The organism is Pseudomonas glycinis, from assembly GCF_054871425.1.
Genome location: NZ_JBTYHF010000004.1, coordinates 1 through 57671, shown reverse-complemented (window position 1 = coordinate 57671; position 57671 = coordinate 1). Strand labels below are relative to the sequence as shown.

General features: G+C 60.1%; 51 protein-coding genes (1 of these 51 running past the window's edge). 30 read left to right on the top strand and 21 right to left on the bottom strand.

Features of this window, described 5'->3' with window-relative positions; genetic code table 11:
* Both ACYSTU_RS10735 and rlmF read left to right on the top strand, forming a co-directional pair.
* Positions 1-1268: the end of a valine--tRNA ligase gene (locus ACYSTU_RS10735; protein WP_016771570.1), read on the top strand. The gene continues 1579 nt to the left of window position 1, outside the view; only the last 1268 of its 2847 coding nucleotides appear in the window; the start codon falls outside the window, past its left edge; it ends in the stop codon at positions 1266-1268.
* 233 nt (positions 1269-1501) lie between these two features.
* Positions 1502-2521, top strand: coding sequence for a 23S rRNA (adenine(1618)-N(6))-methyltransferase RlmF (gene rlmF, locus ACYSTU_RS10730; protein ID WP_016771571.1), 1020 nt, complete (start codon positions 1502-1504; stop codon positions 2519-2521).
* Between the two features lie 193 nt (positions 2522-2714).
* Here the strand turns inward: rlmF and ACYSTU_RS10725 are convergent, their stop codons facing one another.
* Positions 2715-2996, bottom strand: a complete 282-nt coding sequence (locus tag ACYSTU_RS10725; protein ID WP_003221909.1) for an HU family DNA-binding protein — start codon at positions 2994-2996, stop codon at positions 2715-2717.
* A 395-nt stretch (positions 2997-3391) separates the two neighbouring features.
* Between ACYSTU_RS10725 and yejK the strand changes: the two genes are divergently transcribed.
* A complete protein-coding gene (gene yejK / locus ACYSTU_RS10720) occupies positions 3392-4396 on the top strand; it encodes a nucleoid-associated protein YejK (protein WP_016771572.1) in 1005 nt (334 codons plus the stop codon).
* Positions 4396-4746, top strand: coding sequence for a glutaredoxin family protein (locus ACYSTU_RS10715; RefSeq protein ID WP_498998261.1), 351 nt, complete (start codon positions 4396-4398; stop codon positions 4744-4746). Before yejK ends, ACYSTU_RS10715 begins: the two co-directional genes overlap by 1 nt.
* Before the next feature lie 117 nt (positions 4747-4863).
* Here the strand turns inward: ACYSTU_RS10715 and ACYSTU_RS10710 are convergent, their stop codons facing one another.
* The 5 genes from ACYSTU_RS10710 to ACYSTU_RS10690 form a co-directional block, all read right to left on the bottom strand.
* A complete protein-coding gene (locus ACYSTU_RS10710; protein WP_217879367.1) occupies positions 4864-5799 on the bottom strand; it encodes a glutathione S-transferase family protein in 936 nt (311 codons plus the stop codon).
* 84 nt (positions 5800-5883) lie between these two features.
* Entirely contained in the window at positions 5884-6186 is a 303-nt protein-coding gene (locus tag ACYSTU_RS10705; protein WP_073473642.1) for a GIY-YIG nuclease family protein, read from the bottom strand.
* 41 nt (positions 6187-6227) lie between these two features.
* A complete protein-coding gene (locus tag ACYSTU_RS10700; RefSeq protein ID WP_071174467.1) occupies positions 6228-6698 on the bottom strand; it encodes a nuclear transport factor 2 family protein in 471 nt (156 codons plus the stop codon).
* 190 nt (positions 6699-6888) lie between these two features.
* On the bottom strand, positions 6889-8193 hold the full coding sequence (locus ACYSTU_RS10695; RefSeq protein ID WP_024011695.1) for a CynX/NimT family MFS transporter: 1305 nt from the start codon (positions 8191-8193) through the stop codon (positions 6889-6891).
* Entirely contained in the window at positions 8183-8842 is a 660-nt protein-coding gene (locus ACYSTU_RS10690) for a FadR/GntR family transcriptional regulator (protein ID WP_016771578.1), read from the bottom strand. Before ACYSTU_RS10690 ends, ACYSTU_RS10695 begins: the two co-directional genes overlap by 11 nt.
* Positions 8843-9008: 166 nt before the next feature.
* On the opposite strand from ACYSTU_RS10690, the gene ACYSTU_RS10685 reads away from it, so the two are divergent.
* Together ACYSTU_RS10685 and ACYSTU_RS10680 are read left to right on the top strand one after the other, a co-directional pair.
* On the top strand, positions 9009-9320 hold the full coding sequence (locus tag ACYSTU_RS10685) for a type II toxin-antitoxin system MqsR family toxin (RefSeq protein ID WP_498998255.1): 312 nt from the start codon (positions 9009-9011) through the stop codon (positions 9318-9320).
* Positions 9317-9805 carry a type II toxin-antitoxin system MqsA family antitoxin gene (locus tag ACYSTU_RS10680; protein WP_217879365.1) on the top strand — a complete coding sequence of 163 codons (489 nt, stop codon included), beginning with the start codon at positions 9317-9319 and terminating at the stop codon, positions 9803-9805. Before ACYSTU_RS10685 ends, ACYSTU_RS10680 begins: the two co-directional genes overlap by 4 nt.
* Positions 9806-9862: 57 nt before the next feature.
* On the opposite strand, the gene ACYSTU_RS10675 is transcribed toward ACYSTU_RS10680, so the two are convergent.
* From ACYSTU_RS10675 to ACYSTU_RS10660, 4 genes are all read right to left on the bottom strand, one after another.
* Positions 9863-10627 carry an amino acid ABC transporter ATP-binding protein gene (locus ACYSTU_RS10675; protein WP_016771581.1) on the bottom strand — a complete coding sequence of 255 codons (765 nt, stop codon included), beginning with the start codon at positions 10625-10627 and terminating at the stop codon, positions 9863-9865.
* 13 nt (positions 10628-10640) lie between these two features.
* Positions 10641-11735 (bottom strand): amino acid ABC transporter permease, encoded by a 1095-nt coding sequence (locus ACYSTU_RS10670; RefSeq protein WP_024011693.1) that lies wholly within the window; start codon positions 11733-11735, stop codon positions 10641-10643.
* 10 nt (positions 11736-11745) lie between these two features.
* Positions 11746-12927, bottom strand: a complete 1182-nt coding sequence (locus tag ACYSTU_RS10665; RefSeq protein WP_071174462.1) for an amino acid ABC transporter permease — start codon at positions 12925-12927, stop codon at positions 11746-11748.
* Between the two features lie 66 nt (positions 12928-12993).
* Complete coding sequence (locus tag ACYSTU_RS10660; RefSeq protein WP_016771583.1) at positions 12994-14025, bottom strand: amino acid ABC transporter substrate-binding protein; 1032 nt, start codon at positions 14023-14025, stop codon at positions 12994-12996.
* 468 nt (positions 14026-14493) lie between these two features.
* Between ACYSTU_RS10660 and ACYSTU_RS10655 the strand changes: the two genes are divergently transcribed.
* The 5 genes from ACYSTU_RS10655 (at position 14494) to ACYSTU_RS10635 (ending at position 19775) form a co-directional block, all read left to right on the top strand.
* Positions 14494-15150: an alpha/beta hydrolase gene (locus ACYSTU_RS10655; RefSeq protein WP_498998247.1), complete on the top strand. Its 657-nt coding sequence runs from the start codon at positions 14494-14496 to the stop codon at positions 15148-15150.
* A 96-nt stretch (positions 15151-15246) separates the two neighbouring features.
* Positions 15247-16725 (top strand): ATP-dependent RNA helicase RhlB, encoded by a 1479-nt coding sequence (gene rhlB / locus ACYSTU_RS10650; RefSeq protein ID WP_016771585.1) that lies wholly within the window; start codon positions 15247-15249, stop codon positions 16723-16725.
* Between the two features lie 117 nt (positions 16726-16842).
* Positions 16843-17787, top strand: coding sequence for an ornithine cyclodeaminase family protein (locus ACYSTU_RS10645; RefSeq protein ID WP_498998243.1), 945 nt, complete (start codon positions 16843-16845; stop codon positions 17785-17787).
* Positions 17788-17936: 149 nt separating this feature from the next.
* Positions 17937-19064 (top strand): NAD(P)/FAD-dependent oxidoreductase, encoded by a 1128-nt coding sequence (locus ACYSTU_RS10640; RefSeq protein ID WP_498998238.1) that lies wholly within the window; start codon positions 17937-17939, stop codon positions 19062-19064.
* 84 nt (positions 19065-19148) lie between these two features.
* Entirely contained in the window at positions 19149-19775 is a 627-nt protein-coding gene (locus tag ACYSTU_RS10635) for a helix-turn-helix transcriptional regulator (RefSeq protein ID WP_498998233.1), read from the top strand.
* 101 nt (positions 19776-19876) lie between these two features.
* Here ACYSTU_RS10635 and ACYSTU_RS10630 read toward each other — a convergent pair whose 3' ends face one another.
* The 5 genes from ACYSTU_RS10630 to ACYSTU_RS10610 form a co-directional block, all read right to left on the bottom strand.
* The gene (locus ACYSTU_RS10630) at positions 19877-20653 is read right to left on the bottom strand and encodes an ABC transporter substrate-binding protein (protein ID WP_498998229.1); all 777 of its coding nucleotides are present in this window, start codon (positions 20651-20653) and stop codon (positions 19877-19879) included.
* A gap of 279 nt (positions 20654-20932) precedes the next feature.
* Complete coding sequence (gene moaE, locus ACYSTU_RS10625; protein ID WP_016771590.1) at positions 20933-21385, bottom strand: molybdopterin synthase catalytic subunit MoaE; 453 nt, start codon at positions 21383-21385, stop codon at positions 20933-20935.
* A 2-nt stretch (positions 21386-21387) separates the two neighbouring features.
* Positions 21388-21630 (bottom strand): MoaD/ThiS family protein, encoded by a 243-nt coding sequence (locus ACYSTU_RS10620; protein WP_016771591.1) that lies wholly within the window; start codon positions 21628-21630, stop codon positions 21388-21390.
* Positions 21627-22100: a cyclic pyranopterin monophosphate synthase MoaC gene (gene moaC, locus ACYSTU_RS10615; RefSeq protein ID WP_264364560.1), complete on the bottom strand. Its 474-nt coding sequence runs from the start codon at positions 22098-22100 to the stop codon at positions 21627-21629. Before moaC ends, ACYSTU_RS10620 begins: the two co-directional genes overlap by 4 nt.
* Before the next feature lie 240 nt (positions 22101-22340).
* Positions 22341-23735, bottom strand: coding sequence for a PhoH family protein (locus tag ACYSTU_RS10610; protein ID WP_024011685.1), 1395 nt, complete (start codon positions 23733-23735; stop codon positions 22341-22343).
* A 14-nt stretch (positions 23736-23749) separates the two neighbouring features.
* Between ACYSTU_RS10610 and ACYSTU_RS10605 the strand changes: the two genes are divergently transcribed.
* Complete coding sequence (locus ACYSTU_RS10605) at positions 23750-23896, top strand: hypothetical protein (RefSeq protein WP_264364559.1); 147 nt, start codon at positions 23750-23752, stop codon at positions 23894-23896.
* Between the two features lie 177 nt (positions 23897-24073).
* Here ACYSTU_RS10605 and ACYSTU_RS10600 read toward each other — a convergent pair whose 3' ends face one another.
* A complete protein-coding gene (locus tag ACYSTU_RS10600; protein ID WP_498999093.1) occupies positions 24074-25150 on the bottom strand; it encodes a polysaccharide deacetylase family protein in 1077 nt (358 codons plus the stop codon).
* Between the two features lie 364 nt (positions 25151-25514).
* Between ACYSTU_RS10600 and yaaA the strand changes: the two genes are divergently transcribed.
* The 13 genes from yaaA to ACYSTU_RS10535 all read left to right on the top strand — a co-directional run bounded on the left by yaaA (position 25515) and on the right by ACYSTU_RS10535 (position 43788).
* Positions 25515-26294, top strand: a complete 780-nt coding sequence (gene yaaA, locus ACYSTU_RS10595; RefSeq protein WP_498998214.1) for a peroxide stress protein YaaA — start codon at positions 25515-25517, stop codon at positions 26292-26294.
* Between the two features lie 809 nt (positions 26295-27103).
* Positions 27104-28420 carry a nucleotide sugar dehydrogenase gene (locus tag ACYSTU_RS10590; protein ID WP_016771595.1) on the top strand — a complete coding sequence of 439 codons (1317 nt, stop codon included), beginning with the start codon at positions 27104-27106 and terminating at the stop codon, positions 28418-28420.
* A 99-nt stretch (positions 28421-28519) separates the two neighbouring features.
* Positions 28520-30001 carry a mannuronan synthase gene (gene alg8 / locus ACYSTU_RS10585; protein ID WP_161806094.1) on the top strand — a complete coding sequence of 494 codons (1482 nt, stop codon included), beginning with the start codon at positions 28520-28522 and terminating at the stop codon, positions 29999-30001.
* 35 nt (positions 30002-30036) lie between these two features.
* Positions 30037-31206 carry an alginate biosynthesis protein Alg44 gene (locus ACYSTU_RS10580; RefSeq protein WP_024011680.1) on the top strand — a complete coding sequence of 390 codons (1170 nt, stop codon included), beginning with the start codon at positions 30037-30039 and terminating at the stop codon, positions 31204-31206.
* 15 nt (positions 31207-31221) lie between these two features.
* The gene (gene algK, locus ACYSTU_RS10575; protein ID WP_410056012.1) at positions 31222-32739 is read left to right on the top strand and encodes an alginate biosynthesis TPR repeat lipoprotein AlgK; all 1518 of its coding nucleotides are present in this window, start codon (positions 31222-31224) and stop codon (positions 32737-32739) included.
* Positions 32736-34217: an alginate export family protein gene (locus tag ACYSTU_RS10570; protein ID WP_498998200.1), complete on the top strand. Its 1482-nt coding sequence runs from the start codon at positions 32736-32738 to the stop codon at positions 34215-34217. The genes algK and ACYSTU_RS10570 overlap by 4 nt, the downstream gene beginning before the upstream one ends.
* 26 nt (positions 34218-34243) lie before the next feature.
* Positions 34244-35815: a mannuronan 5-epimerase AlgG gene (gene algG, locus ACYSTU_RS10565; RefSeq protein ID WP_498998197.1), complete on the top strand. Its 1572-nt coding sequence runs from the start codon at positions 34244-34246 to the stop codon at positions 35813-35815.
* A gap of 11 nt (positions 35816-35826) precedes the next feature.
* Entirely contained in the window at positions 35827-37293 is a 1467-nt protein-coding gene (locus tag ACYSTU_RS10560) for an alginate O-acetyltransferase (RefSeq protein WP_016771601.1), read from the top strand.
* A gap of 8 nt (positions 37294-37301) precedes the next feature.
* A complete protein-coding gene (locus ACYSTU_RS10555; protein WP_016771602.1) occupies positions 37302-38426 on the top strand; it encodes a mannuronate-specific alginate lyase in 1125 nt (374 codons plus the stop codon).
* A gap of 336 nt (positions 38427-38762) precedes the next feature.
* Positions 38763-40328 carry an MBOAT family O-acyltransferase gene (locus ACYSTU_RS10550; RefSeq protein WP_024011674.1) on the top strand — a complete coding sequence of 522 codons (1566 nt, stop codon included), beginning with the start codon at positions 38763-38765 and terminating at the stop codon, positions 40326-40328.
* A gap of 10 nt (positions 40329-40338) precedes the next feature.
* Positions 40339-41511, top strand: a complete 1173-nt coding sequence (locus ACYSTU_RS10545; RefSeq protein ID WP_016771604.1) for an alginate O-acetyltransferase — start codon at positions 40339-40341, stop codon at positions 41509-41511.
* A 14-nt stretch (positions 41512-41525) separates the two neighbouring features.
* The gene (locus tag ACYSTU_RS10540) at positions 41526-42182 is read left to right on the top strand and encodes an alginate O-acetyltransferase AlgF (RefSeq protein WP_016771605.1); all 657 of its coding nucleotides are present in this window, start codon (positions 41526-41528) and stop codon (positions 42180-42182) included.
* Between the two features lie 154 nt (positions 42183-42336).
* Positions 42337-43788 (top strand): mannose-1-phosphate guanylyltransferase/mannose-6-phosphate isomerase, encoded by a 1452-nt coding sequence (locus ACYSTU_RS10535; RefSeq protein ID WP_024011673.1) that lies wholly within the window; start codon positions 42337-42339, stop codon positions 43786-43788.
* A 79-nt stretch (positions 43789-43867) separates the two neighbouring features.
* Here the strand turns inward: ACYSTU_RS10535 and ACYSTU_RS10530 are convergent, their stop codons facing one another.
* Positions 43868-46603 (bottom strand): RHS repeat domain-containing protein, encoded by a 2736-nt coding sequence (locus tag ACYSTU_RS10530; RefSeq protein ID WP_498998185.1) that lies wholly within the window; start codon positions 46601-46603, stop codon positions 43868-43870.
* 169 nt (positions 46604-46772) lie between these two features.
* On the opposite strand from ACYSTU_RS10530, the gene ACYSTU_RS10525 reads away from it, so the two are divergent.
* The 3 genes from ACYSTU_RS10525 to ACYSTU_RS10515 all read left to right on the top strand — a co-directional run bounded on the left by ACYSTU_RS10525 (position 46773) and on the right by ACYSTU_RS10515 (position 49555).
* The gene (locus ACYSTU_RS10525; protein ID WP_498998182.1) at positions 46773-47237 is read left to right on the top strand and encodes a multidrug transporter; all 465 of its coding nucleotides are present in this window, start codon (positions 46773-46775) and stop codon (positions 47235-47237) included.
* Between the two features lie 36 nt (positions 47238-47273).
* On the top strand, positions 47274-48098 hold the full coding sequence (locus ACYSTU_RS10520; protein WP_498998177.1) for an SDR family oxidoreductase: 825 nt from the start codon (positions 47274-47276) through the stop codon (positions 48096-48098).
* Positions 48099-48259: 161 nt separating this feature from the next.
* Entirely contained in the window at positions 48260-49555 is a 1296-nt protein-coding gene (locus tag ACYSTU_RS10515; protein ID WP_498998172.1) for a hypothetical protein, read from the top strand.
* Positions 49556-49600: 45 nt separating this feature from the next.
* Here ACYSTU_RS10515 and ACYSTU_RS10510 read toward each other — a convergent pair whose 3' ends face one another.
* From ACYSTU_RS10510 to ACYSTU_RS10495, 4 genes are all read right to left on the bottom strand, one after another.
* The gene (locus tag ACYSTU_RS10510) at positions 49601-50467 is read right to left on the bottom strand and encodes an efflux RND transporter periplasmic adaptor subunit (protein ID WP_498998169.1); all 867 of its coding nucleotides are present in this window, start codon (positions 50465-50467) and stop codon (positions 49601-49603) included.
* Between the two features lie 10 nt (positions 50468-50477).
* A complete protein-coding gene (locus ACYSTU_RS10505; protein ID WP_016771611.1) occupies positions 50478-50678 on the bottom strand; it encodes a DUF1656 domain-containing protein in 201 nt (66 codons plus the stop codon).
* A complete protein-coding gene (locus ACYSTU_RS10500; protein WP_498998162.1) occupies positions 50668-52860 on the bottom strand; it encodes an FUSC family protein in 2193 nt (730 codons plus the stop codon). Before ACYSTU_RS10500 ends, ACYSTU_RS10505 begins: the two co-directional genes overlap by 11 nt.
* A gap of 139 nt (positions 52861-52999) precedes the next feature.
* Positions 53000-54499: an efflux transporter outer membrane subunit gene (locus tag ACYSTU_RS10495; protein WP_498998159.1), complete on the bottom strand. Its 1500-nt coding sequence runs from the start codon at positions 54497-54499 to the stop codon at positions 53000-53002.
* A 275-nt stretch (positions 54500-54774) separates the two neighbouring features.
* Here ACYSTU_RS10495 and ACYSTU_RS10490 point away from each other — a divergent pair, with 275 nt between their 5' ends.
* Positions 54775-55743, top strand: coding sequence for a LysR family transcriptional regulator (locus ACYSTU_RS10490; RefSeq protein WP_024011667.1), 969 nt, complete (start codon positions 54775-54777; stop codon positions 55741-55743).
* 413 nt (positions 55744-56156) lie between these two features.
* Complete coding sequence (locus tag ACYSTU_RS10485) at positions 56157-56531, top strand: DUF6124 family protein (protein ID WP_123443464.1); 375 nt, start codon at positions 56157-56159, stop codon at positions 56529-56531.
* Positions 56532-57671 lie beyond the last annotated feature (1140 nt).

Here is a 57671-nt window from a genome sequence, read left to right as displayed (position 1 = left end):
AAGACGGCACGCCGCAGGTTCCGTTCAAGACCGTGTACGTACACGGTCTGGTGCGCGACGGCCAGGGCCAGAAGATGTCCAAGTCCAAGGGCAACGTCCTTGACCCGCTGGACATCATCGACGGCATCGACCTGGAAACCCTGGTGCAGAAGCGCACTTCGGGCCTGATGCAACCGAAACTGGCGAAGAAGATCGAGAAAGCCACCCGCGAAGAATTCGCCAATGGCATCGAAAGCTACGGCACCGACGCCCTGCGCTTCACCTTCTGCTCGCTGGCCTCGACCGGTCGCGACATCAAGTTCGACATGGGTCGCGTCGAAGGCTATCGCAACTTCTGCAACAAGATCTGGAACGCCGCGCGTTACGTTCTGGACAAGGGCGAAGACTGCGGCCAGAACGGCGAAGCCTACGAGCTGTCGCTGGCTGATCGCTGGATCATCTCGCAGTTGCAACGCACCGAAGCCGAAGTGACCCGTCAACTGGATCAGTTCCGTTTCGACCTCGCCGCGCAAGCGCTGTACGAGTTCATCTGGAACCAGTACTGCGACTGGTATCTGGAACTGTCCAAGCCTGTGTTGTGGGACGAGAACGCGCCGGTCGAACGTCAGCGCGGCACTCGCCGTACGCTGGTGCGTGTGCTGGAAGTGGCGCTGCGTCTGGCGCATCCGTTCATGCCGTTCATCACTGAAGAAATCTGGCAGCGCATCGCGCCGCTGGCCGGTATTCAGGGCAAAACGATCATGCTGCAGCCTTGGCCGGTGGCCAACGAGGAGCGCATCGATCCGGCGGCGGAAAACGACATCGAATGGCTCAAGGAACTGATGCTCGGCACGCGCAACATTCGTGGCGAGATGAACATCGGCCCGGGCAAGCCACTGCCGATCTTCCTGAAGAACGTCAGCGCTGAAGACCAGCGCCGCCTGAGCGAGAACGAAGCGCTGCTGAAGAAGCTGGCGCGTCTGGAATCGATCACCGTGCTCGCCGCTGGCGAAGAAGCACCGCTGTCCGCTACCGCACTGGTGGGCGAGATGGAAGTGCTGGTGCCGATGGCCGGCCTGATCGACAAAGGCGCGGAACTGGCACGTCTGGACAAGGAAATCCTGCGTCTGCAGGGCGAAGTCCAACGCGTTGGCGGCAAGCTCTCCAACGCAGGATTCGTCGACAAGGCCCCGGCCGAAGTCATCGAGAAGGAACGCGCCAAACTGGCCGAGGCCGAACAAGCCCTGGGCAAACTGGCCGAGCAGCACGCGCGGATTGCCAGTCTGTAACGGCAAACCGCAGTGAAAAAGGGAGGCCCAAGTGGCCTCCCTTTTTTATTCCTGCAAAACCTCGAGTCCCCTGTGGGAGCGAGCCTGCTCGCGAAAGCGCTGTATCAGCCGACAAATCTGCCGGATGTGAAACCGCCTTCGCGAGCGGGCTCGCTCCCACAGTTTGAACGGTGTTGCCTTCAGATGTGGGACAATACCCGCCACTTTCAGCCATACCCGAATCGACCACGCCCATGACCGCCCCCCGCACACCCAAACCTGCGCGCAAGAAGCCTGACGCCGCGTCCCCGAGCAAAGCCGTCGAGCCGCGCGAGAAGGCCAGCCTGCATCCGCGCAATCGCCATCAGGGTCGTTACGACTTTCCGGCACTGATCAAGACCACGCCGGAACTGGCCAAGTATGTGATCACCAACCCGTACGGCAAGGAAAGCATCGACTTCGCCAGCCCCGACGCGGTACGTGTGTTCAATCGGGCGCTGCTCAAGGCGTTCTACGGCATTCAACATTGGGACATCCCGGCGGACTACCTCTGCCCTCCGGTTCCGGGGCGTGCCGATTACGTGCACTTTCTCGCCGACCTGCTCGCGAGCATGAACGACGGTAAAGTGCCGCGCGGCGCGATCGTCAACGTGCTGGACATCGGCATGGGCGCCAACTGCGTGTATCCGCTGATTGGCAACAGCGAATACCGCTGGCACTTCCTCGGCTCGGAGATCGACCCTACAGCCGTGGCGGCGGCGCGAGCCATCGTGCAGTCCAATGATCTGAGCAAAGTGATCCAGCTGCGCCAGCAGGAGAACCGCAAGCACATCCTCATCGGTTTGCTGGAGCCGGGCGAGCGTTTCGACCTGACCATGTGCAACCCGCCGTTCCACGCTTCGATGGAAGAAGCGACCAAGGGCAGCGAGCGCAAGTGGCGCGCCTTGGGCAAGGCCGACCCGAAACGCAAGCTGCCGGTGCTGAACTTCGGCGGGCAATCGGCGGAGCTGTGGTGTGAAGGCGGTGAAGCGCGCTTCGTGACGCAGTTGATTGCCGAGAGCGCGAACTTCCAGCACAAGGTGTTGTGGTTCAGCACCCTGGTGTCGAAGGCCTCGAACCTGCCGGCCATCGAGACGGCACTGAAGAAGGCTGGCGTGCTGGAGAGTCAGGTCGTGGAGATGTCGCAGGGGCAGAAGCAGAGCCGCTTTGTCGCCTGGACCTTCCAGACCAAGTCCGAGCAGCAGATCTGGCGGCGTGAGCGCTGGGTGCGCTAAGGCGCTGTAGATCCCCTGTGGGAGCGAGCCTGCTCGCGAAGGCAGCGTGTCAGTCAGCTTCAATATCGACTGACCCACCGCTTTCGCGAGCAGGCTCGCTCCCACATTTGCCCGCGACTTGACCGTCAAATCACAGACACAAAAAAACCGTGCCCCGGATCACTCCGAAGCACGGTTTTTTTATCGCTGCGTCTTACTTGTTCACAGCGTCGGTCAGGCCTTTGGCCACAACCAGCTTGATCACTTTCTTTGCAGGGATTTCGATGGCAGCGCCAGTCGAAGGGTTACGGCCGGTGCGGGCAGGACGCTCGGTCACTTTCAGCTTGCCGATACCTGGCAAGGTGATTTCGCCGCCGTTTTCCAGCTGATCGGCAACGATTTGGCCCAGTTGGTCCAGAGCGTTACGCGCGGTGGTTTTCGGCGCGTCGATAGCTTCAGCGATGTCGGCGATCAGTTGGTCTTTAGTAAGAGCCATGTAGTGTTCCTTCCCTATCAAATTCATATGGATTGCAGAGTGCAGTGTCAGCCATCGAGCCCGATCTTCTGGATCTGGCACCCTCGGCGATAACCACGACGAGTCGGGTTATAGATGCCGAAATCAGGGTTTGGTTCGACCTGACAAATGCTGAATGCACGCTTAACGCAGTGACTTCGCGTAAGACCGGGCAAAACTAGCACAGCGACAAGGAAATATCCGCCTCTAGCTACCCATTTGGTCAGCTTTATTGCGCTAAATCGGTAAAAAACCGCTTAAGGCGGGGCGCGCGCCCCGGTTTTGCCCTGCAACCCGCGCCAAAACCAGTGGTTGCGGTACACTGAGCGCTTTTTCGGGGGAGCCTGCCCTCCTCCCTTCCAATAGCCGAGAAGCCCATGCCGATCCGTCATTGCATCGTCCACCTGATCGACAAAAAACCCGACGGCACGCCCGCAGTTCTGCACGCCCGTGACTCTGAACTGGCCGAGTCCGCAGCCATCGAAAACATGCTCGCCGACCTCAACGAAAGCTACAACGCCAAACAGGGCAAAGCCTGGGGCCTGTTCCATCCGGAATCCGGCGCATTCCCCTTCAGCGGCTGGCTGAAGGAGTACATGGACGGCGGCCGTGACTTCACCGCATTCAGTAAAGTGGCGGTCGAGCATCTGCAGAAGCTGATGGAAGAATCCAACCTGTCGGTGGGCGGCCACGTTCTGTTCGCCCACTATCAGCAAGGCATGACTGACTATCTGGCAATCGCCCTGCTGCACCACAGCGAAGGCGTGGCGGTGACCGACGAGCTCGACGTGACGCCCTCGCGCCATCTCGACCTTGGCCAGTTGCATCTAGCCGCGCGGATCAACGTTTCCGAGTGGCAGAACAACAAGCAGTCCAAACAGTACATTTCGTTCATCAAGGGCAAGAATGGCAAGAAGGTCTCGGAGTATTTCCGCGACTTCATCGGCTGCCAGGAAGGCGTCGACGGCCCCGGCGAGACCCGCACCCTGCTCAAAGCCTTCAGCGACTTTGTCGAGAGCGAAGACCTGCCGGAAGACTCGGCCCGCGAGAAAACCAAGACTCTGGTCGACTACGCCAGCAGCCAGGCCAAGCTCGGCGAACCGATGGGCCTTGAGGAGCTGTCGGAGCTGATCGACGAAGAACGCCCGAAGGCCTTCTACGACCACATTCGCAACAAGGACTACGGCCTCTCGCCAGAGATTCCGGCAGACAAGCGCACCCTCAATCAATTCCGCCGCTTCACCGGCCGCGCCGAAGGCCTGTCGATCAGCTTCGAAGCGCATCTGCTGGGTTCGAAGATCGAGTACGACGAAGAGAACGGCACCCTGATCATCAAAGGCCTGCCGACTTCGCTGACCGACCAGTTGAAGCGGCGTAACTGATGCTCGGCAACGTGCTGAAAAAAGTCGCCCTGGTGCTGCTGGTGGTCGTGGTTTATCAGAACTGGGGCAAGATCGAGCCAGTGTTCAATCCCTCGCAGATGGTCTCGCAGCAGACCCGGGCGCAGGCCAGTGTCGTGCTCTATGCCACCGACTGGTGCGGCTACTGCAAACAGACCAAACGCTTTCTCGACAGCAAGGGCATACCGTTCAAGGAGTACGACATCGAGAAGGATGCCGATGCGCGCAAGGCGTATGAGGCATTGGGTGGACGCGGGATTCCGCTGATTGATGTGAACGGTACGTTGATTCGCGGGTTTGATCCGGAAGAAATCCTCGCTGCCCTCAAATAATCCATTGTGGGAGCGAGCCTGCTCGCGAAAGCGCTGCATCAGCCAACGACATGTTGAATGATCCATCGTCTTCGCGAGCAGGCTCGCTCCCACAGGTTTTGCAGCTGACTCGATAAATCAGCGCGCCTCGATACGGAACCCAAAGCGCGGAAAGTGCACATGCACCACGCCGCCACGTTCGTCTTCACGGCGAATGATCAGCTCTTCACGGCCAGCAAACAGCAGCTCGCCCACCACCGGATCAACGCCGTAATCGATAGCGGCAATTGCCACTTGCTGGCCCGCCTTGAAGCCGTTCGGATCAACGAACCGCTCATCCGGCAATGCCGCTGGCGTCGCGTTACGCGCGACCTCCAGTGCCTCGGCGGAAGACATCTCGCTCGCTGCGCCATGGCCGAACCCCAACACTCGACCCAGCCACGCCGCCACCGCCGGATATTCATCCACCAGCGGCGCCGTGACGTGCGTCGCCTTGAGGAACCACATCGGATGCGCCAGGGCGAAGTCGGCAATCGACGGCTCACCAAAAAGGAAGTCGCCCTGCTCGCGCTGCAACTGCTGCTCCAGACGCGCCATGATCGTCGGCCACTGATGTTTGGCCTGCTCGGCGGACAGACGCGTGGCGCTGCCACCGCTGAACAAACCGGCGCGGTCGGCCAGGAATGCCTTGATCGCTTCCGGAGGCAATTTGCCGAAACGCACCGCCACCGATTCCGGCTGGAACACCAGGCTCACCGCGTGCTGAAAAACCACCGAATCGGCCCACGCCGCAAAACTGGCGCTGGTCATTTCCTGGCCCTCGGGGAAGAACGCCGGCAGGGCTTTTTCCTGTTCCAGGCGTCGAGCGATCAGTGCGGTGTCGCAATAGATGTCAGCACCGATCTGCAACACTGGAGTCTTGCGGTAGCCACCGGTCAACGCCGTCAGATCCGGCTTTGGCATCACCGGGGAAATATGCACCGAACGCCAGGACAGGCCTTTGAAACCCAGCAGCAGGCGGGCCTTCTCGGCGAATGGAGAGGTCGGGTAATGGTGCAGAATCAACTCGGACATGCTCGGCTCCGCCGCTCAGATAGTGAGCCCGCAGCTTAGCGTGCATTTGATTAGCAGCCTACAGATCTGCCTGATGGGAACCAATCAGTCAGATTGATAAGACGCCACCAGGCATTCCTTGGCGCTTTTGCGCAGCTTTTTGATCAGCCGTTCCTGGCGCAAAGCATCGCTTTTGTCGCGGCACAGTTCGGTGTAGACCAGCGCCATCGCCGGGCTGGAGAGAAAGAACCGCGCGCCCTTGCCGCTCTGGTGCTTGGCAAAACGCCGCACCGGGTCGTCGCTGATTCCGCAGTACAACGAGCCATTGGCGGCACGCACGAGGTAGACGAACCAGGATTTGCTCACTGGCTCGGCAGCATCGACGGATTGTTCGCTAAGACTGGTCACTTGGGTGATCTGAACGTGTAGGAAAACAGGCGGCGATCTTATCAGCGCCCGGCCTGAAATGCCTTCAGTCCCTTGCGCGCCTGGGCGCGGACGGCGTTGCGTACCAGCGGCGTCCAGCCCAGCAGCAGGCCTTTGAAACCGAGCGCCTGGCGCGACCAGCGCCACAGATCGAAGTGGTCGTGATGCTCGCAGATCTTGCCGTCACGGAACACGAAACGCGCCTGGATATCGTTGATGACGATGTTGCCGGTCTGGCTGAACAGGTAGGTCGCGACCCAGTGTGCGCCGCCGCTGCGTTCGTCGGCGCGGACGTTGTCGAAGGTCAGGGAGAAATCCTTGGCGCGGGTAGTCAGCATGCGCCACATGTCGCCGGCATCGCGCCCGCGCAGTTCACCAAAGGCCGGATCGCTGAAGACCACGTCATCGGTGTAGCAAGCGGCCATGGCCTCGGCGTCGAGGCGTTGAAAAGCCTGGTAGAAGCGGGTGATCAGGGCGCTATGGGCTTCGCTCAAGGCAGTCTCCAAAAAAATAGGTACAGATTGCCAGCACCATAATCTGCCGCGCGCAGAAACACTATCGGCAATACGCAAAACCCTTGTGGGAGCGAGCCTGCTCGCGAAGGCAATTCAACATTCAACATCCATGTTGACTGAAACACCGCTTTCGCGAGCAGGCTCGCTCCCACATTTGCAACCAGTGCATTCAGATCTTTTCGCTTTGCACCTGCACATACAGCGCCCGGCCGGCACCCAGCCCGGCGAGGATTGCACCGGCGCCGATAATGCCGAAAATCCAGCCCAGCGCATTCCAGCCGCCGGTCCAGTCATGGACCACACCCACGGCGAAAGGCCCCATGGACGCCAGGGTGTAGCCAAAACCCTGCGACATGCTCGACAGGTTCGCCGCGACATGGGAATCGCGCGAGCGCAGGACGATCAGGGTCAGGGCCAGACTGAACGTACCGCCCTGCCCCAGGCCGAGCAGAATCGCCCAGCCCCACAGACCTTCGATCGGTGCGTACAGGCAGCCGAACAGGCCGGCCAGGGTCAGCGCCATGACGACGACGATCGCCAGACGCTGATCCTTGCCACGGGTCGCCAGCCACGGTGCGGCCAGCGAACTGGCCAGCTGAATGATCACCGAACCGGACAGCACCAATCCGGCCTGAGTCGGTGTAAGCCCGCGCCCGATGAGGATCGACGGCAACCAGCCAAACACGATGTAGGCCAGCGACGATTGCAGGCCCATGTACAAGGTCACCTGCCAGGCCAGCGGATCACGCAGCAACCCGCGCACGCGATAGGCGACGTTGTGTGCGCCATGTTTGGAGCCGACTTGTGGCAGCCAGAACACTGCGGCCACCAATGCCGGAATCACCCAGAAGCCCAGGCCCATCGCCCAGCTGTTGCCGAAGTGTTCACTCAGCGGCACGGTCGAACCCGCCGCCATCGCCGCGCCCAGGCACAGCGCCATGGTGTAGACGCCGGTCATGGTCCCGGCGTGTTTGGCGAAGTCGCGCTTGACGATGCCCGGCAGCAGCACGCCGACGATGCCGATGCTGGCGCCGCCAAGGACGCTGCCGGCGAACAGCCCGATCTCGCCGAAATTGCTGCGCAGGATGATGCCGCCGGCCAGTGTCAGCAGAATCCCCAACACCACCCGCTCAGCACCGAAACGCCGCGCCAGAATCGGCGCCAGCGGTGCGAACAAGCCCAGGCACAGCACCGGCAACGTGGTCAGCAATCCCGCCTGCGCCGCAGTCAGCCCGAGGCTTCTGGAGACCTCGCTGAGCAACGGCGCCATGCTCGACAACGCCGGGCGCAGGTTCAGCGCCACGAGAATCAGCCCGAGCAGCAGCAACCATGGACGTTTCACCAACGGATGGCTTTGCTGCACCTGCTCGTCATCAGCCTCGGCATCGATCAGCAGCTCTTCAAGTTCGGGGGTGCGTTTCGACGCTGTGGATAACTCACTGCGGGACATGGTTTTCTCGGTTTCAAGGTTCATTGATCAACTGCCTCGACAAGGCTTTGGCCCGTTCCGGGTCGCGTTGCTCGACCGCATCGAGCAAGTCGATGTGCAGATCGAACACTTCCTGACGGCGCGGGGAGATATTCAGGGTCTGGCGCAATTGCGCGCCGACGATGCTGGAAAAGTAGCGATACAACTCGCTGAGGGTCGGGTTGTGCGCGGCGTCGACCAGTCGGCGATGGAACACCAGATCGCAGGCGATATAGGTGTCGAGATCGCCGTGGTAATGGCTGCCGCTGGTGCCGAGCGCTTCACGCAGCGCCGCCAGATCCTCATCGGTACGGCGCAACGCGGCCAGGCCGATGGCCTCGACTTCAAGGATGTGCCGGGTCTCCCGGGCCTGCTCCAGCGAACAACGCGATAGCGCTTTAAGTGTGTCGAGCGGGTCGACCAGCGCACGAAGATAACTGCCGTCGCCTTGGCGAATTTCGATCAATCCCGAAAACGCCAAAACACGCATCGCCTCACGCACCGTGTTGCGGCTGATACCCAGCTCGGCGCACAGCTCAGGCTCGGTCGGCAGACGCTCGCCGACCTGCCACGCACCGCTGTTGATGCGTTGACGCAGTTGATCCAAAGCCTGATCGACCAGGGATCGCTTGATCAAAGGGGAAATGTCTGACATGTGCCTCGCCCTTTCATCCAATCATAGGATGAATTTTCCGACATGTTAGTCAGACCCATGTAGGACGGCAACCACCTAGGGTCAATCGGAGACACATGGAGCGGCATTTTCGATTGGTCAAAATTACCCTTTAAGGGTAATTTCAGGGACAGGGTTTTGGCTTCTTATGAAAAAGAACACGCCCCATTACGACTTGGCAGTCGTGAAGGCCGAAGTAATCAGACGAGGCAAAGAAGCCTTTACACGTTATGCACTTGAGACAGGTCGGGACATGGGCATGTCCTGGAAAGTGATGATGCAGGTTGTGGCAACGCTTGAGCGGCGGATGCTCTACAAATCCATGACCTCTTATTCAAACCATCGGAACTGGCACGACGTCTATCACGTATCGTTTCGAAATCGGGAGATCTACATCAAAGTGACCTACTGCACCAGCGGTGGTTCTCCGGTGATCTCCTTCAAGGAGAAAAACACATGAGCAAGAGGCAATGCCTGAGTTGCGGCGCCGAACACGCAATGCACCACTTTCAAGATCGCAGTCTCGACGTCAATTACAAACAGTTTTCGCGGCCCGTACACCTTCTCGCTGGCTGGGAGTGCAGGGTCTGTGGCGAAATCATTTTTGACAGTGGTACCGACAGTGCCGAGCGCTACGTAGATGCCGGCGATCAATTACTCGAAGACGTACTTGGGCTGATCGGTACCGAAATGAAGCGTATTCGCCGAAAGCTCCATCTCACTCAAAGAAGTGCGGTGAAGTGGCTGTCAGGAGGTGGGCATAATGCGTTTTCACGATATGAACGCGGCGAACTGGCTCCGCCGCAGCCGTTGTTCACACTGATGCGGCTTCTGGATCGTCATCCCGATCTGCTAGAGGAAATTCAGGCACTTCACACAGACGACGGTCTCAAACAGCTTCTGGAAACTCGTTACCCGGAGCGGAAACCTGTTCTGGCCAGATGAGCCCAGATAAAACAAACCCGGAACTGAGTCCGGGTTTGTTTCAGTGCCTGACGGGCATCAATGCAAAATCTGACTCAAGAACAACTTGGTCCGATCATTCTGCGGATTATCAAAGAAATCGTTCGGCGCGGCCTGTTCAACGATTTCGCCCTTGTCCATGAAGATCACGCGGTTGGCCACGGTGCGGGCAAAGCCCATTTCGTGGGTCACGCAGAGCATGGTCATACCGTCTTCGGCCAGACCGATCATGGTGTCGAGAACCTCTTTCACCATTTCCGGATCGAGCGCTGAAGTCGGCTCGTCAAACAGCATGATTTTCGGCTTCATGCACAAGGCGCGGGCGATCGCCACACGCTGTTGCTGGCCGCCGGACAGTTGCCCCGGGTACTTGTGCGCCTGCTCCGGAATGCGTACGCGTTCCAGGTAATGCATGGCAATTTCTTCGGCCTTGCGCTTGGGCATTTTGCGCACCCACATCGGCGCCAGGGTGCAGTTCTGCAGAATGGTCAGGTGCGGGAACAGGTTGAAGTGCTGGAACACCATGCCGACTTCGCGACGGATCGCTTCGATCTGCTTGAGGTCGTTGGTCAGTTCCACGCCATCGACAACGATGCGGCCCTGCTGGTGTTCTTCCAGACGATTCAGGCAACGAATCGTGGTCGACTTACCGGAACCCGACGGGCCGCACAGGACGATGCGCTCGCCCTGTTTGACGTTGAGGTTGATGTCTTTGAGTACGTGAAACTGGCCGTACCACTTGTTCACGCCCTGCATCTGGATAATGCCTTCCGGACCCACAGGCTTTTTGATTGCTTCGCTCATTTACAGAGAACTCCTAACGCTTGTGGCCAGTGTCGAGCTTGCGTTCCAGATGCATGGAATAGCGCGACATACCAAAACAGAAAATCCAGAACACCAGGGCGGCGAACACGTAGCCTTCGGTGGCCATGCCCAGCCATTTCGGGTCGGCGGCGGCTTGCTTGACGCTGTTGAGCAGGTCGAACAGGCCGATAATGATCACCAGGCTGGTGTCCTTGAACAGCGCAATGAACGTGTTGACGATGCCCGGAATCACCAGCTTCAGCGCTTGCGGCAGAATCACCAGGCCCATCGAACGCCAGTAACCGAGGCCCATCGCTGCTGCCGCTTCGTACTGCCCTTTGGGAATCGCTTGCAGACCACCGCGCACCACTTCGGCGACGTACGCCGACTGGAACAGGATCACGCCGATCAGCGCCCGCAGCAGCTTGTCGAAGTTCATGCCTTCGGGCAGGAACAGCGGCAGCATTACCGAGGACATGAACAGCACCGTGATCAACGGCACGCCGCGCCAGAACTCGATGAAAGTCACGCAGACCACACGAATCGCCGGCATGTTCGAACGTCGTCCCAGCGCCAGCACGATGCCCAGCGGCAATGCTCCGGCGATGCCGACGGTGGCGATCACCAGGGTCAGCATCAGGCCGCCCCACTGGCTGGTCGGCACGGTGGTCAGACCGAAACCGCCGTGCAACAAGATGAAGGCGATGATCGGGTACAGCACCAGGAAGCTCAGGCCGTACACCGCTTTACGCGGCACGCGCGAGATGAACAGCGGTGCTGCGCCAATGACCGCCAGCCACACGGTCAGGTCGACGCGCCAGCGCAGTTCAGTCGGATAATAGCCGTACATGAACTGGCCGAAGCGCTGCTGAATGAACACCCAGCAGGCGCCTTCCTTGGTGCAGTCGGCGCGGGTGGTGCCGACCCAGTTGGCATCGACGATCGCCCAGCTGAGGATCGGTGGCACGACCAGGTAGATCAGGTAGAACGCAAACAGCGTCAGCAGGGTGTTGAGCCAGCTGGAGAACATGTTTGCGCGCATCCACGCCACCACGCCGATACTGCTGTTCGGTGGAGGCATGTCGGGTTTGAAAGTATGAGTACTCATGCGCTTTTCCTTACCGCTCGATCAGCGCAATGCGCTTGTTGTACCAGTTCATCAGCAGGGAAATGCTGATACTGATCGCCAGGTACACGCTCATGGTGATGGCAATCACTTCGATGGCCTGCCCGGTCTGGTTGAGCACGGTGCCAGCGAACAGCGAAACCATTTCCGGGTAACCGATACCGGCGGCCAGCGAGGAGTTCTTCGCAAGGTTCAGGTATTGGCTGGTCAGCGGCGGAATGATCACGCGCAGGGCTTGCGGGATGATCACCTTGCGCAGGGTCGGGCCGTTGCGCAGGCCAAGCGAACGCGCCGCTTCGGTCTGGCCATGGCTGACCGACTTGATCCCGGAACGCACGATCTCGGCGATGAACGCTGCGGTGTACACGGTGAGCGCCAGGGTCAACGCCAGCAGTTCCGGGATCAACACCCAGCCACCGACAAAGTTGAAGCCCTTGAGCTCGGGCATTTCCCAGTGCAACGGAGCGCCGAAGATCAGCGCGCACAGGGTCGGGATCACCAGCGCAATTGCCAGGCCGGTCCAGAACTTGTGGAATGGTACGCCGGTTTCTTCGAAACGCTTGTTGGCCCAGCGGCACATCAGCACGATGCCGACAATGGCCAGGACGATGCTGATCACGAACGCCCAGAAGCCGTCGGCAGCGAGTGCGGCCGGCATGTTCAGGCCACGGCTGCTGACGAAGAAGGTGTCGCCGAAGTTGTGGCTGTTGCGCGGCCCCGGCATGGTCAGGAACACTGCGAAGTACCAGAACAGGATCTGCAGCAGCGGCGGAATGTTGCGGAATACTTCCACATACACCGTCGCCAGTTTGGCGATGATCCAGTTCTGCGACAGCCGCGCCACGCCGACGATGAAACCGAGAATCGTCGCCAGGATCACGCCGATAAAGGTCACCAACAGGGTGTTGAGCAGGCCGATGACAAACACCCGCGCGTAGCTGTCCGCTTCGGTGTAGTCGATCAGGGTTTGAGCGATGCCGAATCCGGCACTGCGCTCCAGAAAGCTGAAACCGGAGGTGATGCCCCGGTGCTGAAGGTTGGTTTGCGTATTGTCGAACAGGTACCAGCCAAGCGAGACCACCGCCACAACGGTGATGATCTGGAATAGCCACGCACGCACTCGTGGATCGCTGAGGCTGAGCCTCTGCTTTGGTGCGCCGATTGAATTTTGCATGAAGTGCCCCGGAAGAAATGGAACAAGAACATCACCCGGCGGTTGGCCCGCCGGGCGATAGAACCATTAGCGCACTGGTGGTGCGTACTGAATGCCGCCGTTGTTCCACAGGGCGTTCAGGCCACGGTCGATTTCCAGCGGAGTGCTCTTGCCGAGGTTTTTCTCGAAGATTTCGCCGTAGTTGCCGACTTGCTTGACGATCTGCACAACCCAGTCTTTCGGCAGTTTCAGGTCTTTGCCGTACTCGCCGTCAGCGCCGAGCATACGGGCCACGTCCGGGTTCTTGGTGGACTTGGCTTCAGCTTCGACGTTCTTCGAAGTGATGCCGGCTTCTTCGGCATTGAGCAGCGCGTAGCCGACCCAACGCACGATCGCCAGCCACTCGTCGTCGCCGTTACGTACAACCGGGCCCAGTGGTTCCTTGGAAATGGTTTCCGGCAGCACCACGTAGTCCTTCGGCGAGGCCAGCTTGCTGCGCTGGGCGAACAGCTGGGACTTGTCGGAGGTCAGCACGTCGCAACGACCGGATTCCAGCGACTTGGCGCTTTCATCGGAGGTGTCGAAGGTGATCGGGGTGTATTTCAGACCGTTGCCACGGAAGTAGTCGGAAACGTTCAGTTCGGTGGTGGTACCGGCCTGGATGCAGATGGTCGCGCCGTCGAGCTCTTTGGCACTTTTCACGCCCAGCTTGTTGTTCACCAGGAAGCCGATGCCGTCGTAGTAGGTGATGAAGCCCGGGAATTTCAGGCCCATGCCCGCGTCACGGGAACTGGTCATGGTGGTGTTGCGCGACAGGATGTCGATCTCGCCGGATTGCAGCGCGGTGAAGCGCTCCTTGGCGTTCAACTGGCTGAACTTGACCTTGTTGGCGTCGCCGAAAACGGCTGCGGCCACAGCGCGGCAGACGTCAGCATCGATGCCGAGAATCTTGCCGGTCGCATCCGGTACCGAGAAGCCCGGCAGACCGTCGCTCACGCCACACTGCACGAAACCTTTTTTCTGTACCGCATCCAGGGTTGCACCCGCCTGAGCGAACCCGCTGACGCCGAGTACTGCTGCAGCAGTCACGACCGCCAGAGTGGATTTCAACATCTTCATTCAAACCTCCAGTTTTGCTCTTGTTGTGTCGGAGCTTGAGTCCTGTCGCACCCTTTTGAGGCGTTGTTGACCCGTGTTGGCTTTTTTTGGGGTCAACCGACGTAAGACCTTCGCTATGAGTCTAGTAGGAGAAAATCCACATCATGGATCACTCACTTCTCACCAATCGGCCGAACGGGCTGTAGCCCTTTCACGTTCGCTAAGCCCGTTGCGGCCATTGGCGAACATCCATCACCGGATTCGTTGCTATCCCATCACGCGACTGACACTGATAGTGTTACCGCCGCGCAACGGATGCTTCGTACGCAAAGCTCCATAGCAAACGCCGTACCACACCGCTTGCGAAAGTGATTGCGCGACACGTCAATAGCTAAACTTGTAACCTTGCGACATCTTGTTAACGGATCAACCGGGCGCGCACTTCAATCACGCACTCAATGAGAGCGCCCGCACATTTTTGGAGCAGACATGACCGAGCCCTTGATTCTTCAGCCTGTTAAGCCCGCGGATGCCTGCGTGATCTGGCTGCACGGCCTCGGCGCCGACCGCTACGACTTCCTGCCGGTAGCCGAGGCGTTGCAGGAAAGTCTGTTGAGCACGCGCTTTGTGCTGCCGCAGGCACCGACCCGTCCAGTGACGATAAATGGCGGATATGCCATGCCCAGCTGGTACGACATCAAGGCCATGAGCCCGGCCCGGGCGATCGATCGCGACCAACTGGAGGCGTCGGCAGAGCGCATCATCGAGCTGATCGAAAACGAGCGCGCCAGCGGAATAGACGCCTCGCGGATTTTCCTTGCCGGGTTTTCCCAGGGCGGCGCAGTGGTGCTGCACACCGCTTTTCTGAAATGGCAGGGACCGCTGGGCGGGGTGCTGGCGTTGTCGACGTACGCACCGACATTCAGCGACGAACTGGAGTTATCCGCCAGTCAGCAGCGTATTCCGGTGCTGTGTCTGCACGGTCAGTTCGATGGTGTGGTGCAGAACTCGATGGGGCGCACTGCCTATGAGCATTTGGTGAAGCATGGTGTCACCGTGACATGGCAGGAATACCCAATGGAGCACGAAGTGTTACCTGAAGAGATTCGCGACATTGGTGTCTGGTTGAGCGAACGACTGCGCTGATTGTCGACCAATCCCTGCCCATTGATCCCTCCTACTACGCCGCGCCCGATTCTTGCATTACACTGGCCGGCGTACATTCCTTAACCAATTGATGAGATGACCGTGCTCAAAGCACTCAAGAAGATGTTCGGTAAAAGCGAGGCTGAGCAGCTCGCGCCAGTTCCCAGTGCGCCGTCGCACGCCCCCGGTCATCGCACCGATGCCCCGCAGGCCGACCGCCCCGCTCCCGCAGCCGCACCGAAGCCAGAAGAAATACCCGCTGCGCCAGCGCCAATTGCCGTAGAGCCTGCACCCAGCGAAGCGCCGAAACCGGCCAGGCCTCGTCGCGAACCGAAGCCCAAGGCACCGGTCATTCCATGGAAACTCGAAGACTTCGTCGTCGAGCCTCAGGAAGGCAAAACCCGCTTTCACGATTTCAAGCTTGCTCCGGAACTGATGCACGCCATCCAGGACCTGGGCTTTCCGTACTGCACGCCGATCCAGGCGCAGGTGCTGGGTTTCACCCTCGCCGGCAAAGACGCCATTGGCCGCGCGCAGACCGGCACCGGCAAGACCGCCGCATTCCTGATCTCGATCATCACCCAGTTGCTGCAGACGCCGCCGCCGAAAGAGCGCTACATGGGCGAACCGCGCGCGCTGATCATCGCGCCGACCCGTGAGCTGGTGGTGCAGATCGCCAAGGACGCCGCTGACCTGACCAAGTACACCGGCCTCAACGTCATGACCTTCGTCGGCGGCATGGACTTCGACAAACAGCTCAAGCACCTCGAAGCACGTCATTGCGACATCCTCGTCGCCACGCCTGGCCGCTTGCTCGACTTCAACCAGCGCGGCGATGTGCACCTGGATATGGTTGAAGTGATGGTGCTGGACGAAGCCGACCGTATGCTCGACATGGGTTTCATCCCACAGGTACGGCAGATCATTCGCCAGACCCCGCCGAAGTCCGAACGCCAGACTTTGCTGTTCTCCGCGACCTTCACCGAAGACGTGATGAATCTGGCCAAGCAATGGACCACCGACCCGGCCATCGTCGAAATCGAAATCACCAACGTCGCCAACGAGAACGTCGAGCAGCACATCTACGCCGTGGCCGCTGCCGACAAATACAAGCTGCTCTACAACCTGGTCAACGATAACGGTTGGGAGCGGGTCATCGTGTTTGCCAACCGCAAGGACGAAGTACGCCGCATCGAAGAGCGTCTGGTGCGTGACGGCATCAACGCCGCGCAACTCTCCGGTGATGTGCCGCAGCACAAGCGCATCAAAACCCTGGAAGGTTTCCGCGAAGGCAAGATTCGCGTGCTGGTGGCCACCGATGTCGCCGGTCGCGGCATCCACATCGACGGCATCAGCCACGTGATCAACTTCACCCTGCCGGAAGTGCCGGACGACTACGTGCACCGCATTGGCCGTACCGGTCGTGCCGGCGCTGACGGTGTGTCGATCAGCTTTGCCGGCGAGGACGACTCCTACCAGTTGCCGTCCATCGAAGAAAAACTCGGTCGCAAGATCAGCTGCGAAACCCCACCGACGCATCTGCTGCGCGCGGTTGAGCGCAAGCGTCCGCAGTAAGCCCCGCTATATGAGAAAGCGCAGCCGGAAACGGACTGCGCTTTTTTTATGCCCGATGGTTGCTCGCCAGAACTAAAAGTCCATAATGGAAAAATAAGTTTAGTTTCGGAGCGCGAAATGTCCAGTACGCCTTATGTGATCGATCAAGCCCAGGCCCATGAGCTATTGGCGCGTATCGATGTTCCGCAAATCCTGCGCAAGCTGTTCCGCGATCTGGCGGCCGGTAACGCCGTGCAGCCGGCGCAGCAATTGGTCGAGTTCCCGCAGGGCGCCGGCGACTTCATCAATTATCTGGGCGTGCTGGCCGAGGATGGCGTGTACGGAGTGAAGACTTCGCCGTACATCGTCCGTGAGCAGGGTGCGCTGGTGACGGCATGGACATTGTTGATGTCGATGAAAACCGGCCAGCCGCTGCTGCTCTGTGATGCCGGCGAACTGACCACCGTGCGCACCGCCGCGACCACGGCAGTGGCGGTCGACGCCCTCGCCCCGTTGGACGCCCAGCAACTGGCAATCATCGGCAGCGGCAAGGTCGCTCAGGCGCATCTGCATTACGCCAAGGCGCTGCGCGACTGGCAGAGCATCAGCCTGTATTCGCCATCGCTGCTGGAAGATGCGGAAACACAGACTGTGTTGAAGTCCATCGCGCCGTCACTGAAGATTGCCGACAGCCGCGAGACCGCCATCTCCGATGCTGACGTGATCATGCTCTGCACCTCGTCTGCCGGGCCGGTGATCGATCCGGCGCAACTGCACAAACCGGCGCTGATCACCTCGATCAGCACCAACGCCCCGCGCGCTCATGAAGTACCGCCGCAAAGCCTCAACGACATGCAGGTGTTCTGCGACTATCGTCTGACCACGCCGGGTTCGGCAGGTGAGATGCTGATTGCCGCCGAACAGCATGGCTGGAGCAAGGATTCGATTGTCGGCGACCTCGCCGACTTGCTCAGCGAAAAAGTGCAGCGCCCGGGTTACGACCGTCACGTGTTCTTCCGTTCAATCGGCTTGGGCCTGGAAGACATTGCCCTCGCCAATGCGGTTTATCACTTAACCCACTAACGCCAAAAATCCCCTGTGGGAGCGAGCCTGCTCGCGAATGCGGTCTGACATTCACCGAAGATGTCGACTGATACACCGCTTCGCGAGCAGGCTCGCTCCCACAAGGGACTAGCGTACGCCTTGATATTGCGTACCCACTGGAGACCCACATGAGCCACGCAGATTTCATCATCATCGGCGGCGGGATTGCCGGCGCTTCTACCGGGTTCTGGCTGGCGCCGCACGGCAAAGTGATCGTGCTCGAGCGTGAAACCCATCCCGGCTATCACTCCACCGGTCGCTCCGCCGCGCTGTACACCGCCGCTTACGGCACCGCACAGGTCCGCGCACTGACTCAGGCCAGCCGCGCGTTTTTCGACAGTCCTCCGAGCGGCTTCTGCGAGCACCCGCTGCTGACCCCACGCGGCGAAATGACCGTCGACTTCATCGGTGATCCCGCCGAACTGAACAACCAATACCTCAGCGCCAAAGCCACCGTGCCGCAGATGCAACTGCTCAGTGCCGACGAAGCCTGCGCGCGCCTGCCGATCCTGCGCCGGGAAAAAGTCCACGGCGCGATCTACGACCCATCGGCCTGCGACATCGACACCGACGCGCTGCATCAAGGCTACCTGCGCGGCATTCGGCGCAATCACGGCGAAGTCCGCACCGATTGCGAGGTGCTCGGCTTGAGCCGCGATGCCGATGGCCTGTGGATCGTGCAGACCAACGGCGAGACATTCAGCGCACCGGTGCTCATCAACGCCGCCGGTGCCTGGGCCGACAAGATCGCTGCCCTGGCCGGAGCGCAGCCGCTGGGGCTGCAACCGAAGCGCCGCGCCGCATTTATCTTTGCCGGCCCGGAAGGCGTGGACACTCATCACTGGCCAATGCTGGTCAGCCTCGACGAATCTTTCTACATGAAGCCCGACGCCGGCATGTTCCTCGGCTCGCCGGCCAACGCCGATCCGGTCGAACCGCACGACGTGCAGCCGGAAGAACTCGACATCGCCATGGGCATCTATCAGATCGAAGAGGCCACCACGCTGACCATCCGCCGCCCGACCCGCACGTGGGCCGGTCTGCGCAGTTTCGTTGCCGACGGTGATCTGCTCAGCGGCTTCGATCCCCGAGTGCCAGGGCTGTTCTGGGTCGCTGCGCAGGGCGGTTACGGTATTCAGACGTCGCCGGCGATGGGCCAGGCCAGTGCGGCGCTGGTGCGCGGCGAGCCGTTTCCCGAGCACCTGCATCAATTCGGTCTGGACAGCGCCATGCTCTCCCCGGCCCGACTGGCTTGATCGCATCGACTCGTCGAAAAGATTGCGGCACACTCGCAGCGCCCCGGCACAAGGGGCGCTGACGCTGCCTGGAGCTCCACTGTCATGACTGCCCCCGAATTCGATCCGGCGCTGGATAACTTCCGCGCCATCGCCGACGCCATCGCCACGCTGTTCTTCCCCCACGCCGAGTTGGTGCTGCACGACCTGCGCACGCAGAAGGTCGACTACATCGCCAACAACCTGTCCAAGCGCGAAATCGGCGACGACTCGTCGCTGGAAGACATGCTCAGCGAGGATGTCAGCGACAGGAACATCGGCCCGTACGAAAAGCTCAACTGGGACGGCCAGAAAATTCGCAGCCTGAGCACCGTGCTGCGTGACAGCGAAGGTCGTCCGCTGGCGGTGCTGTGCATCAATCTGAATATTTCCCTGTTCGAGAACGCCAAGGCGGCGCTGGATCTGTTTCTCTCGCCGAGCAAACTGATTCCGCAGCCGGACTCGCTGTTCCGTGATGACTGGCAGGAGCGCATCAACACCTTCCTCCACGCCTGGTTGCGCGAGCGGCAGTTGAGCCTGAACCTGCTGACCCGCGATCACAAACGCGAACTGGTGCTGGCCCTGCACGCCGAGGGCGCGTTCAAGGGCAAGAGCGCTTCGAACTACGTGGCCAATGTGCTGAACATGGGGCGGGCGACGGTGTACAAGCATTTGAAGGAATTGAAGGGCTGAGGATTTGCATCGCTAGCACTGGCCTCTTCGCGAGCAGGCTCGCTCCCACATTTGGAATGCGTTACCCCTGTGGGAGCGAGCCTGCTCGCGAAAGCGCTTGATCAATCGCCGTAGATATCGGTCTTGAAATACTTCTCGGAAATCTTCTGGTACTCGCCATTCGCGCGAATCCCGTCGATGGCGCTGTTCAACTGGCTGACCAGCTCAGCATTGCCCTTGCGCACGGCAATCCCCGCGCCCTCGCCGACGTACTTCGGATCCTTCAGCTCCGGCCCGACAAACGCGTAACCCTTGCCGCGCGGCATCGACAGGAAGTCATTGAGCGGAATGGTGTCGGCAAAAATCGCATCAAGGCGCCCCGCCGCCAGGTCCATGTAGATCTCTTCGTTGTTGCCGTAGCGCTTGACGTTGATGCCTTTGGGTTCGAACACCTCGGTGGCGTAACGATCAGTGGTGGTCGCGCGCTGCACGCCGACGTTCTTGCCTTTGAGGCTGGCGTACTGATCATCCACCGTCGCGCCTTCCTTCATGACCAGACGCGAAGAAGTGAAGTAATACTTGTGGCTAAAATCCACCGACTTCTTGCGATCTTCATTGATGGTCATCGACGACAGCGCCATGTCGATCTTCTTTACTTTGAGCGAAGGAATCAGCCCGTCGAACTCACCTTCAACCCACACGCACTTGACCTTCATCTGCGCACACAGGGCATTGCCGATGTCGTAGTCGAAACCGACGATTTCACCTTTGTCGGTTTTCGACGCGAATGGCGGGTAGGCCGCTTCAATGCCGATGCGCAAGGTTTTCTCGGCGGCAAAGGTGCTGGTACAGGCCAGCAAGCTGAAGGCAAGGCCGGTGATGAGGGGGAGTTTCTTCATGTTCGTTCTCTCGCGGGTTGTTGTTGGTTTGGCGAAGAAGAGCAGCTACAAGCGGCAAGCTGATAGCTGCAAGACAGAAGCTTTTTTGTACTTGGAAATCCATATTGGACTTATAGGTACAAACCGTCAATCCGCGAGAAGAGAGTGTCTGCGAGGTTTTTGCCGTTACAGATGGCCCCTTCGCGAGCAAGCTCGCTCCCATATTGGATTTGTGAACGACACAGATCCAATGTGGGAGCGAGCTTGCTCGCGAAGGCGTACTGAGGGGCACTACAGGAATTACTTTTTCCAGCGATCGGCGGCGGCATGATCACTGTCCCGCCCTTCGACCCAACGTGGTCCATCGCTGGTATTTTCTTTCTTCCAGAACGGCGCGCGGGTTTTCAGATAGTCCATGACGAAGGCGCAGGCATCGAACGCGGCCTGGCGATGGGCGCTGGCGGCGCCGACGAAGACGATCGGTTCGCCCGGCTCCAGCGCGCCGATGCGGTGCAGCACTTCCAGTTTCAACAGCGGCCAGCGCTGCTCAGCTTCGACAGCGATCTTGCCGAGGGCTTTTTCGGTCATGCCCGGATAATGCTCGAGGAACATCCCGGCCACGTCGAGACCGTCGTTGAAATCGCGCACGTAACCGACAAAGCTCACCACCGCGCCAACGCCGACATTGGCCGCGTGCATCGCATTGACTTCAGCGCCCGGATCGAACGGCGTGGCCTGCACGCGAATCGCCATGTTCAGCCTCCGGTCACGGTGGGGAAAAACGCCACTTCGTCGCCATCGACCACCGGCTCATCGAGCTGGCAGAGGTCTTCGTTACGTGCGCACATCAGGTTCTGCTCGCTCAGCACTTCGGCGCCATCACGTTGTGCCAACAGTGCGCGAACGTCATCGACGGTGGCGAAATCGCCTTCAACCGCAACCGAATCCACGCCCAGCGCTTCACGGTAGCGGGCAAAAAATTTCACGGTCAGTTTCATGGCTGCTCCGCCTGGAAGTGGCCGCTCTTGCCGCCGACTTTCTCCAGCAGCCGCACGCTTTCGATGGTCATGCCACGGTCGACGGCTTTGCACATGTCGTAAATGGTCAGGGCGGCGACGCTGGCGGCGGTCAGCGCTTCCATCTCGACACCGGTCTGCCCGGACAACTTGCAGCGCGCGACGATACGCACGCTGTCCTCACCCTCGGCGCTGAGTTCGACTTTGACGCCAGTCAGCATCAGCGGATGGCACAGGGGAATGAGATCGCTGGTTTTCTTCGCCGCCTGAATCCCGGCAATGCGCGCCACGGCGAACACATCGCCCTTGGGGTGGCCGCCGCCGACGATCATCTGCAGGGTTTCAGGGAGCATGCGCACCAGCGCTTGAGCCGTCGCTTCACGGAACGTCACGGCTTTTTCAGTGACGTCGACCATGTTGGCGCGACCTTGGGAATCGAGATGAGTCAGCACGGGATTACTCCTGATCAGGAGCGTGGATTGTAAACCTGTGGGTCAGATATCCGCATCACTGATTATGAAATCACCGTTGCCCCCTGTGGGAGCGAGCCTGCTCGCGAAAGCGGATTCAGATTCACTATAGATGTCGACTGATACACCGCATTCGCGAGCAGGCTCGCTCCCACAGGAGATATGCATTCATCCATAAAAAAACCGGGCGGCTTTAAGGGCCGCCCGGTCTTGTGGGAAGGGTTACAGATGCGATTCGGCGTATTCGGCCAGGATCGAGCGAGGCACCCCTTGCAGGGTGATGTGCACACCGTTGGGGAAGTCCTTGAAGCGTTCGGTCAGGTAGGTCAGCCCGGAGCTGGTCGCGGACAGGTAAGGGGTGTCGATCTGCGCCAGGTTGCCCAGGCACACCACTTTGGAACCGGCGCCGGCACGGGTGATGATGGTTTTCATCTGGTGCGGCGTGAGGTTCTGGCATTCGTCGATCAGGATCAGGCTTTGCTGGAAGCTGCGACCGCGAATGTAGTTGAGCGATTTGAACTGCAACGGCACTTTGCTGAGGATGTAGTCGACGCTGCCATGGGTGTTTTCGTCATCCATGTGCAAGGCTTCGAGGTTGTCGGTGATGGCGCCCAGCCAAGGCTCCATTTTTTCCGCTTCGGTGCCGGGCAGGAAGCCGATTTCCTGGTCCAGGCCCTGCACGCTGCGGGTGGCGATGATGCGGCGATAACGTTTGCTGACCATGGTCTGCTCGATCGCAGCGGCCAGCGCCAGAATGGTCTTACCGGAACCGGCGGCGCCAGACAGGTTGACCAGATGAATGTCCGGGTCAAGCAACGCATACAGCGCCAGACTCTGATAGATGTCGCGCGGCTTCAGGCCCCAGGCCTCCTGATGCAGCAGCGGTTCCTGATGCAGGTCGAGGATCAGCAGGCGGTCTTCCTGGATTTCCTTGATCCAGCCGACAAAGCCCTGCTCGTCGATGATGAACTCGTTGATGTGCACGGCCGGCAAGTTGTCGATCAGTTGCACCTGATGCCAGGTGCGGCCGTGGTCCTGACGGGTTTCGACCTTGCTCACGCGGTCCCAGAAGGAGCCGGTCATGTTGTGGTAGCCGTTGGGCAGCAGGGACACGTCATCGACCAGTTGGTCGGTGCTGTAGTCCTCGGCGTCGATGCCACAGGCGCGCGCCTTGAGGCGCATGTTGATGTCTTTGGTGACCAGCACCACCGGTTTCTGCGGATCGCGGGTATGCAGATCAATCAGTTGGTTGATGATTTTGTTGTCGTTCAGGTGCTCGGGCAGAATCAGGTTCGACTCGGCCTGTTTGCTCATCAGAATTGACAGCAAGCCTTTCGGCCCGCCCTTGCCGCGCTGGATCGGCACACCCAGCTCGACGTCCTCGGGGGACGCATCGCCCAGGGTCTTGTCGATCAGGCGGATCGCCTGACGGCATTCGGCGGCCACGCTGTGATGGCCGCTCTTGAGCTTGTCCAGCTCTTCCAGCACGGTCATCGGGATGGCGACGTGGTGTTCTTCGAAATTCAGCAGGGCATTTGGATCGTGAATCAATACGTTGGTATCGAGTACATACAGGATTGGCTGGTTGGAGGAAGGGCTGCGTCCGTGATCATCCATACTCGGTCACCTTTATGGGAGCCATTCGACGCAATACCTTGACAGTGCTGCGCCTCGAGGTGACTGCCGAATTCATCCACGAGGGCCTGGATGAACTGCACACAATAGGAGTCTGGGAAGACGCCACCTGTGTTGCAGGTTTCGGCGGTCTGTCTTCGTAATACTCCAAAACCGATGACATAAAAAAGCACTTTGACGGTTTTTTTAAGTTTATTTTGCAGAGTGACGAAAAGCCCTTGGCGGACTCCCCGTACCCCGCTAAAGTCGGAAGTCCGCCTGCATCGAATTCCTCCTGAAAATCACCCCAAGCCCAATGTTTCCGGGCTTTTTGTCGTTTCTCAACGAAACGCGTCCTGACAGTCTTCCCAGCCAATGCCGCTCTGCGCAGTCTGTGTGATCAGCCACGGCAGCGATGTCTTCACCGCATCCTGTTTCATGTTGAAATTGATCACCCCGTGCCGCCACAGCAGCATCAGGGTCAACACTCGCTGCGCGCTCGCCGGCCCCTTGAGCTTGCCGGCACCGTCCTGGGCATCGATGTCCCACAGTGCCACTTGCAGGCCCTGGCTGTTGAAGAAACCTTGTGCATCACTGCGGCGCTGGCCATCCGGCGGACGGAATAGCGGCACGTAGTTTTCCGGCAGTTTGTTCTTCACCAGATCGGCGCTGCGTCGCACCGAATCCTGCCAGTCCTGCCAATGGCTGTGGGAGCGGAACTCCCAGCCCTGCACGCCTACGCATTGCCGGGAAAAACTCGCCTGCAGACTGCTGACCGAACGGCCAGCGAGTCGCGCCTGAATATCCTTGCCCAGGACGAAGAACGTTGCGCTCAGATTTGATTTTCGCAGGTACTCGGTCAGCCAGTCGGTGTTGTCCGGTTGCACGTTGGCGGCGCTGTCGAACGTCAGCAGAAACAGCCGGTCGTGCATGTCGTCGCCGTTGCGCTCGTAGTCGCCGAAACGATCGAATTCGTTACTGGTTTGGGGCGACAGCGCGGCCTTGCGCATCAGCTCGTCGAGGTACTGCAAATGGAAGATCCGGCTCGGCTCGGCCCACTTGGTGTAATAGCTGTCGTCGCTGACGACGAACTTGGCCGCCTGCTCGCGCAGGGTCGGCAGATCTTCGACGAGGAAGCAGAACGAGGCGTCCTGATCGCAGCTTTGCTGGGCGTGGTTGTAGTTGGCGAGCAAGCGCTGCCAGAGGCGCTGGCGCAGCTGATTGACCGCATCGATATTGACCGTGCGCAGGCCCAGGCGCTGGGCCAGTGCCGCCTCGTCGATGGACTCGGTGCCGAGCAGGCCGCGAGCGAACATGAGGATTTCCGCCCGCGACGCGACGTCGAACAGGGTCGGATTGCTGAGCTGCTCCGGCCAGGTCGTGCGATCCAGCGTCGCCGCATCGCCGGGCGCCGCCATGGCGCCGAAGCTCAGCAGCCACGCGGTGAATATAAGAACAATGCGCAAAGGGATGTCTCCATAACAAAACCCGCGCGGCACTATAGCTGATCCTGTCCTGTTCCCCCTATGCCACGGATGATCGTTCTCACGCTCTGCGTGGTAACGCCTCCCCGGACGCTCCGCGTCCGACGACTGTGACGCAGAGCGTCACGGGCTGCATTCCCACGCGGAGCGTGGGAACGATCATGTAAATCCGCTTTCGCGAGCAGGCTCGCTCCCACAAGGGGTTTGAGTTAAGCCGTCGATCACCTATGGGCTTGATAGCTGGAGTCAACCCGGACAACCCCCTAGAATCGCCCCCACGATTAAAGGAGACGACTTCATGCTGATGGTGATTTCCCCCGCCAAGACCCTCGACTACGAAACACCGCCGGCGACCCAGCGCTTTACCCAGCCGCAGTACCTCGACCATTCCCAGGAACTGATCCAGCAGCTGCGCGAGCTGAGTCCGGCGCAGATCAGCGAGTTGATGCACGTGTCCGACAAGATCGGTGACCTCAACGCCGCGCGTTTCGGCAGTTGGACACCCGCCTTCACCCCAGAGAACGCCAAGCAGGCGCTGCTCGCATTCAAGGGGGATGTGTACACCGGCCTCGACGCGCAATCCTTCAGCGAGGCGCAATTCGATTACGCGCAAAAGCACCTGCGCATGCTCTCTGGCCTTTATGGCCTGCTGCGGCCGCTGGACCTGATGCAACCCTATCGCCTGGAAATGGGCACCAAACTGGCCAACGCCCGTGGCAAGGATCTGTATGCGTTCTGGGGCACGCGCATCAGCGAGTGGCTGAACGAAGCGCTGGCCGAGCAAGGCGATGACGTACTGCTCAACCTTGCATCCAACGAATACTTTTCCGCGGTCAAGCGCAGCGCGTTGAAGGCGCGGATCATCAATACCGAGTTCAAGGATCAGAAGAACGGCCAGTACAAGATCATCAGTTTCTACGCGAAGAAAGCGCGCGGTCTGATGAGCCGTTTTGTGATCCAGGAACGCATCAACGACCCGGCTCAGCTCAAGCAATTCGATGTCCAGGGTTATCGCTACAGCGCCGAACAATCGAAACCTGACAATCTGGTGTTTTTGCGCGACCACGCCCCGGAATAAAGCATGCCCTTTGCACGACTCTTTTCCTCAGGAGTCGTGCAGTCCGCCCGAAGTCAAAATCCCCTCGCGACATATCGCCAAATTCATGGCGCCAATAAAACCACACTCTATTTTCTAATTTTAGTTTCACTCGACACTGAAGTTTTTTTTCAGTAGTGGCACCTAAATTTTTTACCCGTAGTGGCACAAAACTATCGACCCCGGTTTCGTCCCGATAACTAAAGGGCGAAATCGTTAGTGCTATCAATTTGCACCCAGTGCCATCTTCATCAATATTTCAAAAAATTTCGGCTGGCACGATGAGCGGGCTGGAACTATGTCCAAATGCGTTGCTCATACCACCGGTAACGATTCTCGCCGAGTTTGTACGAGATAACTTACGCAGAGCTGATAGCCATGTAACCAAGTTGTCACAGCAACTTGCCTGAGTGACTAACTAGTCTCAAAACAATCGAAGGACAGGAGATACGCACCATTAATATCCCCTACAAAGGCCAAGGCCGCGCCCCTATAAACGTGCTCGCCTGAGCACCTAACTGCTTGATTTACCGGCTCCCTACCGGACGTCGAGCAGGCTACACGACTGCACTAGAGTCTTCCCGCACGGAAGATCGGCTGCATAACAGGGCAAGTCATAACAACAAGGCCTAGTTACGCACATCTTGAGTGCACTTATTAGACACTCGGAACTTTGTATGCCTGCACACGGCATTGTGGCGCCTGTAAGCCGCACTTCCGAGTGCACTAGTGACCGCTGAACACCATTAACTCCGGCCTTCTAAGGCCTGATATATACAGAGGTAATTGCGATGCGCATCAGCATATTTGGTTTGGGTTACGTTGGCGCAGTATGTGCCGGTTGCCTGTCTGCACGGGGCCATGACGTAGTTGGCGTCGATGTTGCCAAAGACAAGATCGACATGATTAACGCCGGCAAATCGCCGATTGTAGAACCAGGCCTGGGCGAACTGCTGCAACAGGGTATCCAGACCGGTCGTCTGCGCGGCACGACCAACTTCGCCGAGGCGATTCGTGATACCGACCTGTCGATGATCTGCGTCGGCACGCCAAGCAAAAAGAACGGCGACCTGGAACTGAACTACATCGAGGCTGTGTGCCGCGAGATCGGTTTTGTCCTGCGTGAAAAAACCACCCGTCACACCATCGTCGTGCGCAGCACCGTGTTGCCAGGCACCGTGGCCAATGTGGTCATCCCGATTCTGGAAGACTGCTCCGGCAAGAAGGCCGGCGTCGATTTCGGCGTTGCGGTCAACCCGGAATTCCTCCGCGAATCCACCGCCATCGCTGACTACGATCAGCCACCAATGACCGTCATCGGCGAGTTCGATACCGCCTCAGGCGACGTTCTGCAATCGCTGTACGAAGAACTCGACGCACCGATCATCCGCAAGGACATCGCCGTTGCCGAGATGATCAAGTACACCTGCAACGTCTGGCACGCGACCAAAGTGACCTTCGCCAACGAGATCGGCAACATCGCCAAAGCCGTCGGCGTCGATGGCCGTGAAGTGATGGAAGTGGTTTGCCAGGACAAGACCCTGAACCTGTCCCAGTACTACATGCGCCCGGGCTTCGCCTTCGGCGGTTCGTGCCTGCCTAAAGACGTGCGTGCCCTGACCTACCGCGCCGGTTCCCTGGACGTCGAGGCGCCGCTGCTCAACTCGCTGATGCGCAGTAACGAATCGCAAGTGCAGAACGCTTTCGACATCGTTGAAAGCCATGAAAAACGCAAAGTCGCCCTGCTCGGTCTGAGCTTCAAGGCCGGCACCGACGACCTGCGCGAAAGCCCGCTGGTCGAACTGGCGGAAATGCTGATCGGCAAGGGTTACGACCTGAGCATCTACGACAGCAACGTCGAATACGCCCGTGTCCACGGTGCGAACAAGGACTACATCGAATCGAAGATTCCGCACGTGTCGTCCCTGCTCAACTCCGACTTCGACTCGGTGATCGACAACTCCGACGTGATCATCCTCGGCAACCGCGACGAGAAATTCCGTTCGCTGGCCCAGGAAGCGCCGCAGGGCAAGCAAGTCATCGACCTGGTGGGCTTCATGTCCAAGGCCACCAGCGCCGGTAGCCGCACCGAAGGCATTTGCTGGTAACGCAGCCCCAAGCGACAAGCGTCGAGCTGCAAGTCAACGCGATTGGCTTGCAGCTTGAAGCTTGCAACTTGCAGCTTCCCTTACCTTCGGATGACGGTTATGACCAAGCTCAAACATTTTTTTCTGCAATCAGCCGGCTGGCTTTTTTATCTCAGTCTGCTGATGGGCCTGGCCTTGATGCTGCCCACGTCCACATTCGACTCCGAGTCGAAGGACTTCATTTTCCTGATTGGCGCCGTGGGTATCTGGCGCTACTCGATGGGTGCAACGCACTTTGTGCGCGGCATGATTTTTCTCTACATCGTTTACCCGCACCTGCGTCGCAAAGTACGCAAGCTGGGTAAAGCGGCCGATCCGTCGCATGTGTTTCTGATGGTCACGAGCTTTCGTATTGACGCGCTGACCACCGCGCAGGTCTACAGCTCGGTGATCCGCGAAGCCATCGACTGCGAACTGCCGACCACCATTGTCTGCTCGATCGTGGAAATGTCCGACGAGCTGCTGGTCAAGGCGCTGTGGGCACGGATGAATCCGCCGGAGCGAGTCAAGCTCGACTTCGTGCGTATTCCCGGTACCGGCAAGCGCGATGGTCTGGCCTTCGGTTTCCGCGCAATCTCCCGCCACCTGCCGGACGACCGTGCCGTGGTGGCCGTGATCGACGGCGACACCGTGCTCGGCGAAGGCGTCGTGCGCAAGACCGTGCCGTGGTTCCAGCTGTTCGGCAATGTCGGCGGCCTGACCACCAACGAGTTCTGCGAAGTGCGCGGCGGCTACATCATGAGCGAATGGCACAAGCTGCGTTTCGCCCAGCGCCACATCAACATGTGCTCGATGGCCCTGTCCAAGCGCGTACTGACCATGACCGGTCGGATGTCGGTATTCAAAGCCTCCGTGGTGACCAATCCGGAATTCATCGCCGACGTTGAAAGCGACTCGCTGCAACACTGGCGTCTGGGCCGCTTCAAGTTCCTGACCGGTGACGACAAGTCGAGCTGGTTCAGCCTGATGCGCCTGGGTTACGACACCTTCTACGTGCCGGACGCCGCGATCAACACCGTTGAGCATCCGCCGGAAAAGAGCTTCATCAAGGCCAGCCGCAAGCTGATGTTCCGCTGGTACGGCAACAACCTGCGCCAGAACTCCCGTGCACTGGGTCTGGGTATCCGCCGCCTCGGCGTATTCACCTCGGTGGTGCTGTTCGACCAGCGCGTGTCGATGTGGACCTCGCTGCTCGGCCTGACCGTCGCACTGATCGCCAGCTTCAAGTACGGCACCGCGTTCATCCTCGTGTACCTGCTGTGGATCGGCATCACCCGCCTGATCCTGACGCTGTTGCTGTCGTGTTCCGGTCACCGCATCGGCCCTGCTTACCCGGCGATTCTGTATTACAACCAGATCGTTGGCGCCCTGGTGAAGATCTACGTGTTCTTCCGCCTCGACCAACAATCCTGGACTCGCCAGCCCACATCCCTGACCCGTGATCTCGCCAGCTTTCAACGTTGGTTCAACACCTGGTCGTCTCGGACCATGACCTTCTCCGCCGGCAGCATTTTTGTCGCCGTGCTGCTGATGATGGTCTGACCCGCTCCTATTGAATTAACAAGGAAATCGCCCCTATGAATACCGCCGTCAACGTCAACGTAGTGCATGAATCCGAAGCCCAGCGCCAGCACGCTCGCGTGAAAATCCCGGCCAAGCTGCGTTTCTTCGGCCCTGACCGGACGCCGCTCGAAGCGCGGGTCCTCGATCTGTCGGCTGGCGGTCTGGCGTTCAACGCCGGGCAGATGCCGCTGACCATCGGCGAGGTGTACAAGGCGCGTCTGCAATTTGTCATCGACAACCTCGGCCTGGCCATGGACGTTGAACTGCAGGTGCGTTCCTTCGATCGTGCCACCGGCCGCGCCGGCTGCCAGTTCCAGAACCTCGAGCCGCAGGACATTTCCACCCTGCGCCACCTGATCACTTCGCACCTGGCCGGCGACATCGTCAGCATCGGCGAAGTGCTGGCGACGCTGCAGCGCGACAACTTCACCAAGGCGCGCAAGAACAAGACCAACGACACCGGCATGACCCCGTTCGGCCGCCTGAAAGCCGTGACCTTCAGCGCCGGTATTTTCGCCGTTGGCCTGGTCGCTGCCGGTTTCATCTTCAAGTCGGTGTACGGCATGTACTTCGTCAGCCACGCCCAGGCCGGTCTGGTCAGCGTGCCGGGGATGAACATCACAATGCCGCGTGACGGCACCGTGCAGAGCCTGGTCAAGTCCGACGGCGTTGCCGCCAAAGGCGCACCGCTGGCGACCTTCAGCACCAGCATGCTCGACGTACTCAAGGGCCATCTGGCCGAAGACCAACTGGCCCCGGCCAAAGTTGAAGAACTGTTCGGCAAGCAAATGACCGGCACTCTGACCTCGCCGTGCGATTGCACCGTGGCCCAGCAACTGGTGGCTGACGGTCAGTACGCGAGCAAGGGCGACGTGATCTTCCAATTGGTGCCGCGCAACACCCAGGCCAACGTTGAAGCACGCTTCTCCTATCGCCAGTTCGGCGACGTTCGTCCGGGCACTCCGGTGAGCTTCCAGATCGCCGGCGAAGACAAGACCCGCACCGGCAAGATCGTCAGCAGCACCAGCCTGAAGAGCGCCGACCTTTCCTCCGACATTCGCGTACAGATCCAGCCTGACGAGCCGCTCGACAGCAGCCTGGCCGGCCGCCCGGTGGAAGTGAACAGCGACCGTGGCCCGAACCTGAACTGGCTGATCGACAAAGCCATGGCTGCCGGTCTTTAAGTCGAGGACATGCCTGTGACTACGCATAACTTGAACACACCGCCGACCCTGTGGGAGCGAGCCTGCTCGCGAAAGGGCCAGCGCGGTTTGTCTGAAGTACCGAGTCGACTGCTTCGCGAGCAGGTCGGATCGCCGCACCGTCGCTCCCACATGGGATTGATGGTGTGCTCGCTGGCACTAGCAGTTTCTCTAGCCGGTTGCGCCGGGCTGCCCGATCAGCGTCTGGCCAACGAAGCGCTCAAGCGTGGCGACACCGCCACCGCTGCGCAGAATTACCAGCAACTGGCCGATCTGGGTTACAGCGAGGCGCAAGTCGGCCTGGCCGATATCCAGGTCGACAGCCGTGACCCGGCGCAGATGAAACAGGCCGAAGCGACTTACCGCGCAGCGGCCAGCGTGTCGCCGCGTGCCCAGGCACGTCTGGGTCGTCTGCTGGTGGCCAAGCCGGGCTCCACCGAAGCCGAGCACCACGAAGCCGAAACCCTGCTGAAAAAAGCCGCCGCCAATGGCGAAGGCAACACGTTGATCCCGCTGGCGATGCTGTATCTGCAATACCCGCACAGCTTCCCCAACATCAACGCTCAGCAGCAGATCGATCAGTGGCGCAAATCCGGTTACCCGGAAGCGGGTCTGGCGCAAGTGCTGCTGTATCGCACCCAGGGCACTTACGACCAGCATCTGGATGACGTGGAAAAAATCTGCAAGGCCGCGCTCAACACCACCGACATCTGCTACGTCGAACTGGCCACCGTTTATCAGAAACGTGGCCAGCCGGAGCAACAGGCCGAGCTGATCAAGCAGATGCAGGCCGGTTACAGCCGTGGCACCGTCACCGCGCAGCGTGTCGATTCGGTGGCCCGCGTGCTGGCCGATTCGACCCTGGGCAAGACCGACGAAAAAACCGCGCAGGCGCTGCTCGAGCCGATCGCTCCCGGCTACCCGGCGTCGTGGGTCACCCTCGCGCAATTGCTTTACGACTTCCCCGAACTGGGCGACGTCGACCAGATGATGAAGTATCTGGACAACGGCCGCGCTGCCGACCAGCCGCGCGCCGAACTGCTGCTGGGCAAGGTCTACTACGAAGGCAAAATGGTCCCGGCTGACGCGAAAGTCGCCGAGGAACATTTCCAGAAAGCCGTTGGCCGCGAAGTGGCCGCCGACTACTACCTCGGCCAGATCTACCGTCGTGGCTACCTGGGCAAGGTCTACCCGCAGAAGGCTCTCGACCACCTGCTGACCGCTGCGCGCAACGGCCAGAACAGTGCCGACTTCGCCATCGCCCAGCTGTTCTCGCAAGGCAAGGGCACCAAGCCCGACCCGCTGAACGCCTACGTGTTCAGCCAATTGGCCAAGGCGCAGAACACCCCGCAAGCCGATGAACTGGCAGCGACCCTCGAGGCACAACTGCCGCCCGAGCGCCTGCCCGAAGCCCGCCGCCTGTTGCAACAGGAACAGGCCAGCCGTGGCGCCCTGAACTCGAACACGCTGCAACTGCACGCCCTGCAAGAAGAAGACGGCGAGGAAAAACTATGAAGCTGAACCCATTCGTGAAGGCCGGTATTGGCCTCACCTTCGCGCTGATCTGGTCTTGCCCGACACTGGCTGCGATGACCGAAACCAAGAACTTCGGTCTGGAAGTGAAACTCACCGGCCAGTCCGAAGACGACCGTGACCTCGGCACTGCCGGCGGCGGCGACGTCAATGGCGTGGGCCTCGACCTGCGTCCGTGGATCTACGGCGAAAGCGGCGCGTGGAGCGCCTACGCGATGGGTCAGGCGGTAACCTCGACCGACATCATCGAGACCGACACCCTGCAACAATCCGACGGTGAACAAGCCACCGACAACAGTGATCGCAAAACCAAGAAGAACTACCTGGCGATGCGCGAGTTCTGGGTCGGCTACAGCGGCCTCACCCCGTACCCGGGCGAGATTCTCAAGTTCGGTCGTCAGCGTCTGCGCAATGACGACGGCCAATGGCGCGACACCAACATCGAAGCGCTGAACTGGACCTTCGATACCACACTGCTGCGCGCCAATGCCGGTGTTGCCGAGCGTTTCAGCGAATACCGCACCGACTTGAAAGAGCTGGCACCGAAAGACAAGGATCGCCTGCACGCCTACGCCGACGCCGCTTACCAGTGGACGCCAGGGCAGTGGGTCGGCATTCGCGGCCACCACACTCACGATGACGGCAAACTCGATTACGCCGAGCCGGGCGTACCGCGCGACTCGCTGGACAAGACCGAGAACGGCGACATCAGCTGGATCGGCCTGACTGCCGACAGCGACGCCTACAACTGGCGCAACACCAACACCGTCAACTACTGGGGCAGCATCACCGGCATGAGCGGCGACCGCGACACGGTCAACGCGCTGAACGCCGATGGCACGCGCCCGACACAAGCCAAGCGCAGCGATGACATCAGCGGCTGGGCAGCCGACGTCGGCGTGCGTCTGCGCCTCGATCCGCAGTGGCAAGTCGGCGGTGCCTACGCCCGCGCCAGTGCCGATTACGAACAGAACGGTCTGGAGAGCAACCGCTCCAACTACACCGGTACCCGCTCGCGCGTGCACCGTTTCGGCGAAGCGTTCCGTGGCGAAATGAACAACATGCAGACCGCCACCCTATTCGGTTCGTGGATGGTCAACGACGAGTACGACGCCAGCCTGATCTACCACAAGTTCTGGCGTGTCGATGGCAACAAGCCGGTCGGCAGCAACGGCATCAATGCGGTGGAAAACAACACCGACGACGTCACCGGCGCAATCCTCTCCAGCACATCCTTGCCGCTTGAAGATGGCAACAAGGACCTGGGTCAGGAAATGGACCTGGTCGTCACCAAGTACTTCAAGCAAGGCCTGTTGCCGGCGGCGTTGAGCCAGTCGATCGACGAGCCTTCGGCACTGGTGCGTTTCCGTGGCGGTGTGTTCAAACCGGGCGATGCCTATGGCAGCCAGGTTGATTCCTACATGCACCGCGCATTCATTGACGTGATCTGGCGCTTCTGATGCAAACCGCCAAGGGAGTGCCCGACATGATCAGCACCAGAACAGGCTCACTCAGTCTGCTGGCCGGCGCGATGCTGCTGGCCAGCGCCAGCGCCTTCGCCAATGTTGAACCGGCGAAACCTGCGACCGTGGCCAAAGAACTGCAACAGGCCAAGACCTACACCGTCAGCAGCGCGCCGACCGACGCACTGAAACTGGCCAAGCCGACACTGCCCGACCTCTCCGACTTCACCGCCGAAGCCGCTGCGGCGAAGATCGTGCGCAGCAAGCCGGGCAAGATCAGCGTGCGCCGGATGATGCAGGAAAACGCTCTGAAGGACTTCATCGGCGGCGATAACAAGATGGCCGAATGGGTCGTGCGTCAGCACGGCATCCCGCAGGCGATCTTCATCGACGACGGCTACATGAACCTCAAGGATCTGGCGAAAAAACTGCCCAAGCAGTATTTCAGCGAGACGTCCCCGGGCGTGTACCTGGCCAAATTGCCGATCGTGGTCGGCGAGAAAGGCATCCTCGAAATCGACGGTCAGACCCAGGAACTGCGCCTGTCCCAAGAGGCCGGTTCGTTCCTGGTCAATGACGGCAAACTGTTCGTGCGTGACACCAAAGTCACCGGCTGGCGCGAGAAGGACAACGGCCCGGCAACCTTCCGTTCGCCGAAGGAATTCCGTCCGTTCCTGCTCTCCTGGGGCGGCACCGAGACCTACATCGTCAACAGCAAGATGGCCAGTTTCGGTTACGCCAACAGTAAGTCGTACGGGGTAAGTATTTCCCAGTACACGCCGAACATGGCCAAAGTCCTCAAGCGCCCGGAACCGACCGGCTGGATCGTCGGCTCCGAGTTCTCGGACATGTGGTACGGCTTCTACTGCTACGAAACCAGCGACTTTGTGGTCAAGGGCAACACCTACAAAGACAACATCGTCTACGGCATCGACCCGCATGACCGCTCGCACCGTCTGATCATTGCCGAGAACACCGTTCACGGCACGAAGAAGAAGCACGGGATCATTATTTCCCGTGAGGTCAACGACAGCTTCATCTTCAACAACAAGAGTTTCGACAACAAGTTGTCGGGCCTGGTGATCGACCGTAACAGCGTCAACAACATCATTGCCTACAACGAGATCTACAAGAACCACACCGACGGCATCACGCTCTACGAGTCCGCCGACAACCTGCTGTGGGGCAACAAGGTCATCAGCAATACCCGTCACGGCATTCGTATCCGTAACAGCGTGAACATCCGCCTCTACGAAAACGTTGCCATGACCAACGGCCTGACCGGTATCTACGGCCACATCAAGGACCTGACCGACACCGACCGTGACATCAAGCTCGACCCGTTCGACGCGCAGGTCTCGCTGATCGTCGTCGGCGGCGAGCTGGCGGCCAATGGCAGCGGCCCGCTGTCGATCGACTCGCCGCTGAGTGTCGAGCTGTATCGCGTGTCGATGCTGGCGCCGACCAAGTCCAGCGGGATCAGCTTCAACGGCATCCTCGGCGAGCGCCAGGATGAAATTCTCGATCTGTTGGTGCGCCAGCAGAAAGCCGTGCTGATCGACCCTGTCGAACGCCAGACCGAATTGCAGGACTGAGGATAATTTTTATGCACCCACACATGATCAAACTGCTCAGCCTCTCGGCCCTGACCCTCGGCATTCTCGCTGCCGGCAACGCCCGCGCCGACGCTGAAGGCGCAAGCGTCACGCCACCGAAGTTCACCGCCGAGCCGTGCTGCAACCTGTGCCCGGCGGCCCATGACGCGAAGAACTACACCACGCGTTATCAGCAGAACTTCACCACCCTGGTACAGGCCCAGGGCGACTGGCTGTTCCGAACCCAGGAAGACCTGCGCACCGAGTTCAACACCACGCCGGCCGGCTACAAGCGCCTGCAACAGTTGCACGATGCGTTCAAGAGCAAAGGCGTCGAGTTGGTGATCGTTTATCAGCCGACCCGTGGCCTGGTGAACCGCAACAAGCTCAACCCGCAGGAAAAAGCCGCGTTCGATTACGAGAAAGCGCTGGGCAACTACAAGACCATGCTCGGCCGTTTCGCCAAGATGGGCTACGTGGTGCCGGACCTGTCGCCACTGACCAACGAATCGCTGCCGGACACCCTGCCCGCCCACGATTTCTACTTCCGTGGCGACCAACACTGGACACCTTACGGTGCCCAGCGCACGGCAAAAATCGTCGCCGAAAAGGTCAAGCAGATCCCGGCCTTCGCCGACATTCCCAAGCGTGAATTCGAGACCAAGCGCTCCGGACGCATGGGCAAGACCGGCACTCTGCACAACATGGCCGGGCAACTGTGCGGCACCAGCTACGCGATCCAGTACATGGACCAGTTCACCACCGAGCCGAAAGGCGAGGCCGGTGACGGCGACCTGTTCGGCGATTCCGGCAATCCGCAGATCACCCTGGTCGGTACATCGCACAGCGGCAAGAACTACAACTTCGCCGGTTTCCTCGAAGAAGCCATCGGCGCCGACATCCTCAACGTGGCCTTCCCCGGCGGCGGTTTCGAAGGTTCGATGCTGCAATACCTGGGCAGCGAGGAATTCCAGAAGACCCCGCCGAAGATTCTCATCTGGGAATTCTCGCCGCTGTATCGCCTCGATCAGGAAACCATCTATCGCCAGATGATGGCGCTGCTCGATAACGGTTGCGAAGGCAAGGACGCGCAGATGTCCGCCAGTGCCACGCTGAAGCCGGGCAGCAAGCAAGAACTGCTGGTCAACAGCAAGAACCTGAACCTGCAGAACGCCAACCATCAGGTCGACATCCGCTTCGCCGACACCTCGGTGAAAACCCTGCAAGCCACCCTCTGGTACATGAACGGTCGCCACGAGGACATCAAGATCGAGAAACCGGAAACCTCCGACACCGACGGTCGTTTCGCCTTTGAGCTGCGCACGGACGAAGACTGGGCCTCGCAAAACCTGCTGGCGGTCGAAGTCCAGGGTCCTGAAGCCGGACCTGACGCCGCGCCACAAAAAGTCGAAGCGAAAATCTGCAAACGCAACGTATTCCCGGGCGTCGGTCACCAGACCGCGCAGCTCGGGCAATGAGGTCTGCTATGCGAAATCCGAAACTGAAAAACCTGTTGGCACCGACACTCCTGAGCCTGGCGATGTTCGCCGGGGCAACTCAGGCTGCCGCGCCATTGCGTCCACCGCAGGGCTACTTCGCCCCGGTGGATAAATTCAAGACCGGCGACAAGAGCGATGGCTGCGACGCGATGCCGGCGCCGTACACCGGTCCGCTGCAATTTCGCAGCAAATACGAAGGTTCGGACAAGGCCCGCGCGACGCTGAACGTGCAGTCGGAAAAAGCCTTTCGCGACACCACCAAAGACATCACCACGCTGGAACGCGGCACCGCCAAGCGCGTCATGCAGTTCATGCGCGACGGTCGCCCGGAACAGCTCGAATGCACGCTCGACTGGCTGACCGCGTGGGCCAAGGCTGACGCGTTGATGTCCAAAGACTTCAACCACACCGGCAAGTCGATGCGCAAATGGGCGCTGGGCAGCATGGCCTCGTCGTACATTCGCCTGAAGTTTTCCGACTCGCATCCGCTGGCCCAGCATCAGCAGGAAGCGCAGTTGATCGAAGCCTGGTTCAGCAAAATGGCTGATCAGGTGGTCAGCGACTGGGACAACCTGCCGCTGGAAAAAACCAACAACCACTCGTACTGGGCCGCCTGGTCGGTGATGGCCACCGCCGTCGCCACCAACCGCCGCGACCTGTTCGACTGGGCCGTCAAGGAATACAAGGTCGGCGTCAATCAAGTCGATGCCGATGGCTTCCTGCCCAACGAACTCAAGCGCCAGCAACGCGCCCTCGCCTATCACAACTACGCCCTGCCGCCGCTGGCGATGATCGCCAGTTTCGCCCAGGTCAACGGTGTCGATCTGCGTCAGGAAAACAACGGCGCGCTCAAGCGTCTCGGTGATCGCGTGTTGGCCGGCGTCAAGGACCCTGATGAGTTCGAGGAAAAGAACGGCAAAAAGCAGGACATGACCGACCTGAAAGAGGACATGAAATTCGCCTGGCTCGAACCGTTCTGCACGCTCTACACCTGTGCGCCGGATGTGATCGAGAAGAAGCGCGACATGCAACCGTTCAAGACCTTCCGTCTTGGCGGCGACCTGACCAAGGTCTACGACCCGTCGCATGAAAAGGGCAACAAGGGTTCCTGAAAGGCGAAGAGCAAAAGCCCCTCACCCTAGCCCTCTCCCGGAGGGAGAGGGAACTGACCGAGGTGGTAGTGCGGACTGCGGCAAAAGAAATATCGAGTCGATCTCGGGCTTTGAAAAGCAGTGAGATCAGGCTGCAAGGCAATACCGGGTCGATCCCCATTTTTGAAAACCATGGAGATCAGGCTCCCTCTCCCTCCGGGAGAGGGCGGGGGGTGAGGGGCGCGGTCTGACGGCCAGCTCCGACCTCAAGCGAACACTGTGTCACCCCTCCACTATCACGGGGGGTTTGGGGGGGCTTCGGCCCTTGACTGTTGATTCAAACATGGAGAGATCGGGATGGTATTTTCATCCAACGTGTTCCTGTTTCTGTTCTTGCCGATCTTTCTCGGCTTGTACTACCTGAGCGGGCAACGCTATCGCAACCTGCTGCTGCTGATCGCCAGCTACGTGTTCTACGCTTGGTGGCGGGTGGACTTCCTCGCGCTGTTCGCAGCGGTCACGCTGTGGAACTACTGGATCGGCCTCAAGGTCGGTGCTGCCGGCGTGCGAACCAAACCGGCGCAGCGCTGGCTGCTGCTCGGCGTGGCCGTCGACCTGTGCATTCTGGGCTACTTCAAGTACGCCAACTTCGGTGTCGACAGCATCAACGAGATCATGACTTCGTTCGGTCTCGAGCCGTTCATCCTCACCCACGTGCTGCTGCCGATCGGTATTTCGTTCTACATCTTCGAATCGATCAGCTACATCATCGACGTGTACCGTGGCGACACTCCGGCTACGCGCAACCTGATCGACTTCGCGGCATTCGTGGCGATCTTCCCGCACCTGATTGCCGGCCCGGTCCTGCGTTTCCGCGACCTCGCCGATCAGTTCAACAACCGCACGCACACCCTCGACAAGTTCTCCGAGGGCTGCACGCGGTTCATGCAGGGTTTCATCAAGAAGGTCTTCATCGCCGACACCCTCGCCGTGGTCGCCGACCATTGCTTCGCCCTGCAGAACCCGACCACGGGTGACGCCTGGCTCGGCGCACTGGCGTACACCGCACAGCTGTATTTCGATTTCTCCGGTTACAGCGACATGGCCATCGGTCTGGGCTTGATGATGGGTTTCCGCTTCATGGAAAACTTCAAACAGCCGTACATCAGCCAGTCGATCACCGAGTTCTGGCGCCGCTGGCACATCAGCCTCTCCACCTGGCTGCGTGACTATCTGTACATCACCCTCGGCGGTAACCGTAAAGGCACGCTGATGACCTATCGCAACCTGTTCCTGACCATGCTCCTGGGTGGTCTGTGGCACGGCGCGAACATCACTTACATCATCTGGGGCGCCTGGCACGGCATGTGGCTGGCGATCGAAAAAATGCTCGGCCTGAACACTTCGCCGCGCAGCCTCAACCCGATCCGCTGGGCACTGACTTTCCTGCTGGTAGTGATGGGCTGGGTGATCTTCCGTGCCGAGAACCTGCACGTTGCCGGGCGCATGTACGGCGCGATGTTCAGCTTCGGTGACTGGTCGCTGTCGGAACTCAATCAGGCCAGCCTCACCGGTCTGCAAGTGGCGACTCTGGTGGTGGCTTACGTGACCCTGGCGTTCTTCGGCCTGCGTGATCTGTACACCAATCAGCCGCCAGCCAAGACCAAACCGGAAGTCAACGTCGAGGCCGATGGTCCTGCCACGGCGACGCCGGGAATGATCAAGGCAGCACCTGGGGAAAATCCGGCGAGCATCCACGAACCTGGCTACACCGTCGGCGTCGAAGCCCAGGTGCAACCGGCTTACTGGACCGCTGACTGGTCGCGCTACGTGATGCGCGGGCTGATCCTGCTGCTGTTCATCGCCTCGATTCTCAAACTCTCGGCGCAAAGCTTCTCGCCGTTCCTTTACTTCCAGTTCTGAGGGATCTGACATGACCCGCTCATTACGCATCTTCTACATCGCCCTGTTCCTGGTGACGCTGTTGGTCCTCGGTCTGTGGTCGATTCGCAGCTTCTTCGGCTTCAGCACCAACGCCGACGCGACGGTGCTCAATGGCCGCTGGACCAAGGCGGTGGAAACCCACTACGACGATGAATTCCCGATCAAGCGTCTGGGCACCAACCTCTGGGCCGCGCTGGATTTCAAACTGTTCAACGAAGGTCGTCCGGGCGTCGTGCTCGGCCGCGACCAGTGGTTGTACAGCGATGAAGAATTCAACCCGATCGTCAACGAACAGCAGAACCTGCAAGGCAACTACGCGCTGGTCGAAGGCGTGCGCCAGACCCTGAAAGAGAAAGGCGTGAAACTGGTGATGGCGATCGTCCCGGCCAAAGTGCGTCTGTATCCGGAGCATCTGGATGAAGTGAAGCCTTCGAGCATTCACCAGAACCTGTATCAGGATTTCCACGCCCGTGTCGCGGCCGACAAGATCCTCGCCCCTGACCTGCTCGGCCCGCTGCAACAGGCCAAGCAGAACGGTCAGCAAGTGTTCCTGCGCACCGACACCCACTGGACGCCGGAAGGCGCCGAGATCGCCGCCAACACGTTGGCGAAAACCATTGCCGAGAAATTCCCGCTGAGCGGCGAGCCACAGCGCTTTGTCACCACGCCAGCAGAGAAGGTCACGCACAAGGGCGATCTGCGTCTGTTCCTGCCGCTCGATCCGCTGTTCGAAAACATGATGCCGGCGCCTGAGCCACTGCTCAAACGCAACACCGTTGCCGCCGAGCAGCCTGCCGGTGACGACGCCCTGTTCGCCAACAGCGAAGTACCGGTCGCGCTGATCGGCACCAGCTACAGCGCCAACCCCAACTGGAACTTCGTCGGTGCGCTCAAACAAGCGCTGCACAGCGACGTCGTCAACTACGCCGAAGACGGCCACGGCCCGATTCTGCCGATGCTCAGCTACCTGAAAAGCGATGACTTCAAGAACAGCCCGCCACAAGTGCTGATCTGGGAGTTTCCTGAACGATATCTGCCTGTGAACAACGAAATCGGCGACGCCGACCCGCAGTGGGTCGCAGAGCTCAAACAAGCCGGCGCCCGCCAACAAAACGTAGCCATCAACACTAAATCCGAGACGCCCGATCGGGCGCAAAACTGAAAGAGAGGTACACCATGACTTTCACTACTACTCCTCGTCGTCTCGCTAAAAGCTTCGCACTGGTTGCTGGCCTCAGCGTACTTTCCGTCCCAGCCTTCGCCGGTGGCGACGCCGCGCTGTACGGCCCGACCGCTCCGAAAGGCTCGACCTTCGTGCGTGTCTACAACGCCAGCAACGCTGAAGTCAGCGCGACTGTCGGCAGCACCAACCTGAGCGATATCGCGCCACTGGCCAGCAGCGACTTCAGCTTCATGCCGGGCGGCGATTACAGCGCCAAGGTTGGTAGCCAGACCCTGCCGGTGAAACTCGCCGGTGACCACTACTACACCCTGGTCAACAACGCTTCCGGCGCGCCACAACTGATCGAAGAGCCGCCGTTCAAGAACAAGCAGAAATCCCTGGTTCGTGTACAGAACCTCAGCGACAAACCGCTGACCCTGAAGACCGCCGACGGCAAGACCGAAGTGGTGCCGAACGTGGCAGCCAAGGGCCGTGGCGAACGTGAAATCAACCCGGTGAAAGTCAGCCTGGCGCTGTACGAAGGCGACAAGAAAGTCGGCGACGTGAAACCGGTCGCTCTGGAGCGTGGTGAGGCAGCCGTCCTGTACGTCACCGGCAACGGCAGCAACCTGTCGCCAGTCTGGGTGAAACGCCCGGTGTCGACTCGCTAATCCTTTTGTGAACTGACGCAGTACCCCTTGTGGGAGCGAGCCTGCTCGCGAATACGGTCTGACATGCAACATCAATGTCGACTGAGCCATCGCCATCGCGAGCAGGCTCGCTCCCACAGGGCTCTAACCAAATTGATTTTATGGAGTAAACATTATGATTCCGGTGATCTTGTCAGGTGGTAGCGGTTCGCGTCTGTGGCCTCTTTCGCGTAAGCAGTTCCCTAAACAATTCCTCGCTCTGACCGGCGAACACACGTTGTTCCAGCAAACCCTCGAGCGCCTGGTGTTCGAAGGCATGGACACCCCGATCGTGGTCTGCAACAAGGAACACCGTTTCATCGTCAACGAGCAACTGGCCGCGCGCAATCTGGAATGCCAGCGCATCCTGATGGAACCGTTCGGCCGCAACACGTCGCCGGCCGTAGCATTGACCGCGATGATGCTGGTCAATGAAGGCCGCGACGAACTGATGCTGGTGCTGCCGGCCGACCACGTGCTGGAAGACCAGAAAGCGCTGCAACGTGCGCTGGCCCTGGCGACTGTCGCAGCCGAGAACGGCGAGATGGTCCTGTTCGGCGTACCGGCGACCAAACCGGAAACCGGCTACGGCTACATCAAATCCACCGCTGATTCGCTGCTGCCCGAAGGCGTCAGCCGCGTCTCGCACTTCGTCGAAAAACCGGACGTCAAGCGCGCCACCGAGTACGTGGAATCCGGCGGTTACTACTGGAACAGCGGCATGTTCCTGTTCCGCGCCAGCCGCTTCCTCGAAGAACTGAAAAAGCACGATCCGGACATCTACGACACCTGCCTGCTGACCCTTGAGCGCAGCCAGCAGGACGCTGACACCATCACCTTCGACGAAGCCACCTTCGCCTGCTGCCCGGACAACTCCATCGACTACTCGGTGATGGAAAAAACCCAGCGCGCCTGCGTGGTGCCGCTGACCGCCGGCTGGAGCGATGTCGGCTGCTGGTCGTCGCTGTGGGAAGTCAACGAGAAAGACGCCAACGGCAACGTCAGCAAAGGCGACGTGGTCATCCAGGACAGCAAGAACTGCATGATCCACGGCAACGGCAAACTGGTCTCGGTGATCGGTCTGGAAAACATCGTCGTGGTCGAAACCAAGGACGCGATGATGATTGCCCACAAGGACAAGGTCCAGGGCGTCAAGCAGATGGTCAACACCCTCAATGCCCAGGGCCGCAGCGAAACCCAGAACCATTGCGAAGTCTATCGTCCGTGGGGCTCGTACGACTCGGTGGACATGGGCGGGCGTTTCCAGGTCAAGCACATCTCGGTCAAGCCGGGCGCGTGCCTGTCGCTGCAGATGCACCACCACCGCGCCGAACACTGGATCGTGGTCAGCGGCACCGCCGAAGTGACCTGCGACGAGAACGTGTTCCTGCTCACCGAAAACCAGTCGACCTACATCCCGATCGCCTCGGTGCATCGCCTGCGCAACCCGGGCAAGATCCCGCTGGAAATCATCGAAGTGCAGTCGGGTTCGTACTTGGGTGAAGACGATATCGAACGTTTCGAAGATATCTACGGCCGCTCCACCCCGATCGAACGCGGCGTGTCGGTGAAGACCATCGCGCAGTAATCGATCACTAAAACGAGAAGCCCTCGTCCAGCCCGTTGCGTTCCCTATCCGCAGCGGGCTGGGCGGGGGCTTTTTTTGTCTAGCCGAAGACTGAATTGCGGCGTCTCGCCAGCGGTGAATCTTCATCGACCGACTCGCCTTCCGTCCCCTGCGCCAGCCCCGCGGGACCTTGTGTAAACGCGGCTGCAAACAGTTGCTGGGCCAACGGTGTGGGTGTTGATTCCAGTTCTGCAAACAATGGCTGCCGCCGGGTCGATCGATTGAAGGACTGCAAGTCGACCGCCGGACTGTTCGAGGAGATGGCAAGAGGCACGGCAACGGGTGTGCTGAGCAGTTTGTACTGGATCCGCGTCTGAGCCTCGGAAACCTGCATGGCATTGCCCATTGCCACACTCAGTGAGCCCACCAACTGAACTGCGGGGTTAGCGGCGTGCATCAGCAGATTTCCGCCGATCTGGAAGCCTTTGGCCACGGCACCGCGCCTGGCTGCAAGCACTTGCGGTTCTTCGACAGGGCTGTTGAACGCAACGGACATGGGTCCCATGATCCGGCTGGTGGTCTCCTCCCCCAACACCCGATTCATTGTCGAAGAAACGAATTCACCGGAGTGGTACAGCACGGCCCCCGAAGGTGGCGCGGTGTGCGTCCGCGCGGCGGCAATGACATGTGCCTGATGTGTGTTGAGCACGGAGTTGTCCCGGGCTCCCAGCTCTGCCAGCGCTACCGGTATTTCGCGGCGATAGGCCTGGACGTCGGGATTGGGGTCATTCTCGAAGTAACGGCGCACTGGCTGCATGCCGGCGGCTTGCACGGGATTGACCAGTTTCTGGTCGGCAAGATCGTGGTACACCCGATCGGGTGCATGCTTGTCGGGCTTGCGCCCGTCGCTGTCTCTGTAAGTGACTGGGTTATTGCGCATCGCGCGATAGCGATTATGACCGTCGATCGCCCCGCCAGGATCGGTATTCAACCAGCGTTGCAGCCACGGCACGTAATAGCGAAACCCAAAGTAATAAAGCCCCGTGGCATCACGTTCCTTTCCCGAATAGCGCGCGGTCTTGTAGCTGACGTCTGGCTCCTTGGCCCACGCCGTCGCGCCAAATGGATAAAAATGCTCGCGGCTGATCAGCCGCGCATCGGCGTCCAGCTCAACACTGATCGAACCCAGGTGATCTTTGAAATTGTATCGGTAGAGATTATTCAGGCCGGTCGGCGGTGGGCTTTGCCAATGCAGGACGCGTACGGTGTTGAGTCCGGTCTGCACGGTGAGCACTTGCAGGCTTTCTCCGGTGCCAGTGTCGGTGCGTAACTCCAGCGCTGGCAGATACCGCACCTGTGCAAGAAGACTGCGCGCAGCCGTGCGTGACGAACGCGTTTTCAATACCCGCTGACCGGCGCCATCGTAGAGATAGTTTTCACAATCATCGGCGCCTGATACGCGCAGCACGAGCACCACCGAGTTCAGCTGGTTCCGCAGATTCCACTGCAACCGGCGTCCTTGATCCAGCAACAGCAAATTGCCTCGCGCATCGAACGCCTCAGCGATCTGGGACTCAGATGGCGGCTTACCGTCATGCCACGGCAAGCAACGATTGCTGTGGCGCGCGGCCTGCAATTGATGACCTGGACTCTGTGGGCCAACGTGACTCAGCTCGAGCAAATTGCCGGCGGCGTCATAACGATAACTCTGGCTGTAGTTGCCGACAGCGGTCGGCCCGCCACCGGCAGCGCCGGCCTCCCAGCCAGTGGCGTGAGTCAACTGGCAAAGGCTGTCATAGCGGTAGCGACTGACCGGCTCGATGCGCTGGTTGGCGAACCAGCGTACCGGCAATGCCTGGTCTTCGATGCTCAGCACATTGCCCATCGGGTCATAGGCATACAACAGGTCCTGCCAAACGTTGCCCTCTTGATCCTGAGCATGACGCATGAGCAGACGGCCGTCTTCAGGGCGGTAGCTCAGCGTGGTCAGAACGCCGTTACCTGCCAGCTCCCGGGTGACCTGACCTTCGGCGTTGTACCGAATATCACTGACCACAGGATGGTCTGAAGTCTGATACCTGAGCCGTAGATCAACCCCGCGTAATCGTCCGTCGTGAGTCAGCGCGAATACCTGCCGATGACCAGCGGCATCCACCTGTTCCAGCACGGAGCCCTGCGGTGAAAAGCGCCATTGCGTGGTTGCCCCTTCGGACTCCAGCGGTACCTTGCGCTCAACGTCAGCATCTGGCCAATCCGGCACAACCGACTCGAGCACGAAGTGTCGGGTGTTTTCACAACACTGGCCGGTGATTGCGAATTGCTCGAACAGGACACTGCCGGCCGGATCGTCATGCCGGATCAACTGACCGAGCTGATTGCGCAGCGCCTCGCCAAAGCCGGGCCGGCCATAGGCAAAACGCTCGGCGCAGCGGCGAGGTACGCCTGTGCCTTCTTCGAACACCGCGACAGGGCGCAGCAAGTCATCGTATGCAATCTCGCGGCATGTGCCACGACTGTCCCAGTTGAACAGCGTCTGGCCGGCCAAACCCGGCAACCGGACCTGGACTCCCGCATCGCTACTGTCCGAGCGCAGCGCGATATCGTTCAAGGCATGGGTGGTGGTGAGGCTGGCGGGCGCTTGCGGATCGATCACCTGCAACGCCCACAATCGCGCATCCCATTGTTTGACTACACGCCCGGCAACGTCCCGCAACGTCCGCTCGATTCGGGGCTCACTTGCCAGCGCCGCATCGGCGCGCCAGTAGTTGACGTTGAGGATCGCCAAACCACGCGGATCGTTCACGGCAAGCGTTGGCGTATTGCGGTGGATGCCCATAGTGCGTCAACGTCCCAGTTGCCCTTCGCGCATGAGAGCAAGCCCGGACGTGGATGCCTACTGTCAGAAATTACAGTTCCGACCAACGGCAGGCTTGTTGCCGCTCCGAATATCCATTGTGCGACGCCTTCGGTAGGATGAACCTCACTCACTCACGGAGCGTTCCCGCATGTTCATCGGCATCCTGCTGGTCATCACCTGGCTGATCCTGCTGCTGCGCTATCCGGCCAAGGCCTTGCCGGTGTCGGTGGCCGCTGCCATCGGCCTCGGCTTCGTAGCCATGTGGGTGGTGTGGCTGGACAACCGCGAAATCAAACAACTGGCGCGCCTGGAACTGCGCATTGCCTATGCTCCCGGGCATTGCCCGGCCGACCGTCCGCTGCAATTGAAAATGAACAACGGCAACGATGTGCCGCTGACCGAACTGCGTTGGCGCATCGCCGCGTATGCGCCGGGCGATACGGTCAACCTCGCCGACAATCAATACACCGCCCCACGCTATCGCGGCCCCGGCGAACTGCAAGCCGGCGCGACCTGGGAAGATTGCTTGCCCTTGCCGCCGCTGCGTCCCGGCTATCGCCCGCAAACCCTGGAGTTTCGCGCCGAGCATTTGCAGGGTAGTTTCTCTGACTGATCCACTCTCCCGTCTTTTTTGCACAAGGAATGCGCCATGCCCGTTGCGTTGATTACCGGTTGTTCCAGCGGCATCGGCCGCGCCCTCGCCGACGCGTTCAAAGCCGCCGGCTACGAAGTCTGGGCCAGTGCGCGCAAGACTGAAGACGTCGCTGCGCTCAGCGCCGCCGGTTTCACCCCGATTCAGTTGGACGTCAATGATGGCGCCGCGCTTGAGCAACTCGCCGAGCGTCTGAACCAGGAACACGGCGGCCTCGATGTGTTGATCAACAACGCCGGTTACGGCGCGATGGGGCCGCTGCTCGATGGCGGCGTGCAGGCGATGCAGCGCCAGTTCGAAACCAATGTGTTTTCGATTGTCGGCGTCACCCGCGCGTTGTTTCCGCTGCTGCGTCGGGCCAAGGGGCTGGTGGTGAATATCGGCAGCGTGTCAGGTGTGCTGGTCACGCCATTTGCCGGCGCCTACTGCGCTTCGAAAGCGGCGGTGCACGCATTGAGCGATGCCTTGCGCATGGAACTGGCACCGTTTGGCATTCGTGTGATGGAAGTCCAGCCCGGCGCCATCGAATCGAGCTTTGCGAAGAATGCCGGACATGAAGCCGAGCAATTGATCAACGAGCAATCGCCGTGGTTTCCATTGCGTGAAGGCATTCGTGCACGGGCCAAGGCGTCCCAAGATAAACCGACGCCAGCGGCTGAGTTTGCTGCTGAGCTGTTGAAAGCGGTGCGGCAGAGCAAGCCGCCTCGGCTGTTGCGCATCGGCAACGGCAGCCGGGCGTTGCCGTTGCTGGCGGCGTTGTTGCCGAAAGGGTTGTTGGAATCGACGTTGATGAAGCGCTTCGGATTGCGCGCAAAGCTCTGATACCCAGTTGTTGCGACGAGCGGTATCCCGACCTGTCAGAGTTGACAGTAGGCGCCCTCTAAAGGAAGGCCTATCGTGAGTTCAAGCCAGGTGAACGGTGTTGAGGCTGTGTTAAAGCCCGGCGAGTAAACCGACCTCACGACAACCGCGCAGGGACGTATATGACAACCGCTAAGAAGGCCACGAACATCAGGGCAACAATCGACGCTACATGGGGAAGCGGTGAAGGCAAACTTCAACTTGACGATATATTTCAGGACGACCCGGCGAAGTCCCGGCCCCTCACCGGATCGACGCTGCTGCGCGATAAATCGTTGCTGGTTACCAGTACCTTCGACAATAGCTCCTTCTTCATTTCCAAGCTGAACCACGTGGGTGCCGTAGACCTGGCGTTCGGTGTCGAAGGGCGTGTCATGGGTTCGTTCCTGGCCAATGAGCAGGCCTCTGGCGGGCCGATTGCAGAAGGTGCCAATGGGCGGCTGTTCATGGCGGGCAGCACAACCAATGGGAAGTCGAGCGAGGTTAGCCCCGCGATTCTCTGCCTCGACAGCAAAGGCAATCGAGTGAGCAGCTTTGGCGACAATGGCCAAGTCATCATCGATCCCCCAGACACACAACGGCTTACGAAAAAAGGCCCGGCATTCGTGTTCGCGTTACCCGATGGCAGCATTATTGTCGGCGTTGATTACCACACGCCTGACGTGCTCAGGGCGCACCTGTACAAATTCGATGCGCAGGGAGCACCCGTAAAGGCATTCGGCACAGATGGCCGAGTTGAAATAAAGCACAGGCTGCGGCATGCATCGACGTCACTCAGCGACGGTTGCGTGCTCGACAATGGACTGTTGTTATTTGCAGGCTACGAAAAATACGAGCCCGACGTGAACACGGACGGTCTCGTCGTGATGTTGAATTCAGACAGTGGTGCGCCCCGTGAGAATTTCGGCCACCCGGAAAGACCCGGAGTTCTGGTAGTCCGGTACAACTCCAGGGGGGCCGAACTCAACACTGTGAGACAGCGAGCCCCCAATAGGTTCACGGCATCCGGCTACACCAACATGGGCAACGCCTTGAGTGAGCGATACGGCATGCTGATCGCCTTCGATGAAGAAGGTAAGCCCGATTTCGACGTTTTCGGCAGTCCGAATATCATGCCGCTTCCAGCAGATCTCGGCAGCGACAGGCGAGTCAACTGGGCGGACCATGTTCCTTTCGCTGATAACATCGTAGTTTCTGGTGGAGACGAGAAGGGCAATTATATTGCCTGTGTTAAAGCACGCAGCGGTGGCTACAACTCCGATTTTTCAGACGCGGGTGGCGTCATCCCTCGCGAGGAGACCACCGACTCTCTCTCCAGGCTTCATTATCAGCAGGACCCTGGAAAATTGATTGTTGCCCTCAACATCAACCCAGAAAATCCTCTGGGTTATCTGTATCGCTACAACATTTCCCAGTAGCTGGAAGCATAACCGCGTCGCCCGGTCCAGGGGCGACTCGGTCGATCAATTGTCTGCCATGTCCTGCTTCACCACCACCGTGCAAGTAATCCCCGCCGCCAGCAACACCCCCGCCGGCACCTCATCAATGTGAATCCTTACCGGCACCCGCTGCGCCAGGCGCACCCAGTTGAACGTCGGGTTCACATCGGCGATCAGCTCGCGGCTTTCCGGGTTGTCGCGGTCGTAGATGCCGCGGGAAATGCTTTCGACATGGCCCTTGAGCAGCTCGCCGCTCATCAACTGCATATCGGCTTTGTCACCCACTTTGACGTGCGGCAGTTTGGTCTCTTCGAAAAATCCGTAAACCCAGAACGAGTTCATGTCGACCACGGCCATCTTCGCCTCGCCAATGCGCGCGTAGTCGCCGCGATGCACATTGAGGTTGGTCACGTAGCCGTCCACCGCCGCACGCACTTCGGTGCGTTTGAGGTTGAGTTCGGCGGCTTCCAATTGCGCCTGGGCGTGTTGGTAATCGGCCAGCGCAGCGTCGGCGATGTTGCTGGCGTCGTCGCGGTTCTCTTTGGAGATCACCAGATTGTCGAGGTCGGCGCGGCGATGGGCGTTGACCTTGCGCATTTCCCAGGTCGACTTGCGCGAGGCGACCAACGACTGCGCCTGCTTGACCGCGATGCGGTAGTGCTCGGGGTCGATGCGCATCAGCAGATCGCCCTTCTTCACCAACTGGTTGTCACGCACCGGCACTTCGACCACTTCGCCGGTGACGTCAGCAGCGACGTTGATGATGTCGGCACGCACGCGACCATCGCGGGTCCACGGCGTGTTCATGTAGTGCTCCCACAACGTGCGGCCGATCCACAGCGCCAGGGCCAGTACCAGCAGGGTCGCGAGCAGGCTGAAAAACTTTTTCATCAAGATGTTCTCAACGGTAGACAGTCAGCGCCATGGCGCCGAACAGACAGGTAAACAGGCTCAGACGCAGCAGCGCCGGGTGCCAGAAAAAACGGTACAGGTCGAACCCCGAGAGGAAGCGGTCAACTGCCCAGGCCAGTCCCGCAGCAATGAAAAACATCAGGGTCATGGTCGGCATGTACACGCCGTGGAAGGCGATTTCACGAGGCATGGGCAAGTCCTTCGGGCCTGGCAGAAGCGAATTCGGCGAGGGGTGATTGCGGGTCGAGCAGCGAGGTGCGGATGAAGTGCAGGTAGCTTTTCACCCGGCGCAACGCCGAGGTATCGAAGTGCGGCGCGAACGGCTCGTCGGTGGCGGCGACGCGGCTGATCGCGTGATCGACCGCCACGAGTGCGCGTTCGAGATTGCTCGCGTTCGGCTGCAAGAACAGGCGCACCAACGCGCGCCCCATCACGCGGATTGCCTGGCGCCACGGCTGCGATTCGGCATACGCCGGGTGCACCGGCAGGATCGCCTGTTCCTTGCGCAATTCGATGATCGCGTGGCCGACTTCGAGCACCACGAACATCCAGCGCAGCAGACTCTTCTGCACTTTCGGTTGCCCTGCCGCGAGGCCATAGGCCTGATGCAGCAGATCGCGGGTGCGGCTCTCGAAACGCGAGGCCAGGCCCTTGAGTTTGCCGCTGATCGCGTAGACCACTTGCCCACGCAAGTCCTGCTCCAGGCGCTGCCACAGCCAGCGACTGTTCGGCGGCAGAATGATCGCCCCCGCCGCCGCACACACGAGCATGCCCATGACCATGGCGATGTAGTCGTTGATGAAGGTGTAGGGGTTGTAAATCGTGAGATTGTCCGGCACTGAACCGGTGCTGAAAAAGATCAACAAACCGAGGCCGACACCGGCGTATTGCGGTCGTGAGGCGAGGAACGAACCGAGCACGATCACCGGCGCGAGCATCACGCAGAGCAAGGGGAAACCGTCGATCAACGGGAAGATGAAAAACATCTCGACGAAGCCGATCAGTGCGCCGAGAAACGTGCCGCAGGCCATTTGAAAGGCCATGCGTTTGGGGTTCGGTGTGGCGGCGGAAAGGCCGACGGTGGCGGCGGCGATCAGGGTCATGGTCGCCCCGCTCGGCCACGCGGTGGTGACCCAATAACTGCCCAACACAATCAGGATGAACGAGGCACGAATTCCCGACGCGGCTGCGGCCCACCAGTTGGTTTGCGGTGTGAAGGGCTCGTCCCAGCGCTCGCGTTCGTGGCGGTGCTCGGCCAGGGACGCATGGGTCTGCGCATAGCTGTGCAGGTCATCGACGAAGCGGTAGAGCAATTCGTAGGCGGTGTGGAAATCCAGTTGTTCGGCTTCGCTCGGACCGGTGTCCTGAAAGATCCCGCGCAGGGTTCGGACACGTGCTGGCAGACCTTCCTTGTAGGTGGCCAACGCGGTCGCCAAACGGGCCGCATCGGGGCTGGTCAGGGCGCGACCGCTGAAGCCGTCGAGCACTTCGGCGAGGTCCTGCAAGCCCGGTTTGATCGCCGCCACGACATGCTCTTCGCCATTGCCGCGCAGGCGTTCAAGCAACTGATGCAAGGCGTTGAAGCGCGTGGTGATGCCCATGAACTCGCTGTTCAAACGACTCAGACGACCGTTGCGCCGGCGCATGTGCGGGTCTTCGAACACGGTCACACTGCGCAGCCCTTCCAGGCCGACGGCTTCGGCAATGAAGCGCACGTTGCTGGCTTCGAACGCCTCGGCTTTGCTGCGCCCGCGCAAGCCGTCGGTGACGAACAGGGCGAACACACCGAAGCGCTGATACAAGGCATTGCGCATCGCCGCGCTGGCGGTCTGCGGCAGAATCGCCGCGCTAATCAGCGTCGAACAGAGAATCCCCAGCGAGATCTCCAGCACCCGCCACACCGCCGCCATAAAGGCGCCGTCCGGGTGCGCCAGCGCGGGCAGACCGACCATCGCTGCGGTGTAACCGGCGAGAACAAAACCGTAGGCGCGAAAATTGCGGCAACGCGCGGCACCGGCCGAGCAGATGCCGACCCAGATCGCCAGCGAGCCGAGAAACAGCTCCGTGTTCTGCGCGAACAAAGCGATCAGCGTGACCATCATCGCCGACCCGGCCAGCGTGCCGAGCAAGCGATAGAAACTTTTGGCGAACACCTGACCGCTTTGCGGCTGCATGACGATAAATACTGTGATCATCGCCGTACGCGGTTGCGGTAGTTCCAGCCGCATCGCCAGCCACAGGGTGAGAAACGCGGCGAGCAACACCTTGAAGATATACACCCAGGTCACGCCATCGCTGCGTGCCCAGTCGAAAAAACCGCGACGCCATTCCAGGGAGTGGAGCCAGCGTAGAGGGGCGGGCAAGGAGGTCATTGAAAATACTCAGGCATGCAATGCGGACTCGAAACCTGTGGGAGCGAGCCTGCTCGCGAAAGCAGCGTGTCAGGCAACATGTTCATTGACTGATACGCCCTCTTCGCGAGCAGGCTCGCTCCCACAATGGATGCTGTGTTCAACGCAGCAGCGCCGGGGTTTTCGGGGCTTGGGTCTGCTCGGCTGTCGGTACGTCATCACCCGCACCGAGGCCACCCCCCAAGGCAGTCACCAGCTCGGCATGCGCACTCAACCGCGCCGCCTGGACCTGCTGCTGCACTTGCTGCTGTTTGAACAGCAAGGTCTGCGCATTCAGCACATTGAGGTAATCGGTGAGGCCACGTTGATAGGCGATCATCGCGATGTCGTAAGTCTTCTGCGCGGCAGCCACGGATTCGGCGGCGAAGTCCTGCTGCTTGTCCATCGATTCGCGACGGATCAACTGATCGGAAATGTTCTTCAGCGCGTTGATCAGGGTCTGGTTGTAGTGCGCCACGGAGATGTCATAACCGGCCGCCGCTTCGCCCAATTCGCCACGCAGTCGACCGCCGTCGAAGATCGGCAACGAGATCGCCGGGCCGACGTTGTAGTTGAGTTTCTTGCCGCTCAGAAACTCCAGCGCGCCGCCGCCCGTGGCCATGTAGCCGAGGCTGCCGACCAGATCGACGTTGGGGTAGAAACCGCCGTGGGCGACATCGATGCCGCGCGCCTGCGCCGCCACTTGCCAGCGACTGGCGACCACGTCCGGACGCTGGCCGAGCAGTTCGGCAGGCAATGCCGAGGGCAACTTCAACGGCGCCGCGAGGGACAGCGTCGGCCGTTGCAGTTGCGCCGCCGCGCCCGGCCCTTTGCCGGCCAGCGCAGCAATCTGGTTGCGGCTCAGGGCAATTTCCTCGTCCAGCGCATCGAGTTGGCGATGGGTTTCCGGCAACGGCGTTTCGGCTTGGCTGACTTCGAAATGCGTGCCGATGCCACCGCTCAAACGCTTCTGCGCCAGATCGAGAATCTGCTGTTGCTGTTTGAGCATTGCGGCAACGATGTCGCGCTGGGCGTAATGCAGCGACAGCTCGATGTAGGCGCGGACGATGTTGTTCTGCAGTTCCAGTTGCGCCAGGCGCGCCTCGGCCACACTCACATGGGCCAGATCCACCGCGCGTTCACTGGCATTGCGCTCGCGGCCCCAAAGATCGAGGGCGTAGCTGAAGCCGAGCGCGGCGTTGTTGTCCCATGTGGTGGTATTGGCCAGATCGCCGGGGCCGTAGAACTGATCGGTCGGCCAGTTGTGGCGCTTGAGGGTCGACTCGCCATTGATCTGCAACGCCTCGGCCGCTTCGGCAACACCGGCCATGGCCTTGGCCTGACGCACCCGCGCGGCGGCCATGGCCATGCTCGGGCTGCCTTGCACGGCGAGGTCAATCCAGCGATCGAGTTGCGCATCACCAAATGCCCGCCACCATTGGGCGCTGGGCCAGTGGGCGTCTTTGGCGGCCTCGGCAATGGCAGCGTCGGTGGCCAGTGAATCGGCCGCGAGTGCCTCGCCGTGAGGGGCAATGCCTTGGGTAGAGATGCAGCCGCCGAGAGCCAGGGTTAAAGCCAGAACACTGAGCGGCAAAAGCGCTCTGTTGATGCGACGCGGCACAGCTGCGAATTCCTGAGAGAGGGATAGATCGAGGACCGTGCAGGAGCTGCCGCAGGCTGCGATTTTTGATCTTGCTTCCCTTAAAACAAAATCAAAAGACCGCAGCCTTCGGCAGCGCCGGCACAGGATCGGCGCAATTCTATGGAGCTGCCTCTGCGGCGATAAGCTGGGATTTCTGTGAATCTTTGTTACGGTTAACGAGATAATCCCTTGGTCGGGGGTCTCAGCCCCTGAAACTTCGTGTCACAATTTGCCATCTCCCTTGAGAGCACCCCATGGACACTTTGCAAAACATGCGCGCCTTCAGTTGTGTTGCCGAAGCGGGCAGCTTCACCGCCGCCGCCGTGCAACTGGACACCACCACCGCCAACGTCTCGCGCGCGGTCTCCAACCTCGAAGCCCATCTGCAAACACGTCTGCTCAATCGCACGACCCGGCGCATCGCCCTGACCGAGGCCGGCAAACGCTACCTGCTGCGCTGCGAACAGATCCTCGCCTACGTAGAAGAAGCCGAAGCGGAAGCCAGTGACGCCCATGCACGCCCGGCCGGCCAGCTGAAAGTGCACACCATGACCGGCATCGGCCAGCACTTCGTCATCGACGCCATCGCCCGCTACCGCAAGACCCACCCCGACGTGACCTTCGACCTGACCCTGGCCAACCGCGTGCCGGACCTGCTCGACGAGGGCTACGACGTGTCCATCGTGCTGGCCAGCGAACTGCCCGATTCCGGCTTCGTCTCGCAACGCCTGGGCATCACCTACAGCATCGTCTGCGCCTCGCCGGCCTACGTAAAAGCCAACGGCGCCGCGCAAAAACCCAGCGACCTGCTCAACCACGCCTGCCTGCGCCTGGTCAGCCCGGTGATCCCCTTGGAAAAATGGGCCTTCGACGGCCCGGACGGCCAGGAAACAGTGACCATCAACAGCTCACCGTTCCTGGTGAACTCCGCCGACGCCATGAAAACCGCCATCACCAGCGGCATGGGCGTCGGCGTGCTGCCGGTCTACGCCGCCATCGAAGGCCTGCGCAACGGCACTCTGGTGCGCGTGATGCCCAACTACCGCTCGCAGGAACTCAACCTCTACGCGATCTATCCGTCGCGGCAGTACCTGGATGCGAAGATCAAGACGTGGGTGGAATATTTGCGCGGATCGTTGCCGGAAATATTGGCGGCGCATCAGGCGGAATTGGTTGCGTATGAGTTGAGCGGGAGTCTGGCTGGCGCGCGCGTCGCCACCTGACTTTAAACACCGCTGACTTCGTGTAGGAGTTGACGAGTGCAACGAGGCTGCGATCTTTTGATTTTGCTGTTTAAAAATCAACGGATCGCAGCCTGCGGCAACTCCTACATCGCGGTGTTTTCAAGGAACTTTCCGACAGGTTTTGCAGGTTGTCCGTCGGAAGAGCGCTGGCTAGGATTTGGCGGTTGCTGACGAATCAGCAACCGGGTCTGGAAAACCCGCAGGATCACAGCGCATGACATAATGCCGCGCTCTTTCAGCGCCGGTATTCAGTTATGGCGGCTGTACGTGGGAGACCTTCGGGTCTGCCGGGTTTGATCCTTTGCCGGTTTTTCCAGTCCGCGTACAGCTGCCACCCCTTTCGCCTGGAAAACGAAAAATGGCAGCTCCATTAATCCAAAAGGATCTTTGCCATGTTCAAACCCACACCCAATCCCCCCGAATCCGCAAGCACCTCACCCTACGAATCCCCCGACTCAACGAAACTCCACGACGCCGCCGAGCGTGCGCTGGATCACTACCTCAAACCGGCCACCACCGCGCAGCAAAGCCACAAACCCAGCACCATGTTCCAGGTCGCCCCGGACCAGGACAACGAAAGCCTGCTGGCCCACGCCTGCGAATCCCTCGCCTCGGCGAGCATCATGAGCAGCGACATCGCCGCCCACGTCGACAGCCCACAGCGGCACACCATACTGGCCATCCAGCAGGTGATCATGCTGGCGGAACTGGCGGTGAACCGGGTGCTGGATAACTACGAAATCCACCAGCCCCCGTCACGCAGCTGATCTTCCCGGAGCGAGCCCGACCGCGAGGGCTTCGGCACATTCAACATTCGAGGTGTCAGATAAACCGCCTTCGCGAGCAGGCTCGCTCCCACAATTCTGGATCGTGTACATCAGCGAGATATGAGTCGGCTGTCAGGCCGCCTTCGCTGGCAAGCCAGTTCCCACAGGGACGGGGTGAATCTGGCAGAGAGAGGTTGGCAGTGGAGACGCTTTCGCGAGCAGGCTCGCTCCCAGAGTTTGAATCGAGTACATCAGCGAGAAACAGGCCAGCTGTCAGGCCGCCTTCGCTGGCAAGCCAGCTCCCACAGGGACGGGGTGAATCTGGCAGAGATAGGTTGGCAGTGGAGACGCTTTCGCGAGCAGGCTCGCTCCCACAATTCTGGATCGCGTACATCAGCGAGATATGAGTCGGCTGTCAGGCCGCCTTCGCTGGCAAGCCAGCTCCCACAGGGACGGGGTGAATCTGGCAGAGAGGGTTGGCAGTGGAGACGCTTTCGCGAGCAGGCTCGCTCCCACAGTTTGAATCGAGTACATCAGCGAGAAACAGGTCGGCTGTCAGGCCGCCTTCGCTGGCAAGCCAGCTCCCACAGGGACGGGGTGAATCTGGCAGAGATGGGTTGGCAGTGGAGACGCCTTCGCGAGCAGGCTCGCTCCCACAGTTTGAATCGAGTACATCAGCGAGAAACAGGTCGGCTGTCAGGCCGCCTTCGCTGGCAAGCCAGCTCCCACAGAAAAGCAAAAGCAAGATCAAAAGATCGCAGCCTTCGGCAGCTCCTACAGTTGGATTGGGTACAACCTCAAGATCAGGCCGGCTGTCAGGCCGCCATCGCGAGCAGGCTCACTCCTACAAAAGCAAAGGCAAAGCAGCGCAGCTGCCCGCGGCGAAGCCGCCCCACTCAACAATGAGCGCAAGCTCGAGTGCTTTTGATCTTGATCGACCGGCGACGTCGGAAGGCTGAGCGGAGGGATTGATCCGGGGGTGGGAGCGCAGCGACCGTCTGGCGCAGCCAGACACAGCGGAAGGAGGTGCAGCGAAGCAAACCGGAGCCGCTGCGCCCGGATCAGTCCCGGAGCGAAGGGACCCGAGCCTGCGAGGGCCGAACGTAGGAGCTAGCGTTTTTTGCTTACTTTTTTAGGCGC

Bases quoted from the DNA above. Each gene is read 5' to 3' on its own strand.
- rlmF (WP_016771571.1), top strand. From the start codon at position 1,502: ATGACCGCCCCCCGCACACCCAAACCTGCGCGCAAGAAGCCTGACGCC.
- ACYSTU_RS10725 (WP_003221909.1), bottom strand. From the start codon at position 2,996: ATGGCTCTTACTAAAGACCAACTGATCGCCGACATCGCTGAAGCTATC.
- yejK (WP_016771572.1), top strand. From the start codon at position 3,392: ATGCCGATCCGTCATTGCATCGTCCACCTGATCGACAAAAAACCCGAC.
- ACYSTU_RS10715 (WP_498998261.1), top strand. From the start codon at position 4,396: ATGCTCGGCAACGTGCTGAAAAAAGTCGCCCTGGTGCTGCTGGTGGTC.
- ACYSTU_RS10710 (WP_217879367.1), bottom strand. From the start codon at position 5,799: ATGTCCGAGTTGATTCTGCACCATTACCCGACCTCTCCATTCGCCGAG.
- ACYSTU_RS10695 (WP_024011695.1), bottom strand. From the start codon at position 8,193: ATGAACCTTGAAACCGAGAAAACCATGTCCCGCAGTGAGTTATCCACA.
- ACYSTU_RS10690 (WP_016771578.1), bottom strand. From the start codon at position 8,842: ATGTCAGACATTTCCCCTTTGATCAAGCGATCCCTGGTCGATCAGGCT.
- ACYSTU_RS10685 (WP_498998255.1), top strand. From the start codon at position 9,009: ATGAAAAAGAACACGCCCCATTACGACTTGGCAGTCGTGAAGGCCGAA.
- ACYSTU_RS10680 (WP_217879365.1), top strand. From the start codon at position 9,317: ATGAGCAAGAGGCAATGCCTGAGTTGCGGCGCCGAACACGCAATGCAC.
- ACYSTU_RS10675 (WP_016771581.1), bottom strand. From the start codon at position 10,627: ATGAGCGAAGCAATCAAAAAGCCTGTGGGTCCGGAAGGCATTATCCAG.
- ACYSTU_RS10670 (WP_024011693.1), bottom strand. From the start codon at position 11,735: ATGAGTACTCATACTTTCAAACCCGACATGCCTCCACCGAACAGCAGT.
- ACYSTU_RS10665 (WP_071174462.1), bottom strand. From the start codon at position 12,927: ATGCAAAATTCAATCGGCGCACCAAAGCAGAGGCTCAGCCTCAGCGAT.
- ACYSTU_RS10660 (WP_016771583.1), bottom strand. From the start codon at position 14,025: ATGAAGATGTTGAAATCCACTCTGGCGGTCGTGACTGCTGCAGCAGTA.
- ACYSTU_RS10655 (WP_498998247.1), top strand. From the start codon at position 14,494: ATGACCGAGCCCTTGATTCTTCAGCCTGTTAAGCCCGCGGATGCCTGC.
- rhlB (WP_016771585.1), top strand. From the start codon at position 15,247: ATGACCGTGCTCAAAGCACTCAAGAAGATGTTCGGTAAAAGCGAGGCT.
- ACYSTU_RS10645 (WP_498998243.1), top strand. From the start codon at position 16,843: ATGTCCAGTACGCCTTATGTGATCGATCAAGCCCAGGCCCATGAGCTA.
- ACYSTU_RS10640 (WP_498998238.1), top strand. From the start codon at position 17,937: ATGAGCCACGCAGATTTCATCATCATCGGCGGCGGGATTGCCGGCGCT.
- ACYSTU_RS10635 (WP_498998233.1), top strand. From the start codon at position 19,149: ATGACTGCCCCCGAATTCGATCCGGCGCTGGATAACTTCCGCGCCATC.
- ACYSTU_RS10630 (WP_498998229.1), bottom strand. From the start codon at position 20,653: ATGAAGAAACTCCCCCTCATCACCGGCCTTGCCTTCAGCTTGCTGGCC.
- moaE (WP_016771590.1), bottom strand. From the start codon at position 21,385: ATGGCGATTCGCGTGCAGGCCACGCCGTTCGATCCGGGCGCTGAAGTC.
- ACYSTU_RS10620 (WP_016771591.1), bottom strand. From the start codon at position 21,630: ATGAAACTGACCGTGAAATTTTTTGCCCGCTACCGTGAAGCGCTGGGC.
- ACYSTU_RS10610 (WP_024011685.1), bottom strand. From the start codon at position 23,735: ATGGATGATCACGGACGCAGCCCTTCCTCCAACCAGCCAATCCTGTAT.
- ACYSTU_RS10605 (WP_264364559.1), top strand. From the start codon at position 23,750: ATGGGAGCCATTCGACGCAATACCTTGACAGTGCTGCGCCTCGAGGTG.
- ACYSTU_RS10600 (WP_498999093.1), bottom strand. From the start codon at position 25,150: ATGGCGGCGCCCGGCGATGCGGCGACGCTGGATCGCACGACCTGGCCG.
- yaaA (WP_498998214.1), top strand. From the start codon at position 25,515: ATGCTGATGGTGATTTCCCCCGCCAAGACCCTCGACTACGAAACACCG.
- ACYSTU_RS10590 (WP_016771595.1), top strand. From the start codon at position 27,104: ATGCGCATCAGCATATTTGGTTTGGGTTACGTTGGCGCAGTATGTGCC.
- alg8 (WP_161806094.1), top strand. From the start codon at position 28,520: ATGACCAAGCTCAAACATTTTTTTCTGCAATCAGCCGGCTGGCTTTTT.
- ACYSTU_RS10580 (WP_024011680.1), top strand. From the start codon at position 30,037: ATGAATACCGCCGTCAACGTCAACGTAGTGCATGAATCCGAAGCCCAG.
- ACYSTU_RS10570 (WP_498998200.1), top strand. From the start codon at position 32,736: ATGAAGCTGAACCCATTCGTGAAGGCCGGTATTGGCCTCACCTTCGCG.
- algG (WP_498998197.1), top strand. From the start codon at position 34,244: ATGATCAGCACCAGAACAGGCTCACTCAGTCTGCTGGCCGGCGCGATG.
- ACYSTU_RS10560 (WP_016771601.1), top strand. From the start codon at position 35,827: ATGCACCCACACATGATCAAACTGCTCAGCCTCTCGGCCCTGACCCTC.
- ACYSTU_RS10555 (WP_016771602.1), top strand. From the start codon at position 37,302: ATGCGAAATCCGAAACTGAAAAACCTGTTGGCACCGACACTCCTGAGC.
- ACYSTU_RS10550 (WP_024011674.1), top strand. From the start codon at position 38,763: ATGGTATTTTCATCCAACGTGTTCCTGTTTCTGTTCTTGCCGATCTTT.
- ACYSTU_RS10545 (WP_016771604.1), top strand. From the start codon at position 40,339: ATGACCCGCTCATTACGCATCTTCTACATCGCCCTGTTCCTGGTGACG.
- ACYSTU_RS10540 (WP_016771605.1), top strand. From the start codon at position 41,526: ATGACTTTCACTACTACTCCTCGTCGTCTCGCTAAAAGCTTCGCACTG.
- ACYSTU_RS10535 (WP_024011673.1), top strand. From the start codon at position 42,337: ATGATTCCGGTGATCTTGTCAGGTGGTAGCGGTTCGCGTCTGTGGCCT.
- ACYSTU_RS10530 (WP_498998185.1), bottom strand. From the start codon at position 46,603: ATGGGCATCCACCGCAATACGCCAACGCTTGCCGTGAACGATCCGCGT.
- ACYSTU_RS10525 (WP_498998182.1), top strand. From the start codon at position 46,773: ATGTTCATCGGCATCCTGCTGGTCATCACCTGGCTGATCCTGCTGCTG.
- ACYSTU_RS10520 (WP_498998177.1), top strand. From the start codon at position 47,274: ATGCCCGTTGCGTTGATTACCGGTTGTTCCAGCGGCATCGGCCGCGCC.
- ACYSTU_RS10515 (WP_498998172.1), top strand. From the start codon at position 48,260: ATGACAACCGCTAAGAAGGCCACGAACATCAGGGCAACAATCGACGCT.
- ACYSTU_RS10510 (WP_498998169.1), bottom strand. From the start codon at position 50,467: ATGAAAAAGTTTTTCAGCCTGCTCGCGACCCTGCTGGTACTGGCCCTG.
- ACYSTU_RS10505 (WP_016771611.1), bottom strand. From the start codon at position 50,678: ATGCCTCGTGAAATCGCCTTCCACGGCGTGTACATGCCGACCATGACC.
- ACYSTU_RS10500 (WP_498998162.1), bottom strand. From the start codon at position 52,860: ATGACCTCCTTGCCCGCCCCTCTACGCTGGCTCCACTCCCTGGAATGG.
- ACYSTU_RS10490 (WP_024011667.1), top strand. From the start codon at position 54,775: ATGGACACTTTGCAAAACATGCGCGCCTTCAGTTGTGTTGCCGAAGCG.
- ACYSTU_RS10485 (WP_123443464.1), top strand. From the start codon at position 56,157: ATGTTCAAACCCACACCCAATCCCCCCGAATCCGCAAGCACCTCACCC.